Here is a 54,682-nt window from a genome sequence, read left to right on the forward strand (position 1 = left end):
GCGGCGGCCGACTCGGCGCCGCTCGACGCACGTCGGGCCCGCCCTGCCTCACGTCAGGCCGCGACACCGGGCGAAGGGGATACGAGCAGGTGAACGCGACAGGAACCGAGGTCCGCACAGGCGGCCATGGCGACATGACCGCCGAAGGCGCGGACACCGCCGTCAGGGTTTTCGCCGCGCTCGCCTCCCCCGTCCGCCTGCGCATCCTTCACGTCCTCGCGCAGGGCCCGAGCGACGTGACGCGCCTCGTGGAGCAGGTCGGCGGCGCCCCGTCCACGATCAGCCAGCACCTCCTCACCCTCCGGCGGGCCGGGCTCGTCGACTTCCGCAGGGACGGACGGCGGCAGGTGTACTTCACCGAGAACCCGCAGGCCGTCGCCGACGTCCGGCGGGCGGCCGAGCGGCTCGCAGGGCGAGAGGGGGCCGCCGGTCAGGGGGCGGCCGGATCGTAGCCGTACCGGAGTCCCCCGGGCGAGCGACTGTCGCGGCGGTAGACGTAGACGGCCGCCGCCCGCATGCCGTCCTCGGTCTCCTCCACCTCGCAGGGATACGTCACCTGCACGAGGCCGGGCCGACCCCGGAGCCGCACGCGCACCCCGTCGGCCGGCCCTCCGGAAAGCAGGGCCGATTCCCAGTCCGGCGTGTCGTCCGCCATGTGCGGTCACCTCGGATTCGCGAGTGAGTCGGACAGGGACAGGAGGGGAACGACGGCGTCCGGCGCCCTTTCGAAGTGAGGGCGCCGGACGCGGAGGTGCGGCTACTCGGCGGCGTTCGGGGCGGCGAGCGCCTGGGCCCGGCGCACGTACTTCGGCTCCGACAGGCCCTTGTCCGCCCACGCCGGGTCGAGCACCTTGCCGGGATCGATCGAAGCCATGTCCAACCCTCCGGGGACGAGGAGACGCGACCACCACACCTTCTACAATGATGTAGAAAATACGAGCCCCGTCTTCCCCTCAAGGGCCTGATCGAGTCTTCGCCAAGAACGGCTGAAAGTGCCGCCTTGCGCGGTCCGCTCCCCTCGCGGCGGCGCGGACGAGCGGCGAGGCTGAGGAGAGAGCACGGAACCCCCGGCAGGGCGTCGCACCGCCATCCGGCGAAGGAGGGCGACGGTGGAAGACCTGGTCACGGTGGGAGTCGACGGCTCCCCCTCGGCCCTTGCCGCCGTGGAGGCGGCCGCCCAGGAGGCGGCGCTGCGCGGCGCGGGGCTGCGGATCGTCCACGCCTTCGTCTGGCCTGGCCTGCACGTACCCCCCGGTTCCACTCTGGGGCCTGCGCACGGCCCGCTGCGGGAGCGTGCGGAAGCCCTGGTGACACGGGCCGTCGAACGGGCCCGGAGTGCTGCTCCACAGGTGGAGGTGGAATCGGCGATCGTCGCCGGCGAGACGGCGACGGTCCTGATCGCGCGGTCGGAGGCGGCCCGCCTGCTCGTCGTCGGCGCCCCCGACACGGAGGGAGCCACCGACCCGGCGGTTTCGTCGATGACCGAGCACCTGACCGGTCATGCACGGTGCCCGGTGATGGTCGTACGTGGCAGAGCCTCCCTCGCGGGCCCGGTCGTCCTGGGCGTGGACCTGTCGACGGCCGGACGCGCCGCCGCCGGCTTCGCTCTCCTCGAAGCATCGTTGCGGCACCAGAACCTGGTGGCCCTCCACGTCCGGGAGGAGGGCATCCCGCCGGACCCCCAAGGGCATGAGCACTCGGCCCCGGCGCAGCGGGCGGTGCGGGCCGTGCTGTCCGAGCACCTCGGAAGACACCCGGAAGTCGCCGTGGAGGTACGCGTGGTCTCCGGGGACGCCCGCAGCACGCTGGTCACGGCGAGCCACGACGCGGGACTGCTCGTGACGGGCACCCGAGGGCACGGCGGTCTCCTGGGGATGCTCCTGGGCTCCGTCAGCCGGTCCGTCCTCCGCCACGCCCGCTGTCCCGTCGCCGTGGTCCGTCCCGACGGCGACGGGCCATGACCGCCACGGCATCCGGCGGGACGCCCGCCGGACGGCCTCGACCGCGGTACGACGGTTCGCCGGCGGGAGGCGACACGCCGTGAACGGCCTGGTGTCCGACCTGCTCCTGATCGCGGCGCTGATCGTCCTCAACGCGCTGTTCGCCGGCAGCGAGATCGCGCTGATCTCCCTGCGGGACAGCCAGCTGCGGCGGCTGCGGCGGAGGGGCGGTCGCGCGGCCGCCCGGCTGGCGCGGCTCGTCGCGGATCCGAACCGCTACCTCGCCACGATCCAGATCGGCATCACCCTGGCCGGGTTCCTCGCGTCCGCCACGGCGGCGGTCTCCCTGGCCGAGCCGCTGGTGCCCCTCCTCTCGTTCGCGGGAGGCATGGCGGAACCGCTCGCCGTGGGCTTGGTGACGGTCGCCCTCACCTTCGTCACGCTCGTCGTCGGCGAGCTGGCGCCCAAGCGGCTGGGCATGCAGTTCGCGGAACGGTGGTCCCTGCTGGCCGCCCGTCCCCTGGGCGTTCTCGCCACGGTCTGCCGTCCGGCCGTATGGGCCCTCGGGCGTACCACCAACCTCGTGGTCCGCGTACTGGGCGGCGATCCCGGCGCGGGGAAACAGCCGCCCAGCCCCGACGAGCTGCGGGACATGGTGATCAGCCATCGCGGTCTCACTCCTGACCAGCGTGTCATCGTCGCGAGGGCTCTGGAGATCCACGAGCGTCCCCTCCGTGCCGCGCTCGTGCCCCGGCGCTCCGTCTTCACCCTGTCCGCCGCCACCCCGGTCGGCCAGGCCCGTGGCGAACTGGCCGCCTCCGGACACTCCAGGGCTCCCGTACTCGGTCCTGGCCACTTCGACGACATCACGGGGGTCGTACACCTGCGTGACCTGACGACCGGCGACGACTCGGCCCTGGTCGGGGACCTCACCCGCCGGGCGACCGTGTTCCCCGAGACCATGAAGATCTCCGACGCCCTCCTGCGGTTCAGGTCCGATCACCAGCAGTTCGCCCTCGTGACCGACGAGCACGGTTCGGTCGAGGGCATCGTCACCATCGAGGACCTGCTGGAGGAGATCGTCGGAGAGATCTACGACGAGACCGACCGGCACCTCGTGGAGGTCGAGCGGAGTTCCGACGGATCTCTCCTCGTCCCGGGCGACTTCCCCGTCGCCGACCTGGGGGATCTGGGGGTCGATCTCGGCGAGGCGGGCGGCGCCCGCTACACCACCGTGGCCGGTCTCGTGCTCGACGCACTCGGCCGCCTGCCCGGTGGGAAGGGGGCCCGGTGCCGAGTGGGTGACTGGGACATCGAGGTGGTCGGAATCGAGCAGCACGCCATCACCGCCGTACGTCTGCGCCGACGCGGGGACGACAGCGCCGGCCCGCCGGCCGACTGATCGGCCGAACGTGAGACACGGGATGGCGCGGACACACCCGGGGTGTGTCCGCGCCATCCGCAGGGTGGTCCGGACGGGCCGTCAGACCGTCTGCGGCCCCATGATCCGGACCAGGAGGTCGTCCAGGCTGACCAGGCCGGTGAGCTGTCCCTCGCCGTCGCGGACGAGGGCGAGGGAGGCGCGGCGCCGGCGGAGGTGCTCGATGGCGTCGGAGACCGTGTCGGTGCCGACCAGTTCCGGCACGGGGCGGGCGAGGGCGGCGGCGGTCAGCTCCCTGCCGCGGGTGCGGGCGACGAGGACGTCGCGGGCGTGCACCGAGCCGAGGACGCGGTCGCCGTCCCGGACGAGGAGGCGGGAGCGGTCGGCCTCGGACGCCTGGGCGAGGACGGCGTCGAGTCCGGCACCCGCCTCGACGGCGACGATGTCGGCGGCCGGGGTCTGGAGTTCGGCGACCGGGGTCTGCGGCTCGGTGAGGGAGCGGGTGATGAGCTGCGAGTCGGTCCTGTTGATCAGGCCGAGCCGCTCGGACTCCTCCACCAGGTGGGTGAGCTGCTCGCGGTTGTGGACGGCGGCCAGTTCGTCGCGGGGCTGGACGCGGCACATCCGTACGAGCGCGTTGCTGACCTTGTTGAGCAGCCAGATCAGCGGGCGCACGGCCTTGACCAGGGCCCGGAACGGCGGGGTGAGCAGCATGGCGGAGCGTTCGGGGTGGGCGATGGCCCAGGACTTGGGCGCCATCTCGCCGAGGACCATGTGGAGGAAGACCACGACGGTCATGGCGACGGCGAACGCGATGCCGTAGCTGAGCGCTTCCGGCAGCCCCAGCTTGACGAGCAGCGGGTCGAGTTCGTGGGAGATGGCGGGCTTGGAGATGGCGCCGAGACCGAGGGTGCACAGGGTGATGCCGAGCTGGGCGCCGGCGAGCATCAGGGACAGTTCGCGCATGCCGGCGAGGGCGGCCCTGGCGCCGCGCTGCCCGTCGGCGACGGCCTTCTCGACGCGGTGGCGCTTGGCGGCGACGAGCGCGAATTCGGCGGCGACGAAGAAACCGCTGCCGATGAGGAGCAGGACGGTGATGAACAGGGCCATGGGGAAGCTCATGCCTGGGCCTCCTCGGCGGTGGCGGTCTGGACATGCTCGATGCGGACGCGCCCGGGGACGTGCCGGTCGAGGCTGAGGACGTCGATGCGGATGCCGTCGACGGTGAGGCCGTCCCCGATGGTCGGGAAGCGGCCGAGGCGGTCGATGATCAGGCCGGCGACGGTGTCGTAGTCGTCGTCCTCGGGCAGGGCGATGCCGGTGGCGTCCTCGATCTCGTCGAGGCGGCGGCCCGCGTCGACGCGCCAGCCGTTCCCGTCCGGGACGGCGAGCGCGACGACGGTGTCGCTCTCGTCGGCGATGTCGCCGACCAGCTCCTCGGCGATGTCCTCGTAGGTGACGACGCCGGCGACGCCGCCGTGCTCGTCCAGGACGACGGCGAACTCGTCGTCCGCCTCCCGCATCCGCGCCACCGCCTGCGGCAGCGGCAGCGTGTCGGGCAGCAGCAGCGGCGCCCGGTCGGCCTCGCCGGCCGTCAAGGTGTCGAACCGGTCGGCGGGCAGCCGGGCGAGGTCGCGCACGCCGAGGACGCCGGCGACGTCGTCCGGGTGGTCGCCGAGGACGGGGTAGTTGGAGTGGCCGTGCTTCGCGATGAGCTCGACGGCCTCGGTGAGCGTGGCGTCCTTGCGGACGAAGACGGCGTCGGCGCGCGGCACCATCACCTCGTCCAGGGTCCGCTCGGAGAACTCCAGCGCGTGGTCGAGGAGCTCGGCGGTGTCGGCCGGCAGCTGCCCCTGCTCGTGCGACTCGCCGATGAGGTGGCTGAGCTCCTCCAGGGTGGCGCCGTGGTGCAGCTCCTCGACCGGCTCGATGCCGACCTTGCGCAGCAGCTTGTTCGCGGCCCCGTCGAAGACGCGGACGACCGGCCCGACGATCTTCAGGTAGACGAGGGTGGAGGAGGCGAGGGACTTGGCCAGCCGTTCGGGGACGGCGAGCGCCAGGTTCTTCGGTGCGAGCTCGCCCACCACCATCTGGAGGACGGTGGCGATCACGAAGGCGAGGACGACGGAGATCGCCGACACCGCCCCGTCCGACAGGCCCGTCCCGTCCAGCGCGGGCCTGAGCAGGGCGGAGACGGACGGCTCGGCGAGGAAACCGACGACGAGGCCGGTGACGGTGATGCCGAGCTGGGCGCCGGACAGCATGAAGGAGAGGCGTTCGAGGACCTTCAGCGCGCGGGCCGCGCGCTTGTCGCCGGCCTCCGCCTCACGGGCGAGGGCGATCCGGTCGGCGGCGACGTACGAGAACTCCTGGGCCACGAAGTAGCCGGTGCCGGCGGTCAGGACGAGGACGGCCAGCAGGCCGAGAGCGGCGTTCATCGGCGGCCGCACCCCTTCGAGCAGGCGGGATGCGTCGTTCTGGCGGACAAGCGGGGGCTCCTTCGTGGGGCGGGCGATGGTGGGTGGCGAGGGGTACGCGACGGACGGCGTGGGCTCGTCGACTCGGGCCGGGAGTCGGTGGGGGTCACACGGTGGCGGGCCCCACGAGCTCCTCCAGGACGTCTTCCATCGTCACGTAGCCGAGGACGGTGCCGGACTCGCCGGTGACGGCGGCCAGGTGGCTTCCGGCGGCGCGCAGGGCGGTGAGGGTGTCGTCGAGCGGGGTGTCGATCCGTACCCGGGTGACGGCGTGGAGAGCGGTCCGCGGGAAGGGCTGGTCGCGGTCCGCGACGCCCAGGGTGTCCTTGATGTGTATGTAGCCGAGGACGGCGCCGGCGGGGCCGGTGACCGGGAAGCGGGAGTAGCCGGCGCGGGCGGCCGTCCGCTCCAGCTCGGCAGGGGTGATCCGGTGGTCCACGGTGACCATCCGCACGGCGGGGACGAGGATCTCGCCGACCGGGCGGGTGCCGAGTTCCAGGGCGTCGCGCAGCCGCTCGCCGTCGGCGGGCGAGAGCAGGCCGGCGGCGCTGGTGTCCTGGACCATGCGGGCGAGTTGGTCGTCGGTGTAGACGGCGGCGACCTCGTCCTTCGGTTCGACCCGCAGCAGGCGGAGCAGCGCGTTGGCGAAGGCGTTGATGCCGAAGACGACCGGCTTGAGGGCGCGGGTGAGGGCGACGAGCGGAGGTCCGAGGAACAGCGCGGTCTTCACCGGGGCGGCGAGTGCGATGTTCTTGGGGACCATCTCGCCGATCAGCATGTGCGCGTACGTCGCCAGGGTCAGGGCGATGACGAAGGCGATCGGGTGCACGAGGCCGTGCGGCACGTGGGCCGCCTCGAAGGCGGGCTCCAGGAGATGGGCGATGGCGGGCTCGGCGACCGCGCCGAGGACCAGCGAGGACACGGTGATGCCGAGCTGCGCGGTGGCCAGGAGTGCGGAGATGTGCTCCAGGCCCCACAGGGTCATGCGGGCACGCCGGTCGCCGTCGCGGGCGAGCGGCTCGATCTGGCTGCGGCGGACGGAGATCATCGAGAACTCGCCGCCGACGAAGAAGGCGTTCGTCAGGAGGGTGAGGAAGCCGATGGTGAGCTGGAGCGCGGTCATCGGGCCGCTCCGGCGTTCTCGGGCCGCACGGCGCGGACGGGCTCGGTGAGGTGGACGCGGTCCGCGCGGTGGTGGTCGACGTCGAGGACGTCGAGGCGCCAGCCGTCGAGCAGGACGGCGTCGCCCTGGGCGGGGATGCGGCCGAGGCGGGTGGCGATGAGGCCGGCGACCGTCTCGTACGGTCCTTCCGGCGCGCGCAGCCCTATCCGGGCCAGCTGGTCGATGCGTACCCCGCCGTCCGCCTCCCAGGTGGCCCGGCCGTCGTCGGTGGGCGGCGCGGGCAGCAGGTCGGGGACCTCGACCGGGTCGTGCTCGTCGCGGACCTCGCCCACGACCTCCTCCACGATGTCCTCGACGGTCGCCACGCCGGCCATGCCGCCGTACTCGTCGATCACGACGGCCATGCCCCGGTGGGCCCGCAGGCGCTCCAGGAGCCGGTCGGCGGGCAGCGTCTCGGGGACGAGCAGCGGCGGGGTGGTCAGGGTGGTGACCGGGGTGGCGGCCCGCTCCTCGGGCGGCAGGGCGAGGACGTCGCGGATGTGGACGGTGCCGATGACGTCGTCGTGGTTCAGCCGGTAGACCGGGAAGCGGGACAGCCCGGTGGCGTAGGTGAGGTTGGCGGCGTCGGCGGCCGTGGCCCGCGCCTCCAGGGCGCGGACGTCCACACGCGGTGTCATGACGTTCTCGGCCGTCAGCTCGCTCAGGTGGAGCGTCCGCACGAACAGCTCGGCCGAATCCGCCTCGATGGCCCCCTCCGCCGCACTGTGCCGGACGAGGGAGGCCAGCTCGGCGGGGGTCCGTACGGTGTGCAGCTCCTCGGCCGGCTCCAGGCCGAAGCGGCGCACGAACCGGTTCGCGGTGCCGTTCAGGTGCCGGATGAAGGGGCCGAAGGCGGCGGTGAAGCCCCGCTGCGGCCCGGCGACGACCTTGGCGACGGCCAGCGGCCGGGAGATCGCCCAGTTCTTCGGCACGAGCTCACCGACGACCATGAGGACGACGGTGGAGACCGCGACCCCGAGGACCGTGGCGACGGACGACGCCGCGGTGCCGAGGCCGATCGCCTCCAGCGGGCCGCGCAGCAGCGCGGCCAGGGACGGCTCGGCGAGCATGCCGATCACCAGGGAGGTGACGGTGATGCCGAGCTGGGCACCGGAGAGCTGCACGGTCAGCCGGCGGACGGCGCGCAGCGCGCCCTCGGCACCGCGCTCGCCGGCCTCGGCGGCACGCTCCAGCTCACCGCGCTCGACGGTGGTGAGGGAGAACTCGGCCGCGACGAAGACGGCACACGCGAGGGTGAGGGCGAGCGCGAGCAGGAGAAGAAGCACCTCGGTCACCGTGCCACCCCCGCTCCCCGGCTCGACGCTTCAGGGCAGGCGGTGGCACGGCTCGTACTGGGAGGCTCACCCATTGCGGGTCGCTCACTCCTTCTTCGTCCTGTGAGGGGAGATCCGGGCGGGATCGGGGCCGACGGGGACACGGCCTTCTACATCACTGTAAAGGAAAGGCAATCTCCGATCGAGAGCCCGGCCCTCCGCGCCTCCCGACGCGCACGGCGCCGAACCGCAGGGCGATGACGGCGACCCCGGCGGCGGCCGCCGCGCACAGGGCCGTGAACGAGTCGGGCGCCCAGGTCCACAGCGCCCCATGACCGATGAAGGCGAGGGCCGCCACCAGAGCGGCCGAGGGAGCGGCGCCGGCAAGGCACCACAGGGCGGTGGGGGCGGTGCGGCGGCGCACGCCCCCGCGGCGGAGCAGGCGGTACGCGTGGACGGTCTCCGCGAGGAGGACGAGTGCCATGGCGTGCTCCGGGGCGGCGGGTGGTTCCGGCCGCCCGTCGACGCGCACTCCAGGCGCGCTCCAGGCAGGAGGCAGGCGGCAGGCCCCGCCTCGGTTCAGGTCTCCCGTCAGGTCTCCAGCATGCCGAGTTGCTGCAGCAGGCCGAGATCGTCGAAGTTCCACCAGGTTTCCGCGATCTTGCCGCCCTCGCAGCGGAAGGTCGCGTGCCCGGTTCCCGACACCTCGCGGCCGGTGGCCTCCATCCCCTGGTACGCGGCCACATGGCGCCCCTTGAAGGACAGCCGGGCGCACACCGTGTCGCCCTCGGCCACCATGCCCTCGATGGTGACCCGCGGCTCGAAGGCCTCCATGATCACCCGGTTCTCCGCCTTGGCCTGTTCGAGCCCCATGTCGTACGAGGACAGAGAGGGGTCGTGCTCCCGGTAGTCCGAGGTGCAGAGCGCGTCCGCCGCGTCGACGTTCCCCGCGTTGACCACGTCCTCGAAGAAGCTGCGCACCACGGCCTTGTTCAGCTGCTCGTCGCGCATCACGTCGAGATCGGTGAAGGACGGCTCGCCGTCGCAGAGAGCCACCATCTCCCGGAAGATGCGGTCCGTCTCCGGCAGGTTCGAGTTCTTCATCGCCTCCTCGTACGAGGGGAACTCCACGATCTCCATCACATGGGTGGAGTCGGCGCGGTCTCGCCCCACGATCGAATGGGTGGCCGTCCGCTTGCCCTGGGTCGCCTCGATCCAGGCGTCCATCAGTCCGTTCAACTCATCGGCTCTGCTCGTCTTGCAGTCGATGACCTGCACGAACGTCATCACGACTCCCATCGTCCGACAGAACCCGGCCCCTTCCAGGCTAGGCCCGGACGGCGTCCTGTGCCTGCCGCGGGTTCGGGCTCTTTCCCTGTCACCGGGTGGTGGTCGTCGTGGGGGCGGCCGGGGTGGCGCAGTGGTGGGCGGCGGCGGAGCGGGTGGCGAAGGCTTTCAGGAGGGAGAGGTGGTACGCGCGGTCGGCGGCTGTTCTCCTGGCCTTGTCGGCGTAGGGGGTGAGGGAGAAGAGGGCGGGTTCGTCGGCGCCGGGGCAGGTGGCGGTGGTCCAGTAGCCGCCGTTCCTGAGCACGCCCGCCCGCTGTCCGGAGGCGATCGGGTCGGGGTCTCCCGAGCCCTCGGCGTAGGCGTGGCGGGCGCTCTCCGCGTACGGGCCGTACCGCGCGGTGAGGCGGTGGGTCGTGTGGCCTTCGGCGCTGCCGAGCACGCACTCTTCGAGGGGGGCGGTGGTGCGTTCGCTCTCCCAGGCCCTTGCCGCGGTCTTCGGGTGGGCGGGGAGGCCGGCGCAGGTCCCCTTGGCGGAGGCGGGGGCCACGTACTCGTCCTTGTTCACCGGCAGGGGTGCGGTGGTCAGGGGCTCGCCCAGGTCGGCCCCGCAGTTCCAGTGGCGGGAGGCGTTGGCGGCCGTCTCGGTGGCGAGGCGGGCGAAGGCGGTGCGGCGGTCGGGGTTGTCGAGGGGGGCGGCGGTCAGGTAGCCGTCCACGTCGGCCGAGACGGTGACGAGGAGGTCGGCGCGGCCCGGTGCGCAGTCGAGCAGGACGGCGGTGGTCGCCTCTGCCTCGCCGCGGGAGTCGCCCACGCCGAGCACGCCGTTCCAGCCCTGTCCCAGAGGGGCGGGCGGCAGGTCGGACCGTACCGTGGGGTAGAGGCCCTCGTACCGCCGGTTCTCGGGGCCGAGGGTCGGTACGCCGTTGATGGTGACCGTCACCGATCCGGCGTCGGTGTGCTTGCCGGCGTCCTTCTCGGTGTCCCGGCTGATGCCGCACTCGACCCGGAGCGAGGTCGAGGGGGCGTCGAGACGTTCCCCCCGGGCGTCGTCCCGTGCCTTCAGGTGGCGGTCGCCGAGGAGGGAACGGAGCCGGTCGGCGGGGAGCACGCCGTCACACGCGTTCGTGAGCAGCCGGCCGGTCGACCAGCGGTCGTATCCGCCGCCGAACCAGAAGAAGCCGCCCGCGAGCAGCACCAGCGCGCCCAGCCCCGCCCCGGCCCTCGTCGCGTTCCGCTTCGTCGTGTCGTGCTTCATCGGAGCCACTGCTCCACCTCGCCCAGGATCTCGGTGTCATGGCAGTGGGCGCGCTGCGGCCAGGCGTCCGGCGCCGCCAGGTAGCGGTCGAGCGCGGTGCGCGCGTCCGTGGAGAACCTCGTGCGCAGGGGTCCTTCCACGAGGGCTTCCTTCTCGTCCTCGGAGCCGAGGGCCGGGGTGAGGGTGATCCGGTGGTAGCTCGGGCCTCCGTCGCACACCGACTCCGCCCACAGGGACAGCCGGGGGGAGGGCCCCACGTCCTTGACGGCCGTGCTCTCGGGCGACCCCGCGCGTCGTCCGGGGGCGGTTCCGGCGCGGGTGTGGCGCTCGTACGCGCCGCGGGCGGACTCGCCCGCCCAGCTCTCCGCCGTCACCCCGACGATGGGAGCGCCGGGAGGGGAGCCGTATCCGGTGATGTGGCCGGCGCAGGAGCCGACTCGCCGGTCGTACGTGCCGTCCCCGGCGAACTCCCACTCCTCCTCGGCGAATCCCAGCTCCTCCGGGTCCATCCACGCGCAGAGCTCCGTCGGCGTGGCGCCTTCGACCTGGTGGGGCGAGGCGTCGGTACGGATCGGCTCGCGGCCGCAGTTCTGGTGCCCGGCGACCCAGTTGGCGACGGTCACCGCGGTGCGGGCCGCGGTCAGACGGTCGGCGGCGGTGACGTCGTACTCGCTGTCCGCCTTCGACGGCAGTTCCACCGAGACGGCGAACCTCCCGGAAGGACGGCTCCGGCCGCGCAGTCCGCGCGGGCACTCCACCTGCAACGAGGCGCTGACCTCACTGCCGTTGAGCCGGTCGTCGGCGCCGGTGCCGCCCCTCGTACCGGGCGGGAGGGGTATCGGGAAGTCGCCGACGGAGCGGTCGCCGGCGTCGATCTCCGCGACCTGGGTCGCGATCAGCGCCTCCGCCCGTACCCGGATCAGGGTCTCGGGCTCCCAACGGCCCTTGTTCCAGGAGAGCGTGCAGTCCAGCAGCGCCCGGCTCTCCTGGTCCGGGGCGAGCATCGTGCCGTACTCCTCGAAGACTCCTGCGCCGTTCCCCGGCACGAAGTCCCGCAGCTGCTCATGGGGCAGCAACCCCGCGCAGGCGCTTGCCAGTCGGTCCAGTTCGGCCGCGCGCTGCCGCGTCCGGTCCACCGAGAACCACACCGCGACTCCGGCGACCACGGCCGCGAGTGTGCCGCCGACCGTCGCGTAGAGGAGCCATCGGCGTCCCCGTATGCCGCGCATGCGTGCCCTTTCCCCGCTGATCCGGTCGAGGACGCTATCAGGGGGTGTTCGGCGGGTGATCGCCCGGGGCCCCGGGGCCGGGGGGCCTCAGACGGCGGCGTGGAGGGTACGGAAGCGGGTGGGGGCGGCCGGGTCGCGGTCGGCGACCTGGACCGGGGGTCGGGCCCACTGGTGGACGGGGCTGCCCTCGGGGCGGGTGAAGCGGATCTTGCCCCGGGTGCCTTCGACGATCACGTCGGGCCAGGAGGCGGCGAGCGCCTCGCGGTCCGTGCCGTGGGTGCGGAGGGCCTCGGCGAGGACGGTGATCGTGTCGTGGCCCTCGAAGGCCACGAAGGAGGGGTCCGCGCCCAGCTGAACGCGGAGGTCCCGCTCGACGCGGGCGCCGAGGGGGCTCGGCCGGTCGGGGAGGTAGCGGAGGAAGGGGATCCCGGCGCCGTCGCCGCCCAGAAGGGCCTCCCACTCGGCGAACTCCGGCTGCCCGGCCGGTGCGCCGATCAGGAGCCCGGCGAGGCGGGGGTCCCGGCGGACGGCCCTGACGAGCGGGACCGCCGGGTCCGGGAAGCCGGTCAGGAGGAGGAGCGCGGTCGGAACCTGCTCCACCAGTGCGTCGCAGGCCTCCCCCGGCGCGAGACCGCGTGCGGGGAGTTCGGTGACGGTGCCGCCGCGGGGGGCGAGGTGGTCGCGGAGGATGCGGATGCCGGCCGTCCAGTACGCGCTCGGCTCGGTGGCCACCGCGAGGTGGTGGTGGCCCCCGGCGAGGAGGAAGTCCGCGTAGACGCGCCAGCCGTGGGACTGGGCCGGGGCCAGGCGCGCCACCCCTTCCGCGGGCCGCTCGGTGAGCGCGTCGAGGACCGCCGACGAGCAGAGGTACGGCAGGCCGAGGGCGTCGGCCCTGACGGCCGCGGCACGGGCGGCGACGCTGTGGTACTCGCCGGCCAGGGCGGCCACGCCCAGGCGGTCCAGTTCGTCCACGGCCTCCTCGGCGCGGCGCGGGTCGGCGGCCGTGTCCCTGACCAGCAGGTCGAGCGGCCGTCCGTCGATCCCGCCGGTGTCGTTGACCTCCCCGACGGCCAGTTCGAGGCCGGCGAGCAGCTGCCGGCCCGCCTCCGTCCAGCCGGGGCGGGTCAGGGGGGCGAGGGCGCCGATCCGGACGGGGGTTGCGGGTCGCGTACGCATGGGTGGGGGCTCCCGGGGTGGTGCACGCGGTCGGCGCCATGCGCCCGAACCGCTCGATCTCCACCCATTCTTGGGCCCCCGTCCTCCCGTCAGGAGAAGCGGCGCGCCGGGGCCTCGGGAAGGGCGTCGCGGACGCCGAGGCGGAGGTGTTCCACGTGGTACAGCGCCTGGTCGAGGAGTTCGGCGACGTGGTTGTCGTACAGGGCGTAGACGATCGAGCGGCCGTGGCGCTCGCCGGTGACCAGGCCGAGGTTGCGCAGCAGGCGCAACTGGTGGGAGCAGGCGGAGGGTTCCATGCCGACGGCCTCGGCGAGGTCGCCGACCGAGCAGGGGCCTTCCTGGAGCCTGGCGAGGATGTACAGGCGGGAGGGGGTGGCGAGGGCCTGGAGGGTGGCGGCGACGTCGGCGGTGCCGACGGCGTCGAGTCGCTCGCGGGGGGTGGCGCCGGTGGTGGCGTCGGTTCCGTGGCCCATGCGCCCATCATACGGATGACATATGAAGACCTCTTCAGGTGTTCCAGTATGGTGGACGGGTCGATGCCCGCCCCGCGAAGGGTCGCTCCGCCATGCCCGCTTCCCTGGACCACCCGGCCCAGCTCCTCACCCCCACACCCACCCCGCCGCCCCCGCGCCGCACCCGCGCCCTCGCGCTGCCGGAGGTCCGCTGGGCGCTCGCGTCGCTCGGGCTCTTCCTCCTCGCCCTCGTCCCGTACCTGGCCGGCGGCCCCGCCTGGCTGTGGGGGACGCTCTTCGCCGCCGCCTACGCCACCGGCGGCTGGGAGCCGGGGTGGGAGGGGCTGAAGGCGCTCCGGGAGCGGACGCTCGACGTGGACCTGCTGATGGTGGTCGCCGCACTCGGCGCCGCCGCGATCGGGCAGGTTCTCGACGGGGCGCTGCTCATCGTCATCTTCGCGACCTCCGGCGCCCTGGAGGCGGTCGCGACCGCGCGGACCGCGGACTCGGTGCGCGGGCTGCTCGACCTCGCGCCCGCCACCGCGACCCGGCTGCTCGCCGACGGCTCCGAGGAGACCGTCGACGCGGGGCTGCTCGCGGTCGGGGACACCGTCCTGGTGCGGCCCGGGGAGCGGATCGGCGCGGACGGGCGGGTCGTCGGCGGGGCGAGCGAGGTCGACCAGGCCACCATCACCGGCGAGCCGCTGCCGGTGGTCAAGGAGGCGGGCGACGAGGTGTTCGCGGGGACCGTCAACGGCACCGGCGTCCTGCGCGTACGGGTCGGGCGCGACGCGGCGGACTCGGTGATCGCCCGGATCGTGCGGATGGTCGAGGAGGCCTCGCGGACCAAGGCGCCCACCCAGCTCTTCATCGAGAAGGTCGAGCAGCGGTACTCGGTCTCCATGGTCCTCGCGACCCTCGCCGTCTTCGCCGTGCCCCTCGCCTTCGGCGACGACCTGACGTCCGCGCTGCTGCGGGCGATGACCTTCATGATCGTCGCCTCGCCGTGCGCGGTGGTCCTCTCCACCATGCCGCCGCTGCTGTCCGCCATCGCCAACGCCGGCCGGCACGGCGTCCTCGCCAAGTCCGCCGTCGTCATGGAGCGCCTGGGGCAGGTCGACGCCGTCGCCCTCGACAAGACCGGCACCCTCACCGAGGGCACCCCGTACCTCACCGAGGTCCGCCCGCTGCCCGGCAGCGGTCTCGACGCCGACGCCCTCCTCCGGCTCGCCGCCTCGGCCGAGCACCCCAGCGAGCACCCGCTGGCCCGCGCCGTCGTCGGTGCCGCCCGGGAGCGCGGCCTCGGCCTGGCCGCCGTCGAGGACTTCGGCGCGGCGCCCGGCCGGGGCGTCACCGCCACCGTCGACGGCCGGCGGATCGAGGTCGGCGCCCCCTCCCGTCTGCTGTCCGACGGCGGGCACGCGCGCGTGGTGCGGGAGTTGGAGGAGGCGGGGAGGACCGCGGTGGCGGTGGTCCGCGACGGGGAGCCCGTGGGCGTCCTCGGCGTCGCCGACCGGCTCCGCCCCGACGCCGCCGCGACCGTGGCCACCCTGACCCGGCTGACCGGCCGCGCCCCGACCCTGCTGACCGGCGACAACGAACGGGCCGCGCGGCACGTGGCCGAGCGGGTCGGCATCACCGACGTACGCGCCGGACTGCTGCCCGAGGAGAAAGTGGCCGCCGTACGCGCGTGGGAGGCGGAGGGGCGCCGGGTGCTCGTGGTCGGCGACGGCGTCAACGACGCGCCGGCGCTGGCCGCCGCCCACTGCGGGGTGGCGATGGGCCGGGCCGGTTCCGACCTCGCCCTGGAGAGCGCCGACGCCGTCGTCGTACGCGACGAACTGGCCGCCGTCCCCGCGGTCGTCGCCCTCTCCCGTACCGCGCACCGGCTGGTCGTCCAGAACCTGGTGATCGCGGGCGCGTTCATCACCGTCCTCGTCGCCTGGGACCTGCTCGGCACCCTCCCCCTCCCCCTCGGCGTCGCCGGTCACGAGGGCTCCACCGTCCTCGTCGGCCTCAACGGCCTGCGTCTCCTCCGCTCGGCGGCCTGGCCCCGCCCCGACGGGCACTGAGCGAGGCCAGCGTCCCCGCCGCGCTCTCCAGGAGCATGTCCAGGGCCGTCGGATAGGCGCTGCCCTTCATGCGGGCGACCAGGCGGGGGGCGGTGGCCGCGATGTGGGGGTGGGTGGCGGCGGGGAGGCGGGCGTACGTGGCCTGCCAGACGGCCTCGTCGGCGGCGCGCGCGGTGTGCGGGAGGGCGAGCGCCGCCGCGTCGAGGGCGGCGAAGGCGAGGGCCTGGTCGATGAAGGCGTGGTAGACGCGGACCGCCTCGGCGTCGGGGAGGCCCGCGGTGCGCAGGACGCCGAGGATCGCCTCGTCGGCGGCGATCTCGTGGGACCGGCCGCTGACCCGGCTGGCGGTGAGGATCGCCGCCTGCGGGTGCGCCAGGTAGGCGGAGTGGATGCGCAGGCCGAGCTCGCGCAGGTCGGCCCGCCAGTCGCCGGTGGGCGTCCAGCCGCGCAGGGCACGGCCGATGAGCTCGTCGCCGACGGCGAGGAGCAGGGCGTCGGTGTTGCGGAAGTAGCGGTAGAGGGCGCTGGGGTCGGCGCCGAGGGCCGCGCCGAGCCGGCGCACGGTCAGTCCGTCCCTGCCGTGCTCCTGGAGCATGCGCAGGGCGGTCTCGATGTAGAGCCGCTCCGAGAGCACGACCCCTCCCGCCTTGGCAGGCTTTCTACGGCGACGCTCCGCCTCCGGCACCACTTCCTTAGCCATGACCCACCTCTTTCCCCCTCCTTCCAAGGTTATGCCAACACCGTTGACCCTCGCCCGGATGGACGGCTTTCATGAGCGCACTCCCGGGGCCCATCACGTTCGTGCTGATGAAAGCTGGTTTATCGGTTATGCGCATTCTGCTCGTCGGGGCCGGTGGCGTGGGGACCGCCGTCACCCGGATCGCCGCCCGCCGCTCCTTCTTCGACCGCATGGTGGTGGCCGACTACGACCTGTCCCGGGCCGAGGCGGCCGTCGCCGCGCTCGGCGAGACCGCCGGCGGCCGCTTCGCCGCCGCCCGGATCGACGCCTCCGACCAGGAGGCGGTCACCGCCCTCCTGGAGCGCGAGCGCTGCGACGTGCTCCTCAACGCGACCGACCCCCGCTTCGTCCTCCCGCTCTTCGAGGCGGCGCTGGCCGCCGGGGCGCACTACCTCGACATGGCGATGTCGCTGTCCCGGCCGCACCCGGAGCGCCCGTACGAGGAGTGCGGGGTGAAGCTCGGCGACGCCCAGTTCGAGCGGGCCCCGGAGTGGGAGAAGGCGGGGCGGCTCGCGCTCGTCGGCCTCGGCGTGGAGCCGGGCCTGTCGGACGTCTTCGCCCGTTACGCCGCCGAGGAACTCTTCGACACCATCGAGGAGATCGGGGTCCGCGACGGCGCGAACCTCACCGTCGACGGCTACGACTTCGCGCCCTCGTTCTCCATCTGGACGACGATCGAGGAGTGCCTGAACCCGCCGGTGGTCTGGGAGGCGGACCGCGGCTGGTTCACCACGCCGCCGTTCAGCGAACCGGAGGTCTTCGACTTCCCCGAGGGCATCGGCCCGGTGGAGTGCGTCAACGTGGAGCACGAGGAGGTGCTGCTGATCCCCCGCTGGGTGGACGCCCGCCGGGTCACCTTCAAGTACGGCCTCGGCGAGGAGTTCATCCGGACGCTGAAGGAGCTGCACCGCGTGGGGCTCGACCGTACGGAGCCGGTGACGCTCCCGGACGGGACGCGGGTCTCCCCGCGCGACGTGGTCGCCGCCTCCCTGCCCGACCCGGCCACGCTCGGCGACCGGATGCGCGGCAAGACCTGTGCGGGCACCTGGGTGAAGGGCCTCAAGGACGGGGCACCGCGCGAGGTGTACCTGTACCACGTGGTCGACAACGAGTGGTCGATGCGCGAGTACGGCTCCCAGGCCGTGGTCTGGCAGACCGCCGTCAACCCGGTCGTCGCCCTCGAACTGCTCGCCACCGGCGTCTGGTCCGGCTCGGGCGTCCTCGGCGCCGAGGCCCTCGACCCGCGCCCCTTCCTGGACCTGCTCACCGCGTACGGGTCCCCCTGGGGTCTGCGCGAGCAGTAGGGGCCGTTCGCTCCGGCGGGGCTGTCCGTGCCTCGCGTTGTCAGTGCCCCGCGCCACAATCGGAACCATGACCGCGACCAGCCGATCCTCCGTCCTCACGCCCCGTGCGCTCAACCGGGCCACGCTCGCCCGGCAGTTGCTGCTCGCGCGGGAGCCGGTCTCCGTGGAGGAGGCGGTCCGGCGGGTGGTGGCGCTCCAGGCGCAGCTGCCCGGCTCGCCGTACGTGGCGCTGTGGAACAGGGTCGCGGGCTTCGACCCGGCCGGGCTCGACGCCGCCGTCGGCGGGTTCCGGCTGGTCCGCTCGACCCTGATGCGGATCACCCTGCACCTGGTGCGGGCCGAGGACTACCGGCCGTTCCGGGAGGCGGTGGAGCCGACGCTGCGCGGGAGCCGGCTGCGGGACCGGAGGTTCACGGAGACCGGGATCACGCCGGACGACGCCGACGCGCTCCTTCCGGAGCTCCTGGCGTACGCGGACCGGCCCCGTACCGGCGAGGAACTGCGCGCGCGTGCCGAGGAGTTGTGGGGCGGAGGGGACCTCACACCGGCGGCGGGCCGGATGCTGCGGCAGTACGCGCCGCTGTGGCACCTGCCGAGCGGTCCGCCGTGGCAGTACGGTACCTCCCCGGCCTTCGTCGCGTCCGGCCCCGAGCCGGTGGCGACGGACCCGGAGGCGGCGGCCGAGGGCCTGGAGACGCTGGCCCGCCGCTATCTGGCGGGCTTCGGGCCCGCGTCGGCGGCGGACCTGGCCCAGTTCGGCCTGGTGCAGCGCGGCCGGGCCCGGGCGGCCCTTGACGCGCTGGTCCGCGCGGGTGCGGCGGAGGTGCTCGCGGGGCCGGACGGGGCGGTGCTGTACGACCTGCCGGGGGCGGTCCGCCCGGACAGCGAAGCCCCGGCCCCGCCGCGCCTGATGGCGATGTGGGACAGCACCCTCCTCGCGTACGCGGACCGGAGCCGGATCGTCCCCGCCGCGTACCGCAAGCACGTCATACGGATCAACGGCGACGTGCTGCCGACGCTCCTGGTCGACGGGTACGTGGCCGGGGCCTGGCGGCCGGTCGAGGGCGGGATCGAGGCGGCGGTCTTCCACCCGCTGACGGCCGGCGACTGGGACGGGCTCGCGGCCGAGGCGGCCTCCCTGGGAAGGCTGCTCGCCGACCGCGACCCGCGGGTGTACCGGCGGCACGACCACTGGTGGACGAAGGGCCTGCCGGCGGTCGAGACCCGGCTGCTGCCCTGCTGAGCCCGCCCTGCGGCCCGTACCCCTTGGGGCTCGGGGGAGGCTTGCCAGCCACCTGGAAGCCACCTATCTTCGAGCCACACCTACGGACCGGGATGCTCGTCAGTCCCGGGGCGGTCCGCCTCTCACGGGCCGGACGGCGGGGAGCGCACCACCGCGGGACGCGGTCGCGCTGGACGCCGGGCGTACGGGATATCCGTATCCACGTACCCGCAGGAGCTGAGCTGCATGAGCAAGCACGTCCTGGCCCAGAACCAGTACGGCAAGGCCGAGAACCGCATCGTCAGGATCGCCCGCAAGGGCGGCGAGGACGGCGCCTGGCACGAGATCCGCGACCTGAACGTGTCGGTGGCGCTGCGCGGCGAGTACCGCGACGTCCACCTGACCGGCGACAACGCCAACTGCCTGCCGACCGACACCACCAAGAACACCGTCTACGCCTTCGCCAAGGAGCACGGCATCGCCTCCCCCGAGGCGTTCGCGATCCTCCTCGCCAAGCACTTCGTGAACTCCCGGTCGGTGATCCGCGAGGCGCAGATCCGCGTCGAGGAGTTCGCCTGGGAGCGGATCCCGGTCCCGACCCGCAAGGAGCAGCACTCCTTCGTCCGCAAGGGCCAGGAGGTGCGCACCGCGCAGGTCACCTACAGCGAGACCACCGGCCTCCAGGTGCTGTCCGGCCTGAAGGAGCTGACGGTGATGAACTCGACCGACTCCGAGTTCCACGGCTTCATCAAGGACGAGTACACGACGCTCCAGGAGGCGTACGACCGGATCCTGGCCACCAAGGTCACCGCCCGCTGGGCGAACTCGGCCCCGGCGGCGGCGGACCCGGAGCACGACTGGGACCGCTCGTACCAGAAGGTCCGCCGCCACATGCTTGAGGCGTTCGCGGAGACGTACAGCTACTCGCTCCAGCAGACCCTGCACGCGATGGCCTGCCGGGTGCTCGACCACGTGCCGACGGTCAACGAGGTGCGGCTCAACCTGCCGAACAAGCACCACTTCCTGGTGGACCTGGAGCCCTTCGGCCTGAAGAACGACAACGAGGTGTACTACGCGGCGGACCGCATGTACGGCCTCATCGAGGGCACCGTGCACCGCGACGGCGTCCAGCCGGTGATCGCCACCAGCGACTGGATCACCGCCTGACGGCGGCCCGGTCTCACAGCAGCCCGGCCGCCTCGGTTCCCAGCCATACGGCTCCGAGCCCGGCGGTCAGGCTGCCCGCCACGTTCAGGGCCGCGTAGCCCTTCGCGCCGCCCTCGTACAGCTTCAGCGTCTCGTACGAGAAGGTCGAGTACGTGGTGAGGGCACCGCACAGGCCGGTGCCGAGCAGCAGCTGGGCCTGCGCCGAGGTGACGCCGGTGAGCAGGCCGAGCACGAACGAGCCCGCCACGTTGACGGTGAAGGTCCCCCAGGGGAAGACCGAGTCGTGGCGGGCCTGCACGGCCCGGTCGGTGAGGTAGCGGAGGGGCGCGCCCACGGCGGCGCCGAGGACGACGAACAGCCAGTTCACTCCGGCGACTCCCCTGACGCGTCGTCGTGGTCACGGCCCGGCAGGCGGACCGCCTCGCAGGCGTCGAGGAGGACCAGACCGTCCGTCACCAGGGTCTCCAGCTCCGGCAGGAAGGCGCGGACGCGCTCCTCCTCGTCCACGATCAGGATCGCGACCGGCAGGTCCTCGCTGAGCGAGAGGAGCCGGGCGGTGTGGATGCGGGAGGAGCCGCCGAAGCCCTCGACGCCCCGGAAGACGGAGGCGCCGGCGAGACCGGCGGCGTGGGCGCGGTGCACGATCTCGGTGAAGAGCGGGCGGTGGTGCCGGGTGTCGTTCTCGCCGACGACGATCGTCAGGCGCAGCGCCGCCCGACCGGTGGGCCGCGCCGGTTCCTGTCGCCGTGTCATGCCGTCTCCCTCCGTACCCACACGGCCCGGCCCGCCGCGACGCCCGCGACGACGGCGGCGAGCGCGGTGAGCAGGGTCCCGCCCAGGTAGAGGACGCCTGCGACGGTGCTGTCCGCGCCGAGGAGGCGCCGGGTGTCGAGGGCGTACGTCGAGAAGGTGGTGAAGCCGCCGCAGAACCCGGTGCCGAGGAAGGGCCGCAGGAGCGGGTGCGGGGCGGTGGGGGCCTCGGTGGCGAGGACCATGAGCAGCCCGAGCAGGGCGCAGCCGACCGCGTTGACCGCGAAGACCGCCCAGGGGAAGGCGCCGGGCGCGGCCGGCCAGAGGAGGGCCGCCGCGTAGCGGGCGGACGCGCCGAGCACACCGCCGGCGGCGACCACCGCGACGACCGGCGCCTGCTCCCGCATTCCCATACCCCCAGGTTAAGGGGGCGGCCGTTCCCGGGTTGAGGGAGCGGTGCGCGGAGCGAGGAGCGAGGCGCACGGGCGTGGTACCGGCCTGGGGCATTAACCGGGTCCCGCCCGTGCCGCCTCGCTCCGCGATGGTCCGGCGACGGAGCGCAACCGGTCAAAGCCGGGCCGCCGAGTCTGTCAGCTCCCCCGCTCCGCTCCCGGGAGCTGTCCGGAACCGGCCGCCCCGGGGGCGAGTACCGGCCAACCCCTGACGGGGCCGAGGGGTGTGGGCGGACCACCACCCCGGGTGCCGGGAGGTGTGCGCGGGGCCTCCCCGAGGCCGTGCGGAGCCGGTTCCGGACCCCGCCCCGGCCCCTACGGGCGGGACGGAAGCGCAGGTCAGGGGCGGGGCGGTGGTCCGGCCACCATCAGGCGGCCGTTTCGGGTGCCGGGTCCACCTCGTCGGGAAGGGCGGAGACGGGCGACGGTGGAGGGGCAGCGGGAGGCAGCTGCGCATCCCTCGGGCAGGACGGGCAGGAGTGTCGTGAGTACATCCGTCGCAATCAAGCGCGGGTCGGCCGGCGTGGCCGCTCCGTCGACCGTGCCGCGGCCCCGCGTCCGTGCCCTCCCCCGGGCCGCGGCCCCCCGCCCCGGCGAGGACGTCTACACCGGGCTGACCTCCGCGCTCTTCTCCGGTTTCGCCCGCCGCGACCAGCGGATGAAGGCCGAGCAGTACCTCCACGGGCTGCTGACCGCGCAGGGCCGCAAGTCGATCCGGAACATCGCCGCGCAGTTCGGTGGTCCGGCGGCCGAGCAGAGCCTGCACCACTTCATCTCCACCTCTCCCTGGGACTGGCAGCCGATGCGGGCCTCGCTCGGGCGGTTCCTGGAGCGTCGCGGGCACCCGCAGGCGTGGGTGGTGCGGCCGATGCCGATCCCGAAGACGGGCGCGCTGTCGGTGGGCGTGGACCGGCGCTTCGACCCGGAGCGCGGGCAGGTCTTCCAGGGTCAGCAGGCCTTCGGCGTGTGGTTCGCGGGCGAGGAGCTGAGCGCGCCGGTCAACTGGCGGCTGTTCCTGCCGGATCCGTGGGTGAACGACCGTACGCGGCGCGACCGCGCGGAGGTTCCCGACGAGGCCGGCGAGGAGACGCTGGAGGAGTGCGCGGTCACCGCGGCGCTCGACACCGCGAGCTGGACCGACATCACCCGCAAGCCGGTGGTCCTCGACATCCGGGGTGGTGCGGGCCGGGCGGCGCTGACCCGGCTGGCGGCGGCCGGGGTGCCGGTGGTGGCGCGGATCGGGGCCGGCTCGCGGATGGCGATCGCGGACCGCTCGCTGCCCGGTTTCGGCGCGGGCCCGATGCAGGCGGCGCAGATACTGGAGTCCCTGAAGGGGCTGCGCAGGCCGGTGAGCTGGGTGGACACGGTCGGCGGCGCGCGGACCTCGCGCACCTCGCTGGCCCTGGCCGTGCGGGTCGCGCTGCCTTCCCCCGGCGGGGAGCGGATGCGGCCGCTGATGCTGCTCGGCGAGTGGGACGACCCGCGCCGGGGCCCGGCCCGGGTGTGGATCAGCGACCTGACGCAGTCGACCGTCGGTTCGCTGCTGCGGCTCACGAAGCTGACGCACCGGGTGGAGCGGGACTTCGCCGCGATCGGTGAGGAGGCGGGGCTGCGGGACTTCGTGGGCCGCTCGTACCGGGGCTGGCACCGGCACATCACGCTGGCCTCGGCCGCGCACACGGCGACGGTGCTCGGCGCGACGTGGGAGACGGCGGGGTACGGCACCGGCCGCGCGGCCGGCTGACGCCTCCTCAGCCGCCGGCCCTGCTCCACGCGCGCGTGGGCGGGGTTCAGTCCGCGGGGCCGGCCGGGGGGCGGGCCGGGGCGGTGGCGGCGCGGCGGCGGGCCAGGACCTCGCGGGTGCGCTGGAGTTTCAGGGCGAGCTGGACCTCCAGGACCTGGCCGGGCTTCTGCCAGGAGGGGCCGAGGAGTTCGCCGATGCGCTCCAGGCGGCGGGAGACCGTGTTGGGGTGGACGTGCAGGGCCTCGGCCGCGTTGGTGGGGCTGGAGCCGGAGGCGAAGTACGCCTCCAGGGTGCGGGTGAGGTCGGTGAGCCGTTCGGCGTCGTAGTCGAGGACGGGCCCGATCGCGTTCTCCACGAAGCCGTCCACGTCGTGGTCGTCGGAGAGCAGCATCCCGAGGAAGCCGAGGTCGGCGACGCCCGCGGCGGAGCCCGTGCCGCCGAGGGCGCTCATCGCGTCGAGGCAGCGCAGGGCCTCCGCGTACAGCGGTCCGACGGCGTCGGGGCCGCCGCCGGGTCCGGTGGCGGCGACGGAGACGGGGTGGCCGAGGAGCGGGGTGAGCTCCTCGGAGACGGCGGAGGCGGCGGCGGAGGCGTCCACGCCGGGGAGCAGCAGCACGATGCAGCCGCCCTGCACGGTCTTGAGGCCGGAGAGGCGGTACGCGTACGAGGACGCCCAGACCACGGCCCGGCCCTGCTCGCCGCCCTCCGGCCGGGCGACCACGAGGACGTGCGGTTTGCGCAGGTCCACGCCGAGGCGCCGGGCGCGCCGGGCGATCTGCTGCGGGGCGTGCGGCGGGTCGGCGATGAGGTCGTCGAGGAGTTCGTCGCGGACGGGTCCTTCGGCGACGGCGGTGGAGCGCTGCATGAGGAGGAGCAGGGCGACGGACTGGGCGACGAGTTCGAGGAGCCGTTCGTCCTCGTCGGTGAGGCCGCCCTCGGCGCGGACCACCAGGCCGCCGAGGTCCTCGGAGCCTGCGAGGACCGGGGCGACCCAGACGGAGTCGGCGGCGAGGACGGGGCGGCGGCCGGCGTGGGCGTCGAGGGACGCCTTGGCGACGGCGTCCTCGTCGAGGTCGGGGAAGTCACCGCTGACGGCGAGGCGGTGGCCGCCGGGGTCGCGGACCATCACGGCGGCGTCGAGGGCGTCGCCCGCGGCCATGGCGACGTGCGGGAGGTCGCCGCCGGCGAGGACCAGGTTCATGATCCGGCCGTGGGCCTCGCCGACGTGCCGCATCCGGGCGAGGCTGGTGCGCACGCGCGCGCTGTCCCGCTCCAGTTCGAGGAGTTCGGCGCGGGTGCGGTCGAGGAGGCCGGCCTTCTCGACGGCGAGGGCGGCCAGGTCGGCGAGGGCGCCGAGCAGGGCGATCTCCTGCGGGGTGTGGTCGCGGACCCGGCGGTCGGCGCCGAAGAGGGCGCCGATGACGGAGTCCCCGCTGCGCAGCGGCACGGCGACGATGGCGCGCAGCCCTTCGGCGCGGACGGCCTCGTCGCCCGGGTCGACGACCTCGGCGTCGTCGAGCGCGGCGGCCGGGTCGGGGGCCTCGCCGCTGGTGAACCGCTCGTCGGCCGGGTAGTCGGGGGTCCAGATGGGTTCGCCGGTGCGCTGGACGATGCCGCCGAGGCAGTTGCCGGCGCCGATGCGCAGCCCCACGCTGAGGCCGGGTCCGGTGGTGTCGCCGGTGTCGCCGCCGGTGCGGGAGCCTTCGGTGACACGGATGTAGCAGGCGCCCTCGGGGCCGCGGAGGGTCACGTACGCCATGTCGAGGCCGAGGAGGCGACGGGCCCGGCGGGTGACGATCCGGAGCAGGCCGTCCAGGTCGTAGCTGAGCGTCAGGTCGCGGGCGGTGTCGGTGAGTACGGCGAGGGAGGCGCCGCTGCGGGCGGCCCGGGCGCGGTCGGTGGCGCGCTCGTCGTGGAGGGAGCGGGCGAGGGCGACGGCCCTTTCCAGTCTGCCGAGGCCGGCCTCGTCGAGTCCGGCGAGCCTGGCCTCGTCGAGCAGGGTCTCGAACTGGCCGGGCAGGCCCTGTCCTGCCAGTAGTTCCAGGACCGCGAGCAGCGCGTCGGCGCCCGCGCCCGCATCGGCGCCGTGCGTCTCCATGGCCCCACCCCCGTAGTCGAGCTTAAATCGGGCACCTCGGAGGAAACCCGTCCTGACGGCCGAAACTAATTCGGTCCCGGGAGCGGGTCAACGGTGACGTGCGGCACTTCATTCCCCCAGTGGTTCCCCCGGGTCGGGTTCCCGCCACCGACGGAGCCGAGGGGCCGTCAGACGGCGATGGCCACGCCCGTCGTCACCGGGTCGGTGCGGAGGGGCTGTTGGGCGGGGACGCGCGGCCGGCCGGAGCCGTACCAGGTGACGGTCGGCACCCCGTCGGCGGGTGCGGCGGCGCGGGGCGCGTACCCGGGCTCGGGCTCGGAGCCGTATCCGAAGACGCCCTCACCGGAGGCGGCGGGGCGGAGCGCCCGGCTCCCGGCGGCGGCCACGCGCGTGTGCCGGAGGGCGAGGACCGAGTGCTGGAGTCTGCGGAGGCGTGCGGAGGGTTCCATTCCGGTCTCCCGGCGGAGGATCGCGCACAGCCGCTCGTAGACGGCGAGGGCCTCCTCGTGGCGGCCGCAGCGGAGCAGGGCGACCATGAGGTGGGCCTGGAGCGGTTCGTTGGTGGCGTATCGGGCGGCGAGGCCGGGGAGTTCGGAGAGGATCTCCTCGTGCCGGCCGAGGCCGAGCTGGGCCTCGACCCACTGGTCGAGGACGCTGAGCCGGGCGGACTCCAGCCGCTCGATCTCGCGGAGGAGGCAGGGCCCCGCGGCCACGCCCGCGTAGGGCTCGCCCCGCCAGAGGGCGAGGGCCTCGCCGAGCCGCAGCGAGGCGCGCGCCAGGTCTCCGGCGTCCATGGCGCGGTAGCCGGCGCCGGCCGCGCGCTCGAACCGCCCGATGTCGTGGACGCCGCCGCCGGTGTCGAGCCGGTAGCCGCCGGGGAGCGAGACGAGGACCGCGTCGGCGGTGCGCCGCTCGCCCCAGCCGTCCGGTACGCCGGGATCCTCGGACTCGTGGAGGGCGCGGGCGATGAGGGCGCGCAGCTCGGCTATGTGGGTGGCGAGTTCGGTACGCGCGCCGCGCGGTGCACCGGACGGCCACAGCTCCTCGGTGAGGACGGTGACGGGGACGACCTGGCCCGCGAAGGCGGTGAGCAGGGCGAGCACCTGGCGTGGCGCGGCCGCGGTCGGGGTGATCGAGACCCCGTTCTCACGGACCGACAGTCCCCCCAGGATCTGGACGTCCACGATGCCCCCTCGGTGTGTGCGCAGGCGGATCCTCGGTTGATTAAAAAAAGACCCCCCTCATCATGTCAATAAGAAACCGGAAGGTATGAAATCCGGGTCCCTGAAATCGGGGTGATCCACCCCCTTTGATGGGATATAAGGACGGCGGCTTCTCGCCAGGGGCTGGAAGTCGATGGGTGTCGACAGCATGTTTCGGACTCGCTAGTTTGGTTTTGAAGGTTCTCTGCGGATGCGGGAGGGGCGATCTTCGACGAGATCGCGCCATCCGGGAGGCCAAGCGGACCCGGCGGTCGGTTTCACCACCGGGTCGGAGGCGGGGCGGGGGCGGGGGTCCGGCCCTGCTTCCGGGATCAGCCGACGGCGGCCGCGGTGAGCAGACCGAAGGCGGCGACGATCAGGGCCGTACGGATCCGGTGGTAGGCGTTCCAGCGCGGCTCGAAGGCGGCGCGGCTCGCGGCCGGGTCCTCGTCGGGGCCCTCGGCGGCGGCGAGCGCGTTGTTGAGGGGGACGTTGCCGACGACGGTGACCAGGTGGTTGAGGACCGCGCAGACGAATCCGGCGAGCACCAGCCAGCGCTGCGTGCCGGTCCGGCCGTCCACCGGCACCAGGTAGGCGGCGATCGGGAAGACGGCGACGGCGAGGAAGACGGCCATGAAGACCGCCCTGGGCACCGTCTCGTTGACCCGGCGCATCGCGGTGACGAACGCGGCGTCCGTGAGGCGGCCCAGGGCGGGCATGATCCCGGTGAGGAAGATCAGGAGGAAACCGGCGTAGAGGCCGGTGCTTGCGACGGCGAGGGCGAGCAGCAGGGTGGCCATGGGGTCATGATGCCGCCCCTCCGACGGAGCCGCCCGTTCCCCTCTCGCACCTCCGCCCCTGCCACGCGCGCGTGGCAGGGGCGGAGGACGGAGGGCGCGTGCCGACCGGTTCAGGCGTACGGGTCGGCGGAGGTGAACTCACCCTCCTGGGAAGGCCGTTCCCCCCTCAGCCGGTCCGCCTGGCGCACCGCCTCGGCGAGCTCCCCGACCACGGCGGAGCCGGAACGCTTCCGGATGGCGTCGGCGTACGCGGCCAGCTCGCCGAGGCGCGGCGCGCCCGGCAGCGAGCCGCCGCGCAGCTCCTCCGCGAAGTAGGCGGCGATCGCCGAGAGCTGCAGGCTGTCGTGGCCGGAATCCCAGAGCGCCGCGTGCAGCGCGCCGGACTCGACCGTGCCCGAACGCTCCTGCGGGGAGCGGGACTCGGGGTCGAGCCAGCGGACGGTGGCGGTGGCGATCCGGCCGCTCGCGCCCGGCCGGGTCTTCACCGCGTACAGGGCGGTGACGGTGTGCCCGGCGCCGACCTCGCCGCCGTCGACCCGGTCGTTCCTGAAGTCCTCGTCGGCGACCGCGCGGTTCTCGTAGCCGATCAGCCGGAACTTCTCCACGGTCGCCCGGTCGAAGGCGACCTGCGCCTTGGCGTCCCGGGCGCGCAGCTCGACCTGGGCGGGCAGCTGGTCGACGAAGACCTTGCGGGCCTGCTCCCGGGTGGAGACGTACGTGGTCTGGCCGTCGCCCCGGTCGGCGAGCCGTTCCATCAGCTCGTCGCCGTACTGGCTGCCGACGCCCACCCCGAAGAGGGTGATGCCGTGCTCCCTGCGCTGCTCCTCGATGCGGCCGAGAAGCGCGTCGGCGGAGGTCTCGCCGGTGTTGGCGAGGGCGTCGGAGAGCAACACGACCCGGTTGACGGCGCCCTTCCGCCGGCCTTCGGCGGCGACGTCGTACCCGGTGCGCAGACCGGCCCCCAGGTTGGTGGAGGAGCGGACGGCGAGCGAGTCGACGGCCTGGCGGACCCGCCCGCGGGCGTCGCCGAGGCGGGTCATCGGCAGCAGGGTCTCGGCCTCGTCGCTGAAGGCGACCAGGGCGACCGAGTCGTCGTCGCGGAGCTCGTCGGCGGCGAGCCGCAGGGAGTGCTGGACGAGGTCGAGACGGCCGGGTTCGCCCATCGAGCCGGAGACGTCGACGACGAAGGTGAGGGCGGCGGGCGGCCGTTCGCCGGCGCGGTCCGCGCCCCGGGTGGCGAGGCCGACCCGGACCAGCGACCAGCCCTCGGCGCCGGTGCGGGCGCCGTCGACGGTGACGCTGAAGCCGTCGTCGGAGGGGCGCGGGTAGTCGGGGCGGAAGCTGTTGACGAACTCCTCGGGCCGCACGGTCGAGGGGTCGGGCAGCCGGCCCTCGGCGAGCGAGCGGCGGGCGTAGCCGTAGGAGGCGGTGTCGACGTCGAGAGCGAAGGTGGAGAGGTAGTCGGGGGCCCGGCTGGGAGCCCGCTGCTCGCCCTCGGGCGCGTCCGGGGCCTGCCCGTCGGCCGGGGCGGGCGCGGCGGTGCGGCCGCCGTCGGGGACCTGGGGCGCGGCCCGCCGGTGGTCGCCCGCCGCGTCCCTCGTCGCGCCGTCGCCGCAGCCGGCGAGGACGAGCCCGGCGGCGAGCGTCCCGGCGAGAGCGGCGACACGGACTCTTCTTCTCCGGTGAGGTCGGTTCATGGTCAACTCCCCCTCTTCGTACGGAATTCACGCCGGGCGCGGGTCGCCGTCGGGTGCGACGGGGCCGCGTCCGGCTTCTGTGGACTGTGACGAACGGGAGGGCCGTTCGGACCCCGCGAAGGAGTTGCGGATGCGTCTCGATGTGGCAACGGGAACCGGAACGGGGCCGACGGCATGGAGACGCCAGGTTTGTCCACAGGGGTTGTCACCGTGTGCAGTCACATGCGTACATGGAGTGGACATCGATCGGGCGGGGGTGGTCAGCGGTGGCAGAGAGCGCGGGCTCCGTGGTGCTCGCCCGTTCGGCGATGAACCGGGCCGTGACCGAGGGACAGCGGCCGGCGGGGCGCCCGGTCCGGGGGGCGCGGCGCATCAGCGCGGCGCTCGCAGGGCTGGCCGCCTCGACCCGGCACGAGCTGCTGACCTTCGACGACCCGGTGGCCTCGGCGGACCGCGCGATCCCCGAGCCCTTCCTGGAGCTGGCGGAGGCGTGCATGCGGGCGGCGGCGGAGCGGGCCGGGGAGGTGCGGCGGATCGTGCCCCGGCACGCCCTGTCCCGGCTGGAGGGCGGGCCGCGGATACCCGGGCGGGCGCGGTGCGCCGACGCGATCCCGTTCAAGCTGATCGTGGTGGACCGGACGGTGGCGGCGGTCCCGCTCGATCTGGAGCTGCTGTACAACGGCCTGTTGCTGATCCGGGACCCGGTGGTGGTGCAGGCCCTGGTACGGGCGCACCAGGCCTCCTGGACGGCGGCCGAGGAGCTGTGGCGCATTCCGCCGCCCCGGCCCTCGGGCGGGCCGCCGGAGCAGCTGCGGCCGGTCCTGGATGCCCTGCTGTCGGGGCTGACGGACGAGACGGCGGCGGCTCGGCTCGGCATGTCGGCGCGGACGTACAGCCGGCGGGTGGGCGAGCTGATGGCCGCCCTGGGGACGACGAGCCGCTTCCGCGCGGGCGCGGAAGCGGCTCGGAGGGGGTGGTTGTGAGCCCCGGCCAGGACCGGAGCTCAAGGTTCAGGGGTCAGGGGTCAGGGGTCAGGACACGATGTCCTTGCGGGCGAAGCCCCGGAAGGCGAGGGCGAAGAGGACCAGGGCGTAGGTCACGGAGACTGACGCGCCCTGGACCATGCCACCCCACTCCAGGCGGGGCTGGAGGGCGTCGATCCAGGCGAACTGCCAGTGCGCGGGCAGGAAGTCGCGCCAGTCGCCGAGGGCGGTGACCGCGTCCAGGACGTTGCCGACGATGGTCAGGCCGACGGCTCCGCCGACCGCGCCGAGCGGGGCGTCGGTGCGGGTGGAGAGCCAGAAGGCGAGGCCCGCGGTGACCAGTTGGGAGACGAGGACGAAGGAGGTGGCGACACCGAGGCGGAGGACGGCCTCCCCCGCCGGGAGCGAACCGCCGGTGGGCAGCTGGAGCGGACCCCAGCCGTAGGCGACCGTGCCGGCGGCGAGGGCGAGGAGCGGAAGGAGGAAGAGCGCCGCGGCGCTGTAGCCGAGCGCGACCGTCAGCTTGGCGGCGAGCAGCCGGGCGCGCGGCACCGGAGCGGCCAGCAGATAGCGGAGCGAGGACCAGCCGGCCTCGGAGGCGACGGTGTCGCCGCAGAAGAGCGCCACGGGGATGACGAGGAGGAAACCGGCCGAGACGAAGAGACAGGTCGCCGCGAAGTTGGCGCCCGAGGCGGTCGCCGTGTCGATGAGGGTGATCCGGCCGCCGCGGTCGTCGCCGTCGGGGCGGCCGATGGCGAAGGCGACGATCAGGACGAACGGCAGGGCGGCGAGCACCCCGGCCATCACCAGGGTGCGGCGGCGCTTCCACTGGCGCAGGGCCTCGACGCGCAGCGGCAGGGTGCGCCCGGGGCGGTAGCCGGGGGCGAGGGCCTCGGGGCCGGGGCCGGTGGCCGTCGCGGTCATGCGGATCCTCCGATCAGGGTCAGGAAGGCGTCCTCCAGGCGTCGGTGCGGGCCGACCCCGGTCAGCGGGACGTCCAGGCGGACGAGTTCGCCGATCAGCGCGGTGGCGGCGGCGCTGCCGGTGGTCCCGTCGGGGCCGGTGGTGTCGAGGCGGACGAGGAGGCCGTCCTCGGCACGGACGGCGGAGGCGACGCCCGGCAGGGCGGTGACCTTCTCGACGAGCGCGTCGGGGACGGGTGCGCCGAGGGTGACGAGCAGGGTGTCGCCCGCGCCGGTGATCTCGGCGACCGGTCCGGCCTGGACCAGCTGTCCGCGGTCCATGACGACGAGGTGGGTGCAGGACTGCTCGACCTCCGCGAGGAGGTGGCTGGAGACGATGACGGTACGGCCGCCGGCCGCGTACCGGATCATCACCTCCCGCATCTCGCGGATCTGCGGCGGGTCGAGGCCGTTGGTGGGTTCGTCGAGGATGAGGAGGTCGGGCAGGCCGAGCATGGCCTGGGCGATGGCGAGCCGCTGCCGCATGCCCTGCGAGTAGGTGCGGACGGCCCGTTCGAGGGCGCCGCCCAGGTTGGCGATGCGCAGGGCCTCGTCGAGGTGGGCGTCCTCGGCGGGGCGGCCGGTGGCCTTCCAGTACAGCTCCAGGTTCTCCCGGCCGGTGAGGTGCGGCAGGAAGCCGGCGCCCTCGACGAAGGAGCCGACGCGGGAGAGGACCGGCGCGCCGGGGCGGATGGCCTGGCCGAAGACCCGGATCTCGCCCTCGTCGGGGGCGATCAGGCCCATGAGCATGCGCAGGGTGGTGGTCTTCCCGGCCCCGTTGGGGCCGAGGAGGCCGAGGACCTGGCCCTGTTCGACACGGAAGGAGAGATCACGGACCGAATACCGTGCGCCGCCCTTGTACTTCTTCGACAGGCCGGTGATCTGGAGGGGTACGGAGGCGAGTTCGGGGTCCGGCGCCGGGGTGGCGGTGCGGCGGCGGGCGGTGAGGAGGAGGACGGCGGCGACGGCGAGGCCGAGGAGCGGCAGGGCCCAGACCCACCCGGGCAGACCGGCGGCCTGGGTGGCGACGGCGGGCGCGGTCGGCACGGTGAGGGGGCTCTCGACGGCGACGGTGTAGTCGGCGCCGACGGCCGGGGAGGCGTAGCCGAGGTCGGTGGCCGAGACGACGAGCCGGAGCCGGTGGCCGGCCTCCACCTCGTGGTCGATCGCGGGCAGGGTGAGGGTCACGGACCGGCCCTTCCCCGCGTCCTCGACGCGGACCGGGGCGACGAGTTGGGCGGGCAGCACCTGCTGCCGGCCGTCGGGCCCGACGTCGTACACCTTGGCGAAGAGGACGGCGGAGCCGTCGGCGGCGGTCGAGGTGACCTTGACGCGGACGGTCGGGGTGCCGGTGATCCGGAGCGGCGCGGTCTGCGGAGCCGCGTCGAAGCGGGCGTGCTGGCCGGGGAAGTCGAGGGCGAGGCCGACGCCGAGGGAGGAGGAGAGACCGGAGACGCCGCCGCCGAGGCCGGGGACGGCGGAGAGGGCGGGCGGGGCGCCGCCGGCCGGGTTGGTGAAGCGCTGCGGCGGCCCGGCGAGGACGAGCTCGCGGGTGCCCGCGCGCAGGCCCGGGTAGCGGTCGGCGGTGGCGGCGCGGAGGGTGGCGCGGCCGTTGGTGGAGTCGACGCCGCCGGTGCGGCTGACGCGGAAGGCGGGCCCGGTGTCGACGGAGGCGTCCTTCTTCAGCCAGCGGTCGAACCAGGCGCCGATCCGGTCCTCGACGCGCCCGCTCTCCCGGTCGCCGCCGTCGTGCCCTCCGGCGGTCCAGTCGACCGCCACGGGGGCGCCGTTGGCGGCGAGGGCGCGGGCCATGGCGTCGGCCTGGTCGAGGGTGAAGAGGGAGTCGCTCTGCCCCTGGACGATGAGGGTGGGGACCTTGACGCGGTCGCCGACGGCGGAGGGGCTGCGGGACTCCAGGAGCGCGCGGGCGGCGGCGTCCGGCGTACCGGAGACGCCGACGCGCTCGCGCAGGGCGCAGATCTCGGGGGCGAACCGCCCGCAGGCACCACCCCGCGGGTCGGTGCCCATGGAGAAGAGGATCCCGGCCCACAGCTTCTTGTAGACGCCCTCGGGCAGGAGGGCGTCGGCGAGGTTCCAGTAGGTGATCTGCGGGGCGACGGCGTCGACGCGCGGGTCGTGGCCGGCGGCGAGGAGGGAGATCGCGCCGCCGTAGGAGGCCCCGGTGACGCCCACCCGCGGGTCCCCGTCCCCGTCGAGCAGGACCTCGGGCCGGTCGGCGAGCCAGTCGATCAGCTTCCGGACGTCCTGGACCTCGCGCTCCGGGTCGTTGAGGCCGATCTTCCCGCCGGAGGCGCCGAAGCCGCGGGCCGACCAGGTGAGGACGGCGTAGCCGTCCCGGGCGAGCCGTTCGGCCTGGGGCCGGACGTCGTCCTTGGAGCCGCCGAAGCCGTGGGCGAGGAGGACGGCGGGCCTGCGGCCGGTGCCGCCGCCGGTGAAGTACGAGGTGTCGATCCGTGCCCCGTCGAAGGTGAGGCCCCGGTCCGCGCGGTGGACGGGCGGCGGTTCGTCCAGGGCGACGGCGGCCCAGGTCCCGCCGCCGCCGAGGAGCACGGCGAGCACGGCACCGGCCACGGCCCACCGCCGCAGGCCCTTGCGGGGAAGTCTCAGCTGCATGCCCCGAGCCTAGGCGGCCCGGAAGCCCCGCCCCGAGGTGCCCAGGTCGGAAATCGGCGGCCGCCTCCGGTCGTACGCGGTACCGTCCCGTACACCAGCCGCGGTACGCGAAGGAGGCGCAGGGTGGAGATCCGGCGGGCGACCACGGTGGCGGAACTGCTCGCGGCGGCACACCTGTACGACGCGCCGCCCCGCGAGGACTGGGCGGCGGCCTTCCTCGCCGCCCCCGGCCACGTCCTCCTGATCGCCTACGCGGACGACGGCGCCCCCGCCGGTTTCGTCTCCGGCATCGAGATGCACCACCCCGACAAGGGCGTGGAACTCTGCCTGTACGAACTCTCCGTCGACGAACCCCACCGCCGCCACGGCATCGGCCGTGCCCTCACCGAAGCCCTCGCGACCGAGGCCCAAGCGCGCGGCTGCTACGGCATGTGGGTCGGCGTGGACACGGACAACGGACCCGCCCTGCGCACCTACGCGTCGGCGGGCGCCGCCGACGAGGGCGTCTTCACGATGCGCACCTGGTCCTTCCCGACCCCCTGACCCCCGGGATCCACCCGCCCGAGAAGCCCCTCCGGCACCGGGTACGGCCGCTCCCCCGGCAGCAGCCGCCCGGCCTCCGCGAGGCGCCCCTCCCGTACGAGGCCGTGGATCTCGTGGGCGAGCGGGGTCACGTCCCGGATCGCGACCGTCCACTCGTCCGCGTACCGCCGGGACGCCTCCCCGGCCAGCCCGAGCTGGAGCGAACGGTGGGCCAGCGGCCTCAGCCGGAGGTCGCGCTCGGGGTCCCACTGCACGCGGGCCGGGGAGCGGCGCAGCTCCTGCTGCCAGGCGGTCCGGTCGGTGTGGAAGCCGCGCACGTAGTGGGAGAGGGAGGCGTGGCGCAGGGCCCATTCGAAGCCCTCGCGGCTGATGCCGACGGCGAGAACGGTCTCCTGATCCGGCTTCAGGCCCCAGCCGCAGCGGTACATCATCCACAGGAACGAGGGCTTGATCCACGTCATCCGCTCCCGCTTCCACGCCGCCGGGAACCGCCCGTCCCGGGCGGCCGGCACGCCGAGGGCAGGGGCGTACGCCTGGTAGACGGTCACGGTGGCGTCGTCGTACACGGCGCGGATCTGGTACGTGGGGTGCTGGGCGGCGACGGGCATGGCCCCAGGGTGCGCCGCGACCCACCCCGAGGACCACTCCTTATTGCCGTCGGCGCCCCTGAACTCACCGCGCCGCACCCGCCTGGTCAACCCAGCCGGCTGTCCTTCAAGGCCCGGACGAACGACGTCCAGGCATGCGCCTCGAAGGCCAGTCGAGGCCCTGCGGCCACCTTGCTGTCACGTACCGGCACAGCGCCCGGAAGGCCGTCCCCGACCTCGACACACTGGCCGTTCCCGCTGCTGTGGCTGCTGCTGCGCCACACAAGCTCGGCAGGATCGTGCTGCACTCCACCCACTTCCTCTCCCCCTCACCTTCTCGATTCCGCAACCTTAGCCAGCAGGTCAGCACTGTCGTTCGGTCCCAGAGCCACTGCCTGCAGATGTTCGAACATCAACTTGTAGCGCCGGAGCTCCGGCTCCGACTCCAGGAACAGGTCACCGGCGGGCGTGTCCAGATAGACGAGCTCCGGGTCGTCCGCATCCGGGAAGTCCATGTGCACGAAGCTTCCGGTCATCCCCGCGTGCGCTCCCTTGTCGAAGGGGATCACCTGGAAAATCACGTTCGGCTCCTCGGCGAGTCGGAGCAGGTGCCTCACTTGCTCCCGCATGACGCTCGGCCCTCCGACCCGACGGCTCAGGGCGGCTTCGTCCACGATGGCCCACAGCTGGAGTGGACGCTCCTTGGTGAGGACGGCCTGCCTCTCCATACGCGCTTGGACCCGCTGCGTGATCTCCTTCTGGCTAGCCGTCGGCAACACGCCCTTGATGACCTCGCGGGCGTAGGACTCCGTCTGGGCGAGGCCGGGGATGAACAGCGACTCGTAGTTCCGGACCGTCCGCGCTTCGGCCTCGAAACCGATGTACGCGGTGTACTCCTCGGGCAGCTCCGAGTGGTACGGCCGCAGCCACCCCTGGTCGTTCGAACCGCTCTGGAGTGCCAACAGGTCGGCCCGTCGCCGATCGTCGGCCTGGTACAGATCCAACAGGCCGATGAGAGTGCGCTTCTGAGGTCGCGTACGGGACCGCTCGATGCGGTAGAGCGTCACCTCGTTGATCCCGGTCCGTTCAGCCACGTCCTCTCGCGTGAGCCCCGCCGACGCACGGAGCTTCCTCAACTCAGCTGCAAGGCGGCGGAGTCTGACGGTCGGTGGGCGCGGTCGCTTCTCCGGCATGCTGCGGTCCCTTCTCTGCCGGGTGGTACCCGCGAGTGTGCGTGGTCAACTCGCCGGCGCTCAACCTGACTCGAACACGACGAGGAATTTTGCAACCCTTGCATTCTCTATGGCTGCAAGAGCATGCTGTGCACACAGTCACACGCCAATCGCACAGCGCGACGGCGTGCTGATCGCACCGCCCTGCGTGCGAAACAACGAAACAGGTAAACCCCCGCGACCGCGCGACCGGTCCGGGGGCATGGCCAACGCTTCAGAGGAGCGTCAACATGAACAACCCTATCGTCCGCCTCATCGCCTGGTTCTTACTGCTGCTCCTGCCCCCGACGGGGCGCCACAGGCGGTATGTCACCCCGCCGCAGCCGATCATCGCCACTCTCCCGACCACGCCACCCGCGCTGCGGGGCGAGGAGAGCCGTCTCGTACGCCCCTACCTGGTCGCTCACGAGAAACGCGATTCGGATCGACTGCAGCGGCAACGGCGACGGGCCCTGTGGCTGGCCGTCCACGGCATCGACGTGGGCCCGCGTCTGATCCACGGCGTGGAGGTGGCCCGATGAGGCAGACACCTACTGCTCGGTCTGACGACGGCCTGATCGTACTGAGGTGGAACCAGGGTCCGAAGAGCGTCCCGCTGGCCCGGCGCGCGCTGCGCAGGGCGCTGGACGCCTGGGGGCTGGGCATCATCGAGGACGCGGCTTCCCTGGTGCTCTCCGAGTTGCTGACCAACGCGGTCCGGCACGGGCTCGTACCGGGGCGGGAGATCGAGACGCGGTTCGTCGCGACGGCGGGCGGGCTCCGCGTCGAGGTCCACGACGCCTCGGAGGAACGGCCGTTGATGTCCCTGCCGGAGGATGACGCCGGGGGCGGCTGGGGACTTCCCCTCGTGGACATGCTCTCGGAGAAGTGGGGCGTGTCCGACCGGCACGGCCCCGGCAAGCTCGTCTGGGCCGAGCTGACATCCGACCCACCGCCCGACTGCTCCTGACCCGACCCTGGAGGGCGGGGTGGCGGCTGGGATCGCCACCGCCGGGGGCAGGGGGCCGCCCTGGCCGGAACCGGCCCAGGGTCTGGGGCGGGGTGGGCGTGCCGGGGCGTCCTGCGGGGCCCGCCACCCGATCGCGCTTCTCGGCGTGCGGCGGGGTGGGGGGTGTTGAAGAGTCATGGCGAGTGCCCCAACTCGAAGGAGAGAACATGCTTCGGCGCATCTCGATCGCTCTGGCCGGTCTGCTCGCTGTCGGCTTCATCGCCGCCTTCCCCGCCGCCGCGCACGCCGGTGACGTGGACGGCTGCTGGTTCAGCGAGCTCCACGCCTCGGCGGGCAGTGTCCACGTGGCGGACTTCGACGCCACCTGCTGGCACGTGGGCTGACGCGCGGTACGGCCGGCCGATCTGCCGTTCCGGGCGGGCACCCCTTCTGGGGGTGCCCGCCCGGTGGTGCACCGGCCTCTCCTGGTTCGTGCGGTCAGTGGTGCGCGGGGGCCGGAGGTCACCGGAACACCGCACACCGGATGCGGAGCCTGCCGACCCGGGGGGGGGAGTGCTGAACATGGCGCGCGTACTCCTCACCGCCTGTTTCTCAGACGACAAGGACTACTCCCACAGCGTCCAAGCGCGGCCGGCGCTACAGGGCTACTTCGACTTGTCGCCGGTCACCAGGAGCGTGCCCGCCCGGCGCCCCGGCGGCGGCGCGATGATCCGGGCCTGTACGTCCACGAACCCGGCCTCCTTCATCCGCTTCTCCCAGTCGTCCGGCTCGTAGTCCCAGCGCTTGACGTACAGCGGTTCACCGGGCGTAGGCGACTTCATCTGCGTGGCCTGCGGACCGACGCAGCCAGGGAGCGCGGGAGGGTTCTGGGAGAACGCGTACCGGCCGCCGGGGGCGAGCGTGGAGAGCACCAGGGGAAGAAGTTCGTCGGGGTCGGTGAACCAGGATGCGCCATAGACGCTGTAGACGACGTGGTACAGGGCTGGGGACGCGGCGAGGAACCGGCGCGCGTCAGCCACGTGCACCGTGAGATGCGGGTACCTGCCTCCGGCTGCCCGTGCCTGCACAGGGGACAGGTCGATACCGGCCGCGTCGGCTCCGAGGGTGGCGACGTGAGCAAGGTTGCCGCCGGATCCGCAGCCGAGCTCAAGCACGTGGGTACCGGGACCGATGTCCCCGAGGACTTCGACACCGGGGCCGTGGTCGGGGTGGATCGTCCAGTTGAACCACGTGGTCTCACCGGCCGCGTTGGTTCCCTGTCGGCCTGGCCTGTCCTTGGCCCACTGGTCCCATGCCTCTACGTCGTACACGTGTCTCCTTGCGATGCAGCGGTGCCCCCAGGGCCGAGCGGGCCCTGGGGGCGGTGCCATGCCCGGGCGGTCATTGTCCGCCCGACCGGGCTACTTCTTGGGGCTGTTGTGGCAGCCGGCGTGGCACTGGGTACAGTCGGCGACGCCCTCGCCCGGCCAGAACTCCGGGTCGATCCCGTACCCGGCCGCGATGATGGCGTCCTTCGTCGCCGCCAAGGCCGTACGCCCCGCCTCCGGGTCGGTGCCGGTCTCGTCGTCCTCGGGGACGTGGTGGATGTACTCCAGGCCGAGGGCCTTGCAGAAGGCGATGTAGGGCACGGTCCGTGTGATGAACGCGTGCCAGAACAGATCGACGCGGAGCGACGGGGACAGTGGCTCGGTGCTGTGGGCGGCGGTGACGAGGAAGGAGACCATCTGGTCCACGCCACGTCGGCCCATGTCGTCGGTGAGCTCGGGCCAGATCTTGCGCACGTCCGCGACGAGGCGGGCGCACAGCTCCGGGGTGATCAGGTCGGCCGTGGTCGGCCGGGTGGTGGTGTTGCTCACGGTGGGGCCTCCGTTCGGGCAGCGCGCACGCTGCCGGTAGGGGACTGTGTGAGTGGACTTGCAGAGATCCGCCCCGCCGTGCCGGTCGGCGTCGGTCACGGCAGGGGCGGGGCTTGGGGGAGCGGGGCCGTGCCCTCGCTCGACGGGTTGGCGTACTCGCACCTGGTGCAGAAGTACCGGCCGTTCACGCCGAGGACCCGGCAGCCGCACCGGTGGCAGTGGTGCGTGGTGATCACGCTTCCAGGCGGCTGACCATGCTCGGGGACACCAACCACTCCCTACCGCCGTTCTCGGGCCGCAGGAACGCCATGCGCCGGGGGCGGCGCTCGCTGGGCATGACGGCCGGGTCCTCGTAGTCGCTGATCACGTCCCGCAGGATGCCGACGCGTCCATGGGCGTCCTGGACGAGCTTCCCGACATCCCTCTTGGTGATCACGACGGCTGCGGGCACTGGATGCCCGAGTGCCGATAGACGACGTTGGCCGGGGCCCCGGAGTCGGTACCGGTCACGAATCCGCGCCGTACCCGCTCGTCCCGCCGAATGGGCTGCTTGCACCTGTGGCACGCCTGCCCGGCCGGGGCGTGCGTGCCGTACTCGTCCGTGATGTCGGTGGTCGCCATGCCGTCCAGAGTCGTCCCGAAGACGACGGTGCTCCAGAGGCTTTCCCGTTACCTCAAAAGCTCGTCCCGGATGGCTTCGAGCAGCGCCACCAACTCTGTTCCGGTAACGGCCTCCTGGGCGAAGCCGTCGAACTTCGCGACGTACAGGGCTACGTCCCGGGGGTCGGTCACCACTACTTCCGCGTGCACGGTTTCGACGGTCACAGCCCGGTCGTCTCTGATGACGAACGCGTGGTTCGGGATGTCGTGCTTGGGTCCCGCGAGGGGGACGACGCGGAGGTCTACGTGAGGGAGCCGAGTGACGGAGATCAGCTTGTCGAGCTGCCCGACCATGACCATGGGCGGGACGATGAGCCATCGCAGCACCGGTTCCGTGATGACGAACCGGAACGTCTTGGCAGTGTCGTAGAGGGTGGCCTGCCGTTCGAGTCGTGCCGCCACCGTGCGCCGGACAGTCTCTTCGGTCAGGTCGTCATGCCGGGACAGGATCGCGCGGGCGTACTCGGGGGTCTGGAGAAGGCCCGGCACGAGTGCCGGCTGGAAGACCTGAAGGAGTCTCATGTTGGCCTCAATGACCCTCAGACGCTCCTGTGCCTTGTGGAGTCCCGCCCGCTGGATCAAACGCCATGCTGTGGCCTCTGTGGCCACCGCGCGGGCGGCCTCCAAGAACTCTTCCTTGGCGGCCTCGGAGACGCCGATCGCGGTCAGGACGCGGTCCACGTCATCCGCGCTCGGGGCCAGCTTCCCCGTCTCGATCTTGCTCAACTTGCTTGCCGACATGACGGCGCTGCGGGCAACCGCTTTGGCTTCCTTCCCGGAACCCATCCGCAGCGCCCGCAGCGCGGCCCCAAGCTCTGAACGGTTCACTCGGCGTGCTCGGCCCACCAGTCGGCGAACGGCACGGCGTGCGCCATGGCCGTGTCCCTGTAGGCCGTGTACTCGGCTCCGTCGTCGTCTGTCAGTACGTTCGCCCCGGCGAACTCGCCGTCGTCGGTGTAGCGCATGGGCACGGGCGTGGTGGAGTCGAAGAGCCAGAAGTCCCCGACGCTCTCAAGGGGGTTGTCCTGGTCGGTCACGTCGAGGATGAAGAACTCTTCCCCGGCCGTCGCGTTCGTGACGTAGCCCCACCCCAGCTCAAAACGCAGGTACGGGGTGAGGGGGCGGCTGAGGACGTGGACGCGGTAGACCCGTCGCCCCGAGCGGGTCCATGCCCGGATGTCTTCGAGCCAGTCGACGTTGTAGTCGTCCGGCTTGGGCCGTCCGTCGAGGTACGACCGGTAGGCGTCGACGCTGCCAGAGCGGCTGTAGTCGTCCAGCGTTTCGAGCCGGAACGCTTCCCGGGTGAAGCTGTCGAACATGTCGCCCAGGGTGCGGTCAGGCACTGGTCGCATCTCCGAACGCCTGCCGGATCAGTTCCACGGGGATCTCCACGAGGGTTTCGTGATCGGGAATGTCGAGCCCGTGGTCGGTCGGGGTCTCCCCCTGCACGAGGATCGTGCCCCGGTCGGTCTTGTAGATGGTGGGACAGTCCCGCTTGTCGCAGCTCTTCGCGAGCATGGTCACCTTCACGACGATCCCCTTCTCGTAGGTGTCTCCGATGGTTCCGGGCAGGACGCACGTGCGGCAAGGGGTTCCGGTTTCCAGGACGGGAAACCGCGTCTCGAAGAGCGTTTCATCCTGGCACGGATGTTTGATAGCTGGCTGAATGCCGACCACTTGAGGTGGCCCGTGCCGACGAGATCCGGATCGGGCGCGTGTCTGCGGATTCAGGCTGCGATGAAGGTCGGCAGCGCGTCGGTACGGCCATAGGCGAGGATGCGCGTAAGTGCTTCTCTCATTCGGGCCACGTCCTCGACCGGCGCATGCAGGACCGCCTCGACCACCGAATCGTTCAGGTACAGGTCGTCCAGGCTCGCGGGGTCGAACGTGACCCGCAGGAGGTTCCCTTCCAGCTCCACCTTGCGGACACATCCGTACGCGGTGTTCTGGTCGGGGGTGACAACGCAGTACGAATCCATGCCGAGGCGGATGTTCTGTTCGTCCGGTTCCCCGAAGCCGCCCTGGAACTCAAGCGCGAAGCTCTCCTCGTCTCCCGACTCGGCGACTCCGGCGGTCGGAACGTAGATGCCCGGCGGAAGCTTCTCGTGCCATCCGTAGGCGATGTTCGCAACAAACCTGTAGGCCATACGCGTGTTCTAGCAGATCTGTCACAGCCGACGGCGTGGGGTCGGCGCGGTGGTGCCTTACCCAGCACTTCCCCTGGAGCGAAACGCCCTTCCAGGAGGCCGGAGCAAGCCGAAACCCCCGGCCGGTGACGGTCGGCCGAGGGTTTCTGCTTCGTGCGGTCAGTGGTTGCGCGGGAAGCCCAGGTCCACGCCCGTCGGGGCGTCGGCCGGGTCCGGCCAGCGGGTGGTGACGACCTTGCCGCGGGTGTAGAAGTGCACGCCGTCGTTGCCGTAGATGTGGTGGTCGCCGAAGAGCGAGTCCTTCCAGCCGCCGAAGGAGTGGTAGCCCACCGGCACCGGGATCGGCACGTTCACGCCGACCATGCCGGCCTCGACCTCCAGCTGGAAGCGGCGGGCGGCGCCGCCGTCGCGGGTGAAGATCGCGGTGCCGTTGCCGAACGGCGAGGCGTTGATGAGGGCGAGGCCCTCCTCGTACGTCTCGGCGCGCAGCACGCAGAGCACCGGGCCGAAGATCTCGTCCTGGTACGCCTTGGCGGTGGTGGGGACGTGGTCGAGGAGGGAGAGGCCGATCCAGTGGCCGTTCTCGTGGCCCTCCACCGTGTAGCCGGTGCCGTCCAGGACGACCTGGCAGCCCTCGGCCGCAGCGCCGTGCACGTAGGAGGCGACCTTGTCGCGGTGGACGGCGGTGATGAGCGGGCCCATCTCGGAGGTCGGGTCGGTGCCGGGGCCGATCTTGATCTTCTCGGCGCGCTCGCGGATCTTCTCGACCAGTTCGTCGCCGATGGAGCCGACCGCGACGACCGCGGAGATCGCCATGCAGCGCTCGCCGGCGGAGCCGTACGCGGCAGAGACGGCGGCGTCGGCGGCGGCGTCGAGGTCGGCGTCCGGGAGGACCAGCATGTGGTTCTTGGCGCCGCCGAGTGCCTGGACGCGCTTGCCGTTGGCGGAGGCCGTGGTGTGGATGTGGCGGGCGATGGGGGTGGAGCCCACGAAGGAGATCGCGGCGACGTCCGGGTGCTCCAGGAGGCGGTCGACGGCCACCTTGTCGCCGTGGACGACGTTGAAGACGCCGTCCGGCAGGCCCGCCTCGGCGAGCAGCTCGGCGATCTTGAGGGAGGGCGAGGGATCCTTCTCGCTCGGCTTGAGGATGAAGGTGTTGCCGGTCGCGATGGCGATCGGGAACATCCACATCGGGACCATGGCCGGGAAGTTGAAGGGCGTGATGCCGGCGACGACGCCGACCGGCTGGCGGATGGCGGCCACGTCGACCCGGTTCGAGACCTGGGTGGACAGCTCGCCCTTGAGCTGGGTGGTGATGCCACAGGCCAGGTCGACGATCTCCAGGCCGCGGGCGACCTCGCCGAGCGCGTCGGAGTGGACCTTGCCGTGTTCGGCGACGATCAGCTCGGCGATCGCGTCGCGGTTGGCGTCGAGCAGGGCGCGGAACTTGAAGAGGATCGTGGTGCGCTGGGCCAGCGAGGAGGTGCCCCAGGTGGCGAAGGCGTCCTTCGCGGCGGCGACGGCCGCGTCGACCTCCTCCACCGAGGCGAGGGCGACCTGAGTGGTGACGGCACCGGTGGCCGGGTCGGTGACCGGGCCCCAGTTGCCCGACGTGCCCTCGACGGTCTTGCCACCGATCCAGTGGTGGACGCTCTTCGTCATGACGGGTTACTCCTTACAGAGCCTTGCAGAGCCTTCAGAGATGGCGCCGCCGGGCGGTGGCGTGCCGGTCGTACTCCTCGCGGGCCTTGACCGCCGACGGGCGGGTCGAGGTCTCGGCCACGGGCACATCCCACCACGCCTGCGCCGGGGGCGCGCCCGACACACTGTCTGCCGTTTCGGTCTCGACGTAGACACATGTGGGATCCGTGGCGGCCCGGGCGTCCGCGAGGGCTTCCCGCAGGTCACGGACGGTACGGGGGCGCAGCACCCGCATCCCGAGGGAGGCCGCGTTGGCGCCGAGGTCGACGGGGAGCGGGGGGCCGGTGAAGCTTCCGTCGCCGGCCCGGAAGCGGTAGTCGGTGCCGTACCGCTCGCCGCCCACCGCCTCGGAGAGGCCGCCGATGGAGGCGTACCCGTGGTTCTGGAGGATGACCAGCTTGAGCGGCAGCCGCTCCTGCACGGCGGTGACGATCTCGGTGGGATTCATCAGGTACGTCCCGTCCCCGACGAGCGCCCAGACGGGCCGGCCGGGGTCGGCGAGGAGGACGCCGACCGCCGCCGGGATCTCGTAGCCCATGCAGGAGTAGCCGTACTCGACGTGGTACTGGTCGCGGGAACGGCTCCGCCACAGCTTGTGGAGGTCGCCGGGGAGCGAGCCGGCGGCGTTGATCAGGATGTCGGTGTGGTCGACCAGGGTGTCGAGTACGCCGAGGACCTGGACCTGGGTGGGGCGGGCGGTCTCGTCGGGGGCGGCGTAGGCGGCGCCGACGCGGGCCTCCCAACGGAGCTTCTCCTCGGTGTACTCGCGGACGTAGGGGGCGGGGACGCGGTGCGGGCCGAGGCGCGCGTGGAGCTGTTCCAGGCCCTCGCGGGCGTCGGCGACCAGCGGGAGCGCCGCCATCTTGTGGGAGTCGAAGGCGGCGATGTTGAGGTTGACGAACCGCGTGTCGGGGTGGGCGAAGAGGGTCGAGGACGCGGTGGTGAAGTCGGTCCAGCGGGTGCCGACGCCGATCACCAGGTCGGCGGTGCGGGCCAGGTGGTCGGCGGCGGCGGTACCAGTGTGGCCGATGCCGCCCAGGTCCTGGGGGTGGTCGTGCGGCAGGGCTCCCTTGCCGGCCTGGGTGGAGGCGACCGGGATGCCGGTCAGCGAGGCGAGGGAGGCGAGGGCCTCCTCGGCCCCGCTGTGCTTGACGCCCCCGCCGGCGACGATCAGCGGGCGGGCGGCGCGGCCGATAGCCTCCGCCGCCGCGTCGAGCTCGTCCCTGTCCGGTGCCGGGCGGCGGATCCGCCAGACCCGTTCGGCGAAGAAACGCTCCGGCCAGTCGTACGCCTCCGCCTGGACGTCCTGCGGGAGGGCGAGGGTGACGGCGCCGGTGTCCACCGGGTCGGAGAGGACCCGCATCGCTTCGAGGGCGGCGGGGATCAGGGCCTCGGGGCGGCCGACGCGGTCGAAGTAGCGGGAGACGGGCCGCAGGCAGTCGTTGACGGAGACGTCACCCGCGTGGGGGAGCTGGAGCTGCTGGAGGACGGGGTCGGCGGGGCGGGTGGCGAAGGTGTCGCCGGGGAGCAGCAGCACCGGGAGGTGGTTGATGGTGGCGAGGGCGGCGCCGGTGACGAGGTTGGTGGCGCCGGGGCCGATGGAGGTGGTGACGGCGTGGGCGGAGAGCCGGCCGGTCCTGCGGGCGTGGCCGACGGCGGCGTGGACCATGGCCTGTTCGTTGCGGCCCTGGTGGAAGGGCATGCCGTCCTCTTCGACCAGTGCCTGGCCGAGCCCGGCGACGTTGCCGTGGCCGAAGATGCCCCAGGTGGCGGCGACGAGCCGGTGCCGGACGCCGTCGCGTTCGGTGTACTGGGCGGCGAGGAAGCGGACCAGTGCCTGGGCGACGGTGCAGCGCTTCACTTGTATCCCTCCGTGTGGTCGGGGTGGAAGCTGATCCGCCACTCCCGTTCGGGGCCGGGGCCCGCCATGACGTTGAGGTAGTAGAGGTCGTGGCCGGGCTGGGCGATCGAGGGGCCGTGCCAGCCGTCGGGTACGAGGACGGCGTCGCCGTGCCGGACCTCGGCGAGGAGGTCGGCGCCGCCGGGCCGCGAGGGCGAGATCCGCTGGTAGGCGTAGCCGCGCGGGTTCTGGATCTCGTAGTAGTAGATCTCCTCCAGGACGGATTCGGTGCCGGGGCGGTGCTCGTCGTGCTTGTGCGGCGGGTAGGAGGACCAGTGGCCGCCGGGGGTGATCACCTCGACGGCGATCAGCCGGTCGCAGGGGAAGGCGTCGGCGGAGGCGAAGTTCCGTACGAGGCGGGCGCGGTCGCCGCTGCCGCGGTGCTCGACGGGGACCTCCGGCGCGGGGCCGTAGCGGGCGGGGAGTCGTCGCTCGCAGTTCGCTCCTGCCAAAGCGAAGCGGCCTCCCGCGCCGGAGGAGATCTGGGCGTGGGCGTCGCGCGGTACGTAGACGAAGTCGGTCACGGAGGAGAACGCGCTTGTGCGGCCCCCGAGTTCGAAGAGCTCCCCGTCCACGCGCACGCTACAGGCCCCGGCGAGGGGAAGCACCACCCATTCGGCATCCGCGCTGTCGAAGCTGTGCTCCGCGCCAGGCGGCAGGTCGAGGACGCGGAGCGCGGAGCGGCTCCATCCGGCGGTGCCGGGGTCGATGTCCAGGGTGTACGGGCCCCGGGCGGCGGTCCCGGCGGGGAGGTGGAGGCGGGAGGCGGGGGGAGGCACGGGGGTGGTCACGTGCGGGGGTCCTTCGGCGGGAGGGTGCCGGAACCGGTGGCGAGGGCCCGGTCGATCTCGGCCGGGTCCGGCATGGCGGGGGCGCAGCCGAGGCGGCCGGCGACGATGGATCCGGCGGCGTTCGCGCGGCGCAGGACGTCCTCCAGCGGGAGGCCGGCGAGGAGGCCGTGGACGAGGGCGCCGCCGAAGGCGTCCCCGGCGCCGAGGCCGTTGACGACGTCGACCGGCAGCGGCGGGACGGCGGCGCGGCGCCCGTCGGCGGCGAGGGCGAGGACGCCCTCGGGCCCGCGTTTGACGACGGCGAGCGGGACGGCGGCGGGATCTCCTGGGTTGTCGGGGTCGCCGGGGGTCTCGGTGGCGAGGAGGTCGAGGAGGGCGCGGGCAGCGGCCTCGGGGTCGCGTTCGCCGGTGGCGACCTCGCACTCCTCGGCGTTGCCGACGGCGACGGTGGCGTGCCGCAGGGCCTCGGTGTAGTGGGGGCGTGCGGTGGCGGGGTCGGGCCAGAAGGCGGGGCGCCAGTCCAGGTCGAGGACGGTGTGGGGGCGGCCGGCGCGGGCCCGGAGGGCGGTGAGGGTGGAGGTGCGGCTGGGTTCCTCGCTGAGGCCGGTGCCGGTGGTCCACAGGACGCGGGCGGCGCGGACCGCGTCGAGGTCCAGTTCGTGCGGGTGGATCTCCAGGTCGGGGGCCTTGGGGCGGCGGTAGAAGGTGAGGGGGAAGTCGTCGGGCGGGAAGAGGGCGCAGAAGGTGACGGGGGTGGGGAGGTCGGGGACCTCGGTGACCCAGCGGGCGTCGACCTCGAACTCCTTCAGCTCGCGGCGGAGGTACGCGCCGAAGGGGTCGGCGCCGGTGCGGCTGACGAGGGCGGTGCGGCGGCCGAGGCGGGCGGCGGCGACGGCCACGTTGGCCGGGGAGCCGCCGAGGAAGCGCCGGAAGGTCTCGACCCGGTCGAGTCCGACCCCGCTCTGGAGGGGGTAGAGGTCGACGCCGAGCCGCCCCATGGTGATCAGGTCGTACGGCTCCGACTCCACCCGTGCCACCTCTCGACTCCGGCGCCCGTTCCCAGGTCTAGCCGTCCGCCGGGAGGCGTGTCAACGACATGTCCGGACATTCGGACGAGTACCGGACGGGGGCTGGACGAGGACCGGACAGGGACGCGGCGAGGAGCTGACGGGGGCGGGAACGGGCGGTGCGGGGCCGGTGGGCGTCTTGACGCTGCTCCGGGGCGCGGTCAAGGTGGCTGGCATGACGAAGCCGCCGTCGCCGTCGCCCGCCCGCATCCGGATCGGTTCCGCCCCGGACTCCTGGGGGGTGTGGTTCCCGGACGATCCCCGGCAGGTGCCATGGCAGCGGTTCCTCGACGAGGTGGCGGGGGCCGGCTACGAGTGGATCGAGCTCGGCCCGTACGGCTATCTGCCCACCGATCCGGCGCTGCTCGCCGAGGAGACCGCCCGGCGCGGCCTTCGGGTGTCGGCGGGCACGGTCTTCACCGGCCTGCACCACGGGCCCGCCGTGTGGGAGCGGACCTGGGCGCACGTCGCGGAGAACGCGGCCCTGGCCGAGGCGATGGGCGCCCGCCACCTGGTGGTGATCCCCTCCTTCTGGCGGGACGACAGGACCGGCGAGGTGCTGGAGGACCGGGTGCTGTCGCCGGAGCAGTGGCGGCACCTGACGACGCTGACCGAGCGCCTCGGGCGGGAGGTGCGGGAGCGGTACGGGCTGCGGATCGTGGTCCATCCGCACGCCGACACCCACATCGACGACGAGGAGAGCGTCACCCGTTTCCTTGACGCCACCGATCCGGAGGCGGTGGCGCTCTGCCTGGACACCGGGCACTACGCGTACGCGGGCGGGGACAGCGTCAAGCTGATCGAGACCTACGGGGAACGCATCGGCTACCTCCATCTGAAGCAGGTGGATCCCGCGGTGCTCGCGGTGGTGCGGGCCGAGGGCCTGCCGTTCGGTCCCGCGGTGGCGCGGGGCGTGATGTGCGAGCCTCCGGCCGGGGTGCCGGCCCTGGAGCCGGTCCTCGCGGCCGCGGCGGCACTGGACGCGGAGCTCTTCGCGATCGTGGAGCAGGACATGTACCCGTGCGAGCCGGACGCCCCCTATCCGATCGCCCTGCGCACCCGCGGCTACCTCCGTTCCTGCGGCCTGTAGCGGGGCGGAGGGCCCGGCGCACGCGGGCGCGCCGTTGTGACCGTTCGTCACTTCTGTCACGCCCTTCGCGCTCCTGTCACACATGTCGCGGTTACGCGGGCTCCGCGTCACAGGAGTTCGACAGCCGCTCCCCGGCCGTCGGGACGGGCCGTTCTCCGGGCACAGGCTCAGTGATCACCGACGCCACCGCCCGCAGCGCCCCCGAACGGCATCCCCAGCCACCGCTGCGTGGCACGGGGCGTGAGGGAGGTACAGGCAACGATGACGGACAGAACCCTCTGGTCGTACAAGGACATCGCGGCGCACATCCGGGTGCAGCCGGACACGGTCCGCTCCTACCGGAAGCACGGGCTTCTCCCGCCGCCCGACCACGTCGAGTCGGGCAAGCCCTTCTGGTACGCGGAGACCATCCGCGCCTGGGTCGCGAGCCGTCCCGGCAACCGGGCCCGCCGCGACTGATCCGTCCGTCCCGCCCGTGCGGTGGCGTCCTCCGGTGGAGTTCCGGGGGCGGCGCCGCGGCGCGTCTCAGCCCCGGGTGCCGACGGGCTCGCGTATCTCCTCCGCGCCTCCGGACGCGGACGCGGAGACTGGGCCGGGGGCGGCGGGCGGTTCGGACTCGCTGATGCCGAAGCGGTCGTGGAAGCGGCGCAGCGGCGCCGGGGCCCACCAGGTGAGGCGGCCGGTCAGTTTCATGACCGCGGGGACGAGGAGGCTGCGGACCACCATGGCGTCCATGAGGACGGCGAGGGCGACGCCGAGGCCGAGCATCTTGGTGTTGGTGACCCGGGAGGTGCCGATGGCGACCATGACGACGGCGAGGATGACCGCGGCGGCGGTGATGAGTCCGCCGGTGCGGGCGAGCCCGAAGCGGACGGCGCCCTCGTGGTCGCCGGTGGTGTCGTACTCCTCCTTGATCCGGGAGAGCAGGAAGACGCCGTAGTCCATGGAGAGGCCGAAGGCCACGCAGAACATGAGGACCGGCAGGGTGGTCTCGATGTCGCCGGTGGCGGTGAAGCCGAGGAGGCCGGAGAGGTGTCCGTCCTGGAAGACCCAGACGACGGCGCCGAACATGGCGGTGAGGCTGAGGGCGTTGAGGACGACGGCCTGGAGGGGGATGAGGACGCTGCCGGTGAGCAGGAAGACCAGCAGCAGGGTGACGAGGACGATGATGCCCACGGCCCAGGGCAGCCGCTCGGCGATGGCGTCCTTGGAGTCGACGAGGACGGCGGCCTGGCCGGTGACGGAGGTGGTGAACGGGGCGTCGGCTGCGCGCAGTTCGCCGACCACGTCCTGGGCTCCGCTGCCGACGGCGAGTCCTTCGGGGACGACGCTGTAGTAGGCGTGGGCGTCCGCGCCGGTGCCGGAGACGACGGGTCCTTCGACCCGGGCGACGCCGTCGAGGGCGGCGATCCGCTCCCGGTAGGCGCCGTACTCGGCGGGGGTGGCGGGGCCCTGGGCGAGGACGGTGAGGCTGCCGCCGGGGTCGCCGGGGAAGTCGGAGCGCAGCTCCTCCTGGACGATCCGGGAGGTGGCGGTGGCGGGCAGCTGCCGGTCGTCGGCGGTGCCGAAGGTGACGCCGAGGAAGGGCAGTCCGAGCAGGACGAGTCCGGCGGTGGTGAGGACGGCGAAGACCGGCGCCCGGCGCATCACGAGCCCGGCCGCCCGCGCCCAGCCGGCGCCGGTGGCGTCCTTCTCCGGGGTGCGGGTCCGGCGGAGGAGGCGGCGGAGGTCGAGGGCGTCGACCCGGTGACCGAGGAGCACGAGGGCGGCCGGCAGCAGGGTGAGGGCGGCGGCCGCGGCGAGCAGGACGACGGCGATGCCCGCGTAGGCGAAGGACCGCAGGAAGTACTGCGGGAAGACGAGCATGGCGGCGAGCGAGACGGCGACGGTGAGGGCGGAGAAGAGCACGGTCCGTCCGGCGGTGCGCAGGGTGGTGCGGACGGCGGCGCCCGGTTCGGCTCCGGCGGCCAGTTCCTCACGGTAGCGGCGTACGACGAAGAGCGCGTAGTCGATGGCGAGGCCGAGGCCGAGCGCGGTGGTGAGGTTCTGCGCGAAGACGGAGACGTCGGTGAACTCGGTGATGCCGCGCAGCACCGCGTTGGTGCCGAGGATGGCGACGATGCCGATGCCGAGCGGCAGGAGGGCGGCGACGGCGCTGCCGAAGACCATGACGAGCAGGACCAGGGTGACGGGCAGGGCGATCAGTTCGGCCCGCAGCAGGTCCTCCTGGATGAGGGCCTCCATCTCGTGCCGGACGGCGAGGCCGCCGCCGAGGGTGACCTCGACGGGGCCGTGCACGCTTTGGTACTCCGGTGCGATCCGGTCGAGGATCTCGCCGGCCGCCTTCTCCTCGCCGGCGATCCGGGCGGCGACGACGGCCTTGGTGCCGTCCTCGGAGCGGAGGGCGGGCGAGCCGGTGGTCCAGTAGGAACCGACGCCCTCGACGCCGGGCTCGGCGGTGAGCCGCTCGGTGAGCCGGCGGGCCTCCGCGGCCACGGCGGGGTCGTCGACGCCGGCCTTCCCCGCGTCGACGAGGAGCAGCAGGTTGGGCTGGGAGCCGGGGAACTCCCGCTCCAGCGCCTTCGTGGCGTAGGTGGACTCGGCGGCCGGGTCCTCCCAGCCGCCGCTGCCCATCCGGTCGGCGACGCCGCCGCCGGCGAGGACCGCGAGGGCGGTGAGGACGAGGGCGACGAGGAGGGTGAGCCGGGGCCGGGCGGTCACGAACCGCGTCCATCCCCTGCCTCCGCCCGGGCCCCCGCCCGGACTCGCACCAAGGCCCCCACCCGGGCTTTCGCCCCGCGCGGAGGTCGCTTCCTTGACTTCGGACATGACGCGGTGTCCCCTTCAGCGTGGCCCCCGCTCTCGCTTCCCGGCAGGTCGCGGGGGCCGCCCATTGCCATAGACTGGCAAACACGAGTGATCGCTCGCGTTCCTCAAGAATGCGAGTGACCTCTCGCATTTGTCAACGCGTATCCGAGGAGGCTGGGGACAGACATGTCCGAGGACCCCAAGCCGCGCCGCCAGGCGCGCGGCGAACGCCGCATCGCCCAGCTGCTCCAGGCCGCCGCGGCCGTCTTCTGCGCCAACGGCTACACGGCCTCCAGCACCAACGCGATCGCCCGCGAGGCCAAGGTCTCGCCCGGCACGCTCTACCAGTACTTCCCGAACAAGGAAGCGATCGCCATCGAGCTCGGCGGCCGCCTCATCCACCAGATGCGCGAGCGGCACGGACAGGTCTTCACCCCGCGGAACATGACGCTGCCGCTGCCGGAGCTGATCGACGCGGTGCTCGACCCGATGATCGAGTTCAACTGCCTCAATCCGGCCTTCCTCGCCCTGATGCACGGCTCCGACGTGCCCGGCCGGATCGCCGAGGAGCACGACGAACTGCACACCTCGCTGCTCACCCAGGTCCGCGAACTCATCGGCGCACGGGCCGTCCCCGCCCTGCCCGACGAGGATCTCGACCGGATCTCGGACATGACCTTCGCCGTCTTCAAGGGCGGTCTCGCGCTGATCATCGCCGCTCCCGAGGGCCCCGTCCGGGACGCCGCCGTCGCCGAGCTGAAGAAGGTCCTGTTCCGCTACCTGGAGCCGGTCTTCGAGGGAGAAGGCAGCATCACCACGGCTCCGACGCCCCGCTGACCGACCCCTCCGCCGACGCCTCCTCCCGCCCCGCCCGCATCCGCAGCGCGAGCAGCGGGAAGACCAGGACGGAGATCATCCCGGCACCCACGAGCGCCGCCGCCTCGCCCGCCGACAGCGCCTCGTCGTCGAGGCCGATGGTGGTGATGGCGACGACCAGCGGGAGCGCGGTGGAGCCGTACAGCACCAGCGCGCCCCGGTCCTTCCGGTCGAGGTCGCGCGGCGCGAGGAACCACATCGGCCCGCCGCGCACCACCAGGAAGAGCAGCAGGAAGACCGGCAGGAGCAGCAGCGCCCGGCCTCCGGAGAGCAGCGAGTCCAGGTCGAACTCGACGCCGGTGACGACGAAGAAGACCGGCACGAGGAAGCCGAAGCCGACGCCCTCGACCTTCCCCAGGATCTCCGGTCCCGCCTCGGGCGCCGCCCCGGTGAGCACGAGCCGGGTGATGAGCCCGGCGGCGAAGGCTCCGAGGAGCACGTCGAGGCCGAGCGCCGTCGCGGCCCCCAGCATCAGCGCGAGCAGCAGGAAGACGAAGCGGACCGCGAACTGGCCGCTGGTGTGCAGCGTCCTGGCGACGACGGCGGAGAACCACGGCGGGCGCGGCCGGAGCGCCCAGCGGACGGCGGCCGCGGTGAGCGCGGCGAAGACCGCGAGCAGCACGGTGGACTCGGCGGCGGTGCGCCCGCTGAGCAACAGCGCCATGGCGATGATCGGCCCGAACTCGCCGACCGAGCCGAAGGCCATGACGACCGTTCCGAAGCGGCCGTGCAGCCCGCCGGAGTCCCGCAACACGGGCAGGACGGTGCCGAGGGCGGTGCTGGTGAGGGCGACGCCGACGAAGACGCCGGTGGAGTAACCGCCGCCGAGGAGGATGCCGGCGGCGAGGCCGAGGGCGAGCGCGGCCAGCCAGGCCCACACCGCGCGCCTGAGGGTGTCGCCGCGGACCTTGCCGAACTCGATCTCGTACCCCGCCAGGAAGATCAGCATGGCGAGGCCGAGCTCGGAGAGGCCGTCGATCAGCTCGTCCGGCCGGGCCCAGTCGAGGACGTCGGGGCCGATGACGATGCCGAGGACGATCTCGAAGACGGCGAGCGGCACGGGGACGCGGCGCCCCACCCCGTAGGCGAGGAGCGGCGCCAGGACGGCGATCGCCATGATCAGGACGAGCGTGATCCCCGAATGCGACATATCGGGTATCTACCATAAGCTCCGGTCAGACGGCCCGTCGGCGAAGGGACTTGGAGGCCCACGGATGTACGAGTACCGGTCCGCTCCCCCACCCCCGCCCCCGGCTCCTCCCGAGCCCGCCGGGCCGCGCCCCGGCCTCTGGAAGCGCTGCCTGGGGGGCGGTCTGGCCCTGTGGGCGCTGACCGCGGTGGTCACGTACGCCACCGCCAACACCACCCTGCTGCCCACCCTGATCCTGCTGGGCAGCTTCCTGGTGCCGGGTGTCTTCGTACTGTGGGCGTACGAGCGGCACGGCCGCGACCTCGGCCTCCCGGTGATCCTCGGCTGCTTCGTCACCGGCGGCGTCCTGGGCGTCCTCGGCGCCTCGGTCATGGAGTACTACCTGCTCCATCCCTCCCTGTGGATGTTCCTCGGGGTGGGGCTGATCGAGGAGGCGGTGAAGCTCGCCGCCCTGATGTTCGTCGTCCGCCACCGGCCGTACCTGCGCGGCCCGCGCGCCGGCCTGGTGCTCGGCGGGACGGTCGGGTTCGGCTTCGCCGCCTTCGAGAGCGCGGGGTACGCCTTCAACGCGGCGGTCACCCTGGACGGCATCGACCTGCGCTCCCTCCTGGAGACGGAGATCCTCCGCGGGCTGCTCGCCCCCTTCGGCCACGGCCTGTGGACGGCGATCGCGGGCGCGGTGCTCTTCTCCTTCCGCCGTCCCGACGGCCGCTTCCGCCTCGCCGGGCCGGTCGTCGGCGCCTATCTGGGGGTGGCGGCGCTGCACGCCCTGTGGGACTCGATGCACGGGATCGCGCTCTGGCTGGTGCTCCGGCTGACCACGACCGACCTCGACCGTTCGCTCTTCGCCCAGGGGTACATCCCGGAGCCCACCTCCGAGCAGGAGCACCTCTTCACCTTCTTCTCGGTGGGCGGGCTGATGCTTGTGACCCTGGTGGGGCTGGCGTGGCTGCGGTCGCTGGTGCGACGCACGCCGGACACGACTGGAATTCATACCCCCTAGGGGTATAGCATCGTCCGTGTACGACTCCGAACCGAATGAGGAGACCGCCATGGCCGCCGACACGCAGACCGCCACCACCACCGTCTACCAGGTCAAGGGCATGACCTGCGGCCACTGCGAGGGTGCCGTCTCCGGCGAGATCTCCGCCCTCCCCGGCGTCTCCTCGGTCACCGCCGTCGCCAAGACCGGCGAGGTCACCGTGGTCTCCGCCGCCCCGCTCGACCGCGAGGCCGTCGCCGCCGCCGTCGACGAGGCGGGCTACGAGCTGGTCTGACCCACGCCCCGGGACACCGCCGCAGGGCCGTACCGTTGCCGGTACGGCCCTGCTCCCCTTTCTGGAACCGCCCATGACCAGCACCGCCCCCGACGGCACCCTCGCCGACGTCACCGTCACCGAGCTGACCATCGGCGGAATGACCTGCGCCTCCTGCGCGGCCCGCGTCGAGAAGAAGCTCAACCGGATGGACGGCGTCACCGCGACCGTCAACTACGCCACCGAGAAGGCCCGCGTCGAGCACGCTCCCGGGGTCGGCGTCGACGAGCTCATCGCCACCGTGGTGAAGACCGGCTACACCGCCGAGGAACCCGCCCCGCCCGCGCCCGAGGCCCCCGACGAGGACCCGGAAGACGCCGAGCTCGGCTCCCTGCGCCGGCGCCTCACCGCCACCGCCGTCCTCGCCGCCCCCGTGGTCCTGCTCGCCATGGTCCCCTCGCTCCAGTTCGACCACTGGCAGTGGCTCTCGCTCGCCCTCGCCTCCCCCGTCGTCGTCTGGGGCGGCCTCCCCTTCCACCGGGCCGCCTGGACCAACCTCCGGCACGGCGCCGCCACCATGGACACCCTCGTCTCGGTCGGCACCCTCGCC

At 73.1% G+C, this 54,682-nt stretch carries 58 protein-coding genes (1 of these 58 cut by a window edge); 19 read left to right on the top strand and 39 right to left on the bottom strand.

All coding sequences use genetic code 11. From position 1 onward, the window contains the following. Positions 1–89 precede the first annotated feature (89 nt). On the top strand, positions 90–452 hold the full coding sequence (locus tag QK442_RS24445) for a metalloregulator ArsR/SmtB family transcription factor (protein WP_282696193.1): 363 nt from the start codon (positions 90–92) through the stop codon (positions 450–452). On the opposite strand, the gene QK442_RS24450 is transcribed toward QK442_RS24445, so the two are convergent. After that, on the bottom strand, positions 431–655 hold the full coding sequence (locus QK442_RS24450; protein ID WP_282696194.1) for a hypothetical protein: 225 nt from the start codon (positions 653–655) through the stop codon (positions 431–433). The genes QK442_RS24445 and QK442_RS24450 overlap by 22 nt on opposite strands. A gap of 454 nt (positions 656–1,109) precedes the next feature. Here QK442_RS24450 and QK442_RS24455 point away from each other — a divergent pair, with 454 nt between their 5' ends. After that, entirely contained in the window at positions 1,110–1,961 is an 852-nt protein-coding gene (locus QK442_RS24455; RefSeq protein ID WP_282696195.1) for a universal stress protein, read from the top strand. 79 nt (positions 1,962–2,040) lie between these two features. Continuing rightward, entirely contained in the window at positions 2,041–3,342 is a 1,302-nt protein-coding gene (locus QK442_RS24460; RefSeq protein ID WP_282696196.1) for a hemolysin family protein, read from the top strand. A gap of 81 nt (positions 3,343–3,423) precedes the next feature. Here QK442_RS24460 and QK442_RS24465 read toward each other — a convergent pair whose 3' ends face one another. From QK442_RS24465 to QK442_RS24510, 10 genes are all read right to left on the bottom strand, one after another. Then, positions 3,424–4,443, bottom strand: a complete 1,020-nt coding sequence (locus QK442_RS24465) for a hemolysin family protein (RefSeq protein ID WP_282696197.1) — start codon at positions 4,441–4,443, stop codon at positions 3,424–3,426. Then, a complete protein-coding gene (locus tag QK442_RS24470) occupies positions 4,440–5,759 on the bottom strand; it encodes a hemolysin family protein (RefSeq protein WP_282696198.1) in 1,320 nt (439 codons plus the stop codon). The genes QK442_RS24465 and QK442_RS24470 overlap by 4 nt, the downstream gene beginning before the upstream one ends. 145 nt (positions 5,760–5,904) lie before the next feature. Then, a complete protein-coding gene (locus QK442_RS24475; protein ID WP_282696199.1) occupies positions 5,905–6,921 on the bottom strand; it encodes a hemolysin family protein in 1,017 nt (338 codons plus the stop codon). Next, a complete protein-coding gene (locus tag QK442_RS24480; protein WP_282696200.1) occupies positions 6,918–8,255 on the bottom strand; it encodes a hemolysin family protein in 1,338 nt (445 codons plus the stop codon). Before QK442_RS24480 ends, QK442_RS24475 begins: the two co-directional genes overlap by 4 nt. Before the next feature lie 154 nt (positions 8,256–8,409). Next, positions 8,410–8,718, bottom strand: a complete 309-nt coding sequence (locus QK442_RS24485; protein WP_282696201.1) for a hypothetical protein — start codon at positions 8,716–8,718, stop codon at positions 8,410–8,412. 107 nt (positions 8,719–8,825) lie between these two features. Beyond that, positions 8,826–9,521: an ester cyclase gene (locus QK442_RS24490; protein WP_282696307.1), complete on the bottom strand. Its 696-nt coding sequence runs from the start codon at positions 9,519–9,521 to the stop codon at positions 8,826–8,828. A 91-nt stretch (positions 9,522–9,612) separates the two neighbouring features. Continuing rightward, positions 9,613–10,776, bottom strand: coding sequence for a hypothetical protein (locus tag QK442_RS24495; RefSeq protein WP_282696202.1), 1,164 nt, complete (start codon positions 10,774–10,776; stop codon positions 9,613–9,615). Next, entirely contained in the window at positions 10,773–12,005 is a 1,233-nt protein-coding gene (locus tag QK442_RS24500) for a hypothetical protein (protein ID WP_282696203.1), read from the bottom strand. Before QK442_RS24500 ends, QK442_RS24495 begins: the two co-directional genes overlap by 4 nt. Before the next feature lie 87 nt (positions 12,006–12,092). Continuing rightward, complete coding sequence (locus QK442_RS24505; RefSeq protein WP_282696204.1) at positions 12,093–13,181, bottom strand: ABC transporter substrate-binding protein; 1,089 nt, start codon at positions 13,179–13,181, stop codon at positions 12,093–12,095. 89 nt (positions 13,182–13,270) lie between these two features. Continuing rightward, positions 13,271–13,654, bottom strand: a complete 384-nt coding sequence (locus QK442_RS24510; RefSeq protein ID WP_282696205.1) for a metalloregulator ArsR/SmtB family transcription factor — start codon at positions 13,652–13,654, stop codon at positions 13,271–13,273. 92 nt (positions 13,655–13,746) lie between these two features. Between QK442_RS24510 and QK442_RS24515 the strand changes: the two genes are divergently transcribed. Beyond that, on the top strand, positions 13,747–15,705 hold the full coding sequence (locus QK442_RS24515) for a heavy metal translocating P-type ATPase (protein ID WP_282696206.1): 1,959 nt from the start codon (positions 13,747–13,749) through the stop codon (positions 15,703–15,705). Here QK442_RS24515 and QK442_RS24520 read toward each other — a convergent pair. Continuing rightward, positions 15,650–16,405: a TetR/AcrR family transcriptional regulator gene (locus QK442_RS24520; protein WP_282696207.1), complete on the bottom strand. Its 756-nt coding sequence runs from the start codon at positions 16,403–16,405 to the stop codon at positions 15,650–15,652. The two genes, QK442_RS24515 and QK442_RS24520, sit on opposite strands and share 56 nt — an antisense overlap. Before the next feature lie 128 nt (positions 16,406–16,533). Here QK442_RS24520 and QK442_RS24525 point away from each other — a divergent pair, with 128 nt between their 5' ends. The 3 genes from QK442_RS24525 to pucL all read left to right on the top strand — a co-directional run bounded on the left by QK442_RS24525 (position 16,534) and on the right by pucL (position 20,137). Next, the gene (locus QK442_RS24525; protein WP_282696208.1) at positions 16,534–17,748 is read left to right on the top strand and encodes a saccharopine dehydrogenase C-terminal domain-containing protein; all 1,215 of its coding nucleotides are present in this window, start codon (positions 16,534–16,536) and stop codon (positions 17,746–17,748) included. Positions 17,749–17,815: 67 nt separating this feature from the next. Continuing rightward, positions 17,816–18,991: a winged helix DNA-binding domain-containing protein gene (locus QK442_RS24530; RefSeq protein WP_282696209.1), complete on the top strand. Its 1,176-nt coding sequence runs from the start codon at positions 17,816–17,818 to the stop codon at positions 18,989–18,991. 225 nt (positions 18,992–19,216) lie between these two features. Further along, the gene (gene pucL, locus QK442_RS24535; RefSeq protein WP_282696210.1) at positions 19,217–20,137 is read left to right on the top strand and encodes a factor-independent urate hydroxylase; all 921 of its coding nucleotides are present in this window, start codon (positions 19,217–19,219) and stop codon (positions 20,135–20,137) included. Positions 20,138–20,150: 13 nt separating this feature from the next. Here the strand turns inward: pucL and crcB (QK442_RS24540) are convergent, their stop codons facing one another. Genes crcB (QK442_RS24540) through crcB (QK442_RS24550) form a run of 3 tightly spaced genes read right to left on the bottom strand, consistent with a single transcriptional unit; the run spans position 20,151 to position 21,300 of the window. Then, the gene (crcB, locus tag QK442_RS24540) at positions 20,151–20,504 is read right to left on the bottom strand and encodes a fluoride efflux transporter CrcB (RefSeq protein WP_282696211.1); all 354 of its coding nucleotides are present in this window, start codon (positions 20,502–20,504) and stop codon (positions 20,151–20,153) included. Continuing rightward, complete coding sequence (locus tag QK442_RS24545) at positions 20,501–20,890, bottom strand: DUF190 domain-containing protein (protein WP_282696212.1); 390 nt, start codon at positions 20,888–20,890, stop codon at positions 20,501–20,503. Before QK442_RS24545 ends, crcB (QK442_RS24540) begins: the two co-directional genes overlap by 4 nt. After that, the gene (gene crcB, locus QK442_RS24550) at positions 20,887–21,300 is read right to left on the bottom strand and encodes a fluoride efflux transporter CrcB (RefSeq protein ID WP_282696213.1); all 414 of its coding nucleotides are present in this window, start codon (positions 21,298–21,300) and stop codon (positions 20,887–20,889) included. Before crcB (QK442_RS24550) ends, QK442_RS24545 begins: the two co-directional genes overlap by 4 nt. 523 nt (positions 21,301–21,823) lie before the next feature. Between crcB (QK442_RS24550) and QK442_RS24555 the strand changes: the two genes are divergently transcribed. Continuing rightward, a complete protein-coding gene (locus QK442_RS24555) occupies positions 21,824–23,083 on the top strand; it encodes a transposase (protein ID WP_282696214.1) in 1,260 nt (419 codons plus the stop codon). 46 nt (positions 23,084–23,129) lie between these two features. Here QK442_RS24555 and QK442_RS24560 read toward each other — a convergent pair whose 3' ends face one another. The 4 genes from QK442_RS24560 to QK442_RS24575 all read right to left on the bottom strand — a co-directional run bounded on the left by QK442_RS24560 (position 23,130) and on the right by QK442_RS24575 (position 28,880). After that, positions 23,130–25,181, bottom strand: a complete 2,052-nt coding sequence (locus QK442_RS24560; protein WP_282696215.1) for a helix-turn-helix domain-containing protein — start codon at positions 25,179–25,181, stop codon at positions 23,130–23,132. Between the two features lie 167 nt (positions 25,182–25,348). Next, positions 25,349–26,365, bottom strand: a complete 1,017-nt coding sequence (locus tag QK442_RS24565) for an AfsR/SARP family transcriptional regulator (protein ID WP_282696216.1) — start codon at positions 26,363–26,365, stop codon at positions 25,349–25,351. Positions 26,366–26,715: 350 nt separating this feature from the next. Further along, positions 26,716–27,183, bottom strand: coding sequence for an anthrone oxygenase family protein (locus tag QK442_RS24570; RefSeq protein ID WP_282696217.1), 468 nt, complete (start codon positions 27,181–27,183; stop codon positions 26,716–26,718). 110 nt (positions 27,184–27,293) lie between these two features. Then, positions 27,294–28,880 (bottom strand): von Willebrand factor type A domain-containing protein, encoded by a 1,587-nt coding sequence (locus tag QK442_RS24575; protein ID WP_282696218.1) that lies wholly within the window; start codon positions 28,878–28,880, stop codon positions 27,294–27,296. A 266-nt stretch (positions 28,881–29,146) separates the two neighbouring features. On the opposite strand from QK442_RS24575, the gene QK442_RS24580 reads away from it, so the two are divergent. Next, entirely contained in the window at positions 29,147–29,863 is a 717-nt protein-coding gene (locus QK442_RS24580) for a DNA-binding response regulator (protein WP_282696219.1), read from the top strand. Positions 29,864–29,911: 48 nt separating this feature from the next. On the opposite strand, the gene QK442_RS24585 is transcribed toward QK442_RS24580, so the two are convergent. Together QK442_RS24585 and QK442_RS24590 are read right to left on the bottom strand one after the other, a co-directional pair. Continuing rightward, on the bottom strand, positions 29,912–30,787 hold the full coding sequence (locus QK442_RS24585; protein ID WP_282696220.1) for an ABC transporter permease: 876 nt from the start codon (positions 30,785–30,787) through the stop codon (positions 29,912–29,914). Then, positions 30,784–33,459 carry an alpha/beta fold hydrolase gene (locus QK442_RS24590; protein ID WP_282696221.1) on the bottom strand — a complete coding sequence of 892 codons (2,676 nt, stop codon included), beginning with the start codon at positions 33,457–33,459 and terminating at the stop codon, positions 30,784–30,786. Before QK442_RS24590 ends, QK442_RS24585 begins: the two co-directional genes overlap by 4 nt. 123 nt (positions 33,460–33,582) lie before the next feature. Here QK442_RS24590 and QK442_RS24595 point away from each other — a divergent pair, with 123 nt between their 5' ends. Beyond that, entirely contained in the window at positions 33,583–34,002 is a 420-nt protein-coding gene (locus tag QK442_RS24595) for a GNAT family N-acetyltransferase (RefSeq protein WP_282696222.1), read from the top strand. On the opposite strand, the gene QK442_RS24600 is transcribed toward QK442_RS24595, so the two are convergent. The 3 genes from QK442_RS24600 to QK442_RS24610 all read right to left on the bottom strand — a co-directional run bounded on the left by QK442_RS24600 (position 33,933) and on the right by QK442_RS24610 (position 35,782). Beyond that, positions 33,933–34,610, bottom strand: coding sequence for a DUF4291 domain-containing protein (locus tag QK442_RS24600; protein WP_282696223.1), 678 nt, complete (start codon positions 34,608–34,610; stop codon positions 33,933–33,935). The two genes, QK442_RS24595 and QK442_RS24600, sit on opposite strands and share 70 nt — an antisense overlap. A gap of 86 nt (positions 34,611–34,696) precedes the next feature. Beyond that, a complete protein-coding gene (locus QK442_RS24605; protein ID WP_349239679.1) occupies positions 34,697–34,906 on the bottom strand; it encodes a DUF397 domain-containing protein in 210 nt (69 codons plus the stop codon). Between the two features lie 12 nt (positions 34,907–34,918). After that, a complete protein-coding gene (locus tag QK442_RS24610; protein WP_282696225.1) occupies positions 34,919–35,782 on the bottom strand; it encodes a helix-turn-helix transcriptional regulator in 864 nt (287 codons plus the stop codon). A gap of 269 nt (positions 35,783–36,051) precedes the next feature. On the opposite strand from QK442_RS24610, the gene QK442_RS24615 reads away from it, so the two are divergent. The 3 genes from QK442_RS24615 to QK442_RS24625 all read left to right on the top strand — a co-directional run bounded on the left by QK442_RS24615 (position 36,052) and on the right by QK442_RS24625 (position 37,153). Further along, positions 36,052–36,342: a hypothetical protein gene (locus QK442_RS24615; RefSeq protein WP_282696226.1), complete on the top strand. Its 291-nt coding sequence runs from the start codon at positions 36,052–36,054 to the stop codon at positions 36,340–36,342. After that, entirely contained in the window at positions 36,339–36,770 is a 432-nt protein-coding gene (locus QK442_RS24620; RefSeq protein ID WP_282696227.1) for an ATP-binding protein, read from the top strand. Before QK442_RS24615 ends, QK442_RS24620 begins: the two co-directional genes overlap by 4 nt. A 206-nt stretch (positions 36,771–36,976) precedes the next feature. Further along, positions 36,977–37,153 (top strand): hypothetical protein, encoded by a 177-nt coding sequence (locus QK442_RS24625; protein WP_282696228.1) that lies wholly within the window; start codon positions 36,977–36,979, stop codon positions 37,151–37,153. Between the two features lie 261 nt (positions 37,154–37,414). On the opposite strand, the gene QK442_RS24630 is transcribed toward QK442_RS24625, so the two are convergent. The 13 genes from QK442_RS24630 to iolC all read right to left on the bottom strand — a co-directional run bounded on the left by QK442_RS24630 (position 37,415) and on the right by iolC (position 46,823). Then, complete coding sequence (locus QK442_RS24630; RefSeq protein WP_282696229.1) at positions 37,415–38,080, bottom strand: class I SAM-dependent methyltransferase; 666 nt, start codon at positions 38,078–38,080, stop codon at positions 37,415–37,417. Between the two features lie 90 nt (positions 38,081–38,170). Next, entirely contained in the window at positions 38,171–38,626 is a 456-nt protein-coding gene (locus tag QK442_RS24635; RefSeq protein WP_282696230.1) for a hypothetical protein, read from the bottom strand. A gap of 95 nt (positions 38,627–38,721) precedes the next feature. Next, positions 38,722–38,862 carry a hypothetical protein gene (locus QK442_RS24640; protein WP_282696231.1) on the bottom strand — a complete coding sequence of 47 codons (141 nt, stop codon included), beginning with the start codon at positions 38,860–38,862 and terminating at the stop codon, positions 38,722–38,724. Beyond that, on the bottom strand, positions 38,859–39,062 hold the full coding sequence (locus tag QK442_RS24645; RefSeq protein WP_282696232.1) for a hypothetical protein: 204 nt from the start codon (positions 39,060–39,062) through the stop codon (positions 38,859–38,861). The genes QK442_RS24640 and QK442_RS24645 overlap by 4 nt, the downstream gene beginning before the upstream one ends. After that, positions 39,059–39,247, bottom strand: coding sequence for a hypothetical protein (locus QK442_RS24650; RefSeq protein ID WP_282696233.1), 189 nt, complete (start codon positions 39,245–39,247; stop codon positions 39,059–39,061). The genes QK442_RS24645 and QK442_RS24650 overlap by 4 nt, the downstream gene beginning before the upstream one ends. A gap of 48 nt (positions 39,248–39,295) precedes the next feature. Beyond that, positions 39,296–40,114 (bottom strand): helix-turn-helix transcriptional regulator, encoded by an 819-nt coding sequence (locus QK442_RS24655; protein ID WP_282696234.1) that lies wholly within the window; start codon positions 40,112–40,114, stop codon positions 39,296–39,298. After that, entirely contained in the window at positions 40,111–40,638 is a 528-nt protein-coding gene (locus QK442_RS24660; RefSeq protein ID WP_282696235.1) for a DUF6879 family protein, read from the bottom strand. Before QK442_RS24660 ends, QK442_RS24655 begins: the two co-directional genes overlap by 4 nt. Then, entirely contained in the window at positions 40,622–40,816 is a 195-nt protein-coding gene (locus QK442_RS24665) for a hypothetical protein (RefSeq protein WP_282696308.1), read from the bottom strand. Before QK442_RS24665 ends, QK442_RS24660 begins: the two co-directional genes overlap by 17 nt. A 197-nt stretch (positions 40,817–41,013) precedes the next feature. Beyond that, entirely contained in the window at positions 41,014–41,433 is a 420-nt protein-coding gene (locus QK442_RS24670; protein WP_282696236.1) for an Imm10 family immunity protein, read from the bottom strand. Between the two features lie 159 nt (positions 41,434–41,592). After that, a complete protein-coding gene (gene mmsA, locus QK442_RS24675) occupies positions 41,593–43,095 on the bottom strand; it encodes a CoA-acylating methylmalonate-semialdehyde dehydrogenase (RefSeq protein WP_282696237.1) in 1,503 nt (500 codons plus the stop codon). Positions 43,096–43,129: 34 nt separating this feature from the next. After that, entirely contained in the window at positions 43,130–44,995 is a 1,866-nt protein-coding gene (iolD, locus tag QK442_RS24680) for a 3D-(3,5/4)-trihydroxycyclohexane-1,2-dione acylhydrolase (decyclizing) (protein WP_282696238.1), read from the bottom strand. Next, on the bottom strand, positions 44,992–45,825 hold the full coding sequence (iolB, locus tag QK442_RS24685; protein ID WP_282696239.1) for a 5-deoxy-glucuronate isomerase: 834 nt from the start codon (positions 45,823–45,825) through the stop codon (positions 44,992–44,994). Before iolB ends, iolD begins: the two co-directional genes overlap by 4 nt. Continuing rightward, a complete protein-coding gene (iolC, locus tag QK442_RS24690; protein ID WP_282696309.1) occupies positions 45,822–46,823 on the bottom strand; it encodes a 5-dehydro-2-deoxygluconokinase in 1,002 nt (333 codons plus the stop codon). Before iolC ends, iolB begins: the two co-directional genes overlap by 4 nt. Before the next feature lie 244 nt (positions 46,824–47,067). Between iolC and QK442_RS24695 the strand changes: the two genes are divergently transcribed. Together QK442_RS24695 and QK442_RS24700 are read left to right on the top strand one after the other, a co-directional pair. Beyond that, positions 47,068–47,982 (top strand): sugar phosphate isomerase/epimerase, encoded by a 915-nt coding sequence (locus tag QK442_RS24695; protein ID WP_282696240.1) that lies wholly within the window; start codon positions 47,068–47,070, stop codon positions 47,980–47,982. Positions 47,983–48,243: 261 nt separating this feature from the next. Then, entirely contained in the window at positions 48,244–48,441 is a 198-nt protein-coding gene (locus QK442_RS24700) for a MerR family transcriptional regulator (RefSeq protein WP_282696241.1), read from the top strand. 66 nt (positions 48,442–48,507) lie between these two features. Here QK442_RS24700 and QK442_RS24705 read toward each other — a convergent pair whose 3' ends face one another. Next, positions 48,508–50,811, bottom strand: a complete 2,304-nt coding sequence (locus QK442_RS24705) for an MMPL family transporter (RefSeq protein ID WP_282696242.1) — start codon at positions 50,809–50,811, stop codon at positions 48,508–48,510. A 165-nt stretch (positions 50,812–50,976) separates the two neighbouring features. Between QK442_RS24705 and QK442_RS24710 the strand changes: the two genes are divergently transcribed. After that, positions 50,977–51,627, top strand: a complete 651-nt coding sequence (locus tag QK442_RS24710; RefSeq protein WP_282696243.1) for a TetR/AcrR family transcriptional regulator — start codon at positions 50,977–50,979, stop codon at positions 51,625–51,627. Here the strand turns inward: QK442_RS24710 and QK442_RS24715 are convergent. Further along, complete coding sequence (locus QK442_RS24715; protein WP_282696244.1) at positions 51,602–52,816, bottom strand: cation:proton antiporter; 1,215 nt, start codon at positions 52,814–52,816, stop codon at positions 51,602–51,604. The two genes, QK442_RS24710 and QK442_RS24715, sit on opposite strands and share 26 nt — an antisense overlap. Positions 52,817–52,880: 64 nt before the next feature. Here QK442_RS24715 and QK442_RS24720 point away from each other — a divergent pair, with 64 nt between their 5' ends. From QK442_RS24720 to QK442_RS24730, 3 genes are all read left to right on the top strand, one after another. After that, positions 52,881–53,819, top strand: coding sequence for a PrsW family intramembrane metalloprotease (locus QK442_RS24720; protein WP_282696245.1), 939 nt, complete (start codon positions 52,881–52,883; stop codon positions 53,817–53,819). Positions 53,820–53,868: 49 nt separating this feature from the next. Further along, positions 53,869–54,093 (top strand): cation transporter, encoded by a 225-nt coding sequence (locus tag QK442_RS24725; protein WP_282696246.1) that lies wholly within the window; start codon positions 53,869–53,871, stop codon positions 54,091–54,093. 73 nt (positions 54,094–54,166) lie between these two features. Further along, positions 54,167–54,682 carry the 5' portion of a heavy metal translocating P-type ATPase gene (locus tag QK442_RS24730; protein WP_282696247.1) on the top strand. Its footprint extends 1,716 nt past the window's final position, so 516 of the gene's 2,232 nt are visible here — the first part of the coding sequence; its start codon is at positions 54,167–54,169; the stop codon falls past the right edge of the window.

This window comes from Streptomyces sp. CC208A (genome assembly GCF_030010625.1).
GTDB lineage: Bacteria > Actinomycetota > Actinomycetes > Streptomycetales > Streptomycetaceae > Streptomyces.

Excerpts from the sequence above, each read along its gene's own strand:
- QK442_RS24450 (WP_282696194.1), bottom strand. The coding sequence starts at position 655 with ATGGCGGACGACACGCCGGACTGGGAATCGGCCCTGCTTTCCGGAGGG.
- QK442_RS24465 (WP_282696197.1), bottom strand. The coding sequence starts at position 4,443 with ATGAGCTTCCCCATGGCCCTGTTCATCACCGTCCTGCTCCTCATCGGC.
- QK442_RS24470 (WP_282696198.1), bottom strand. The coding sequence starts at position 5,759 with ATGAACGCCGCTCTCGGCCTGCTGGCCGTCCTCGTCCTGACCGCCGGC.
- QK442_RS24475 (WP_282696199.1), bottom strand. The coding sequence starts at position 6,921 with ATGACCGCGCTCCAGCTCACCATCGGCTTCCTCACCCTCCTGACGAAC.
- QK442_RS24485 (WP_282696201.1), bottom strand. The coding sequence starts at position 8,718 with ATGGCACTCGTCCTCCTCGCGGAGACCGTCCACGCGTACCGCCTGCTC.
- QK442_RS24490 (WP_282696307.1), bottom strand. The coding sequence starts at position 9,521 with ATGACGTTCGTGCAGGTCATCGACTGCAAGACGAGCAGAGCCGATGAG.
- QK442_RS24495 (WP_282696202.1), bottom strand. The coding sequence starts at position 10,776 with ATGAAGCACGACACGACGAAGCGGAACGCGACGAGGGCCGGGGCGGGG.
- QK442_RS24500 (WP_282696203.1), bottom strand. The coding sequence starts at position 12,005 with ATGCGCGGCATACGGGGACGCCGATGGCTCCTCTACGCGACGGTCGGC.
- QK442_RS24505 (WP_282696204.1), bottom strand. The coding sequence starts at position 13,181 with ATGCGTACGCGACCCGCAACCCCCGTCCGGATCGGCGCCCTCGCCCCC.
- QK442_RS24510 (WP_282696205.1), bottom strand. The coding sequence starts at position 13,654 with ATGGGCCACGGAACCGACGCCACCACCGGCGCCACCCCCCGCGAGCGA.
- QK442_RS24515 (WP_282696206.1), top strand. The coding sequence starts at position 13,747 with ATGCCCGCTTCCCTGGACCACCCGGCCCAGCTCCTCACCCCCACACCC.
- QK442_RS24520 (WP_282696207.1), bottom strand. The coding sequence starts at position 16,405 with ATGGCTAAGGAAGTGGTGCCGGAGGCGGAGCGTCGCCGTAGAAAGCCT.
- QK442_RS24525 (WP_282696208.1), top strand. The coding sequence starts at position 16,534 with ATGCGCATTCTGCTCGTCGGGGCCGGTGGCGTGGGGACCGCCGTCACC.
- QK442_RS24530 (WP_282696209.1), top strand. The coding sequence starts at position 17,816 with ATGACCGCGACCAGCCGATCCTCCGTCCTCACGCCCCGTGCGCTCAAC.
- pucL (WP_282696210.1), top strand. The coding sequence starts at position 19,217 with ATGAGCAAGCACGTCCTGGCCCAGAACCAGTACGGCAAGGCCGAGAAC.
- QK442_RS24545 (WP_282696212.1), bottom strand. The coding sequence starts at position 20,890 with ATGACACGGCGACAGGAACCGGCGCGGCCCACCGGTCGGGCGGCGCTG.
- crcB (WP_282696213.1), bottom strand. The coding sequence starts at position 21,300 with ATGGGAATGCGGGAGCAGGCGCCGGTCGTCGCGGTGGTCGCCGCCGGC.
- QK442_RS24560 (WP_282696215.1), bottom strand. The coding sequence starts at position 25,181 with ATGGAGACGCACGGCGCCGATGCGGGCGCGGGCGCCGACGCGCTGCTC.
- QK442_RS24570 (WP_282696217.1), bottom strand. The coding sequence starts at position 27,183 with ATGGCCACCCTGCTGCTCGCCCTCGCCGTCGCAAGCACCGGCCTCTAC.
- QK442_RS24575 (WP_282696218.1), bottom strand. The coding sequence starts at position 28,880 with ATGAACCGACCTCACCGGAGAAGAAGAGTCCGTGTCGCCGCTCTCGCC.
- QK442_RS24585 (WP_282696220.1), bottom strand. The coding sequence starts at position 30,787 with ATGACCGCGACGGCCACCGGCCCCGGCCCCGAGGCCCTCGCCCCCGGC.
- QK442_RS24590 (WP_282696221.1), bottom strand. The coding sequence starts at position 33,459 with ATGCAGCTGAGACTTCCCCGCAAGGGCCTGCGGCGGTGGGCCGTGGCC.
- QK442_RS24600 (WP_282696223.1), bottom strand. The coding sequence starts at position 34,610 with ATGCCCGTCGCCGCCCAGCACCCCACGTACCAGATCCGCGCCGTGTAC.
- QK442_RS24610 (WP_282696225.1), bottom strand. The coding sequence starts at position 35,782 with ATGCCGGAGAAGCGACCGCGCCCACCGACCGTCAGACTCCGCCGCCTT.
- QK442_RS24615 (WP_282696226.1), top strand. The coding sequence starts at position 36,052 with ATGAACAACCCTATCGTCCGCCTCATCGCCTGGTTCTTACTGCTGCTC.
- QK442_RS24620 (WP_282696227.1), top strand. The coding sequence starts at position 36,339 with ATGAGGCAGACACCTACTGCTCGGTCTGACGACGGCCTGATCGTACTG.
- QK442_RS24625 (WP_282696228.1), top strand. The coding sequence starts at position 36,977 with ATGCTTCGGCGCATCTCGATCGCTCTGGCCGGTCTGCTCGCTGTCGGC.
- QK442_RS24650 (WP_282696233.1), bottom strand. The coding sequence starts at position 39,247 with ATGGCGACCACCGACATCACGGACGAGTACGGCACGCACGCCCCGGCC.
- QK442_RS24660 (WP_282696235.1), bottom strand. The coding sequence starts at position 40,638 with ATGCGACCAGTGCCTGACCGCACCCTGGGCGACATGTTCGACAGCTTC.
- QK442_RS24670 (WP_282696236.1), bottom strand. The coding sequence starts at position 41,433 with ATGGCCTACAGGTTTGTTGCGAACATCGCCTACGGATGGCACGAGAAG.
- mmsA (WP_282696237.1), bottom strand. The coding sequence starts at position 43,095 with ATGACGAAGAGCGTCCACCACTGGATCGGTGGCAAGACCGTCGAGGGC.
- iolC (WP_282696309.1), bottom strand. The coding sequence starts at position 46,823 with ATGGGGCGGCTCGGCGTCGACCTCTACCCCCTCCAGAGCGGGGTCGGA.
- QK442_RS24695 (WP_282696240.1), top strand. The coding sequence starts at position 47,068 with ATGACGAAGCCGCCGTCGCCGTCGCCCGCCCGCATCCGGATCGGTTCC.
- QK442_RS24700 (WP_282696241.1), top strand. The coding sequence starts at position 48,244 with ATGACGGACAGAACCCTCTGGTCGTACAAGGACATCGCGGCGCACATC.
- QK442_RS24705 (WP_282696242.1), bottom strand. The coding sequence starts at position 50,811 with ATGTCCGAAGTCAAGGAAGCGACCTCCGCGCGGGGCGAAAGCCCGGGT.
- QK442_RS24710 (WP_282696243.1), top strand. The coding sequence starts at position 50,977 with ATGTCCGAGGACCCCAAGCCGCGCCGCCAGGCGCGCGGCGAACGCCGC.
- QK442_RS24715 (WP_282696244.1), bottom strand. The coding sequence starts at position 52,816 with ATGTCGCATTCGGGGATCACGCTCGTCCTGATCATGGCGATCGCCGTC.
- QK442_RS24720 (WP_282696245.1), top strand. The coding sequence starts at position 52,881 with ATGTACGAGTACCGGTCCGCTCCCCCACCCCCGCCCCCGGCTCCTCCC.
- QK442_RS24725 (WP_282696246.1), top strand. The coding sequence starts at position 53,869 with ATGGCCGCCGACACGCAGACCGCCACCACCACCGTCTACCAGGTCAAG.